Here is a 57671-nt window from a genome sequence, read left to right as displayed (position 1 = left end):
TTTGAATATCAGATTGTCCAATACGTTTTGAAACAGCATAAATATTAGCACCTTTGTAAATCAAAACACTGGCATGAGTATGGCGTAAACCATGAATATAAATATGTTCGATCTCCAATGCATCTAGTGTTTTTCGTAATAATTTATTGCCACCTTCATTTGTTACAGCTAATATTAATTTCTTGAATTCATTCATACCTTTCTTATTATAGAAATTTTTTCTCTGATTGTTCATTTGACTGGCCACAAAAATGAACGATATACGTGATTTTGTGAACGCTAAAGACGTTATAGCTAACATTATCCGTGAGATTGCGAACGGTACAGTAACAATTACTAGTACATTACGAGCTGTATTTGTAGGGGCATATCGTAAAGCTGTAGAGCAATTAAGGACTAGGTCTAGTAAATCATCATATGATAGAAGAAACACCAAAAAGAGAACGATCAGTACCGTTTTATAACTGGCTTTATGAACGTAATGATTGTACACAAATAAATAGCAGACCGAACTTAGAAAATTCACTTTGGTAAAGTATCTAATACTAAGAATCAGTATTTATGAAGTAAGGTTTTGGGTTTGTGATATAGTTAATTCCTGCTAAAGAAATTTATCTAAAAGGTGAAAAATGGCTCTGCTCAATGATGTTCCGTTGAAGCAGTCAATCAAATTGTCATGGCTTCGTTAAGCGTAACATGACTGGGGACTTCTGACAGGACAGATAAAAAAAGATAGAGCAGGTCACTCTATCTTTTTTATTTTAATAATATGGTAAATCTTGAATCCTAATCTTGTATTGTTACCAATATTCCATCTTCAAAATACAAATATTTCCCGTAATCTGAATACACCCATTGCTCTGATTGATGACTAGCAGTAATTGTTCGGTTAATGTCGTCGGGTTCTCCCCAATTGGTATCGAGAACTTGCTCTTTTGTCATTCCTATGTAAATACGATTTTTAGCTTCCTCAATTCTCCTAGCTTCTTCTTGCGCTTCCCGTTCTGCTTTATCGTTTGCATATCTTTCAAGATTTTCAGCTTTTTCTTTTTTTATAGATGCTTCAAGTTCTTCTATATCTGTTGAAAATTTTTGATATATAAATGATTTAACATTTTCACTTAAATCTCCATTATCTAAAGTTAAAATTTCGTAACCAAAGGTACCAAACGTTTCCATTTTTTCATAATACCTTTGAACGGCAAGATTATAAAGTTCAATCGTTTTATCTGTTGGTCTGATTTCTAAATCAGGACTTTGAATAAACGACTCTTTATAATAGGAAATTACATCTAAGTAACTTTCTTCATCTATAAGCTTGATCATATTTTTTTCAATATTTTTAGCTTTTTCTTGACGCTTTTGATCTTCAACTGATATTTCTTCTGTTTGCTTTGTTTCAATTGATTCTTCTTTTTCTTCTAACTTTTTTGTAGTTTCTTGATTAGTACAACCAACAAGAGTGAATAAGCATAAAATTAATATTATGAACTTATTGTATTGATTATTTACTTTCACAACATTGACTTGGTTTTCCTGCAATTTTGATTCCTCCAAAAACTAATACTTTGGTCTACTAAGTTAGTTTACTACATTTACTACTATATTAGTATGAAAATTTCAATTTTAATCCATTTTGTAAACCGTAATGTCTTATCACCCACCATACTATTGTAATTAATTTAAAAAGAGATTTATACTTTGAATGAATTTGAAAATATAACAATTGATGCAGCATTAAAACGAGTTCGTAAATATCTAAAACTATTACAAGAAGAATTAGCACATAGAAGCAGTTTGGATAGAGCATACATCAGTATGCTAGAAAGAAATATCAAACAACTGACAATAACAACGATATTTCTATTAGCAGGAGCTTCGGAAATGAAACCTTCTGAATTTGTTAAGTTATTGGAAGATGAATTTGAAGGATATATCATCAAACGCACTACGGAATAGTCACGACTAAAATCAACTACAGGGGCATGATAGTTCGATAAGATAAAGGAATAAGTAAGATGATTATCGAATACCTAAATATCTTCAATTAGGGGGATGTGTATGTACGATTACAAAAGTATTCATTCAGATAAATTTGCTTCATTTATTAAAACTGATGTCATTGAAAATTTTTTAATATTAAATATGAATTGCACTAAACTAAGTACATTGCTGTTTACTGAGGGGTTAAGTGGCTCAGGTATAATAATTAGAGGAATGAATGCTAATTTACAAGGTAATTATGCGTATGATTCTGCTGATGAATTTACTGAGATAAATTTAATTGAGATTGACTTTCCAGATAACTCTGATGGTGCTTTGGAGGATGAAATATTGAAAATTGTACAGAAAATTTCAAATGAGTTTTTATGGAAAATTGATTTAAGAGAGTAATAAGTTAGCTTTCCTTATAAATTTATTTTGCCCTCGGAAATTTTCGCTTTAATTTTTAAACTCGGATGGTTAATATATTCAGTACTGTAAACGCATCAAGAATCGTTGAATCGGATAATTGGCTGTCTCGAATGTCTGAATCTGCAGTTGTTGGTCGTATATTACTATAATTCTTAACTTGCGTCAGTTTTGCGTTACTAATTTTTCTCCGTACTATAACAATATTGCGAAATGCCACCGAATAATATCTGACGACTTTCCTTATTTTTGCCACACTGACAACCAAACACATCAATCAAATTCAGGTAAGTGGCTAAAAGAAAAAAATAAAGATTTTCTATCATAATAACTATTTATTAGTGTAATATATTAATTACAGTATTTTGAATGGGTGGTATTATTATGCTAGCAAACAGTAAACACAAAAAAATTATCATAGTAGTAACAATAACATTTTTTCTAATAAGTGGATTTTTTTCATATCTATTTATCTCAAGCAAAATAGAAAGAAAAAAAGAAGAGAGAGAATATGCTTTCGAAATGAAAAAATCTATTTATAGTAACTATAAAGAATCTATGGATGAAATTGATGTAGCAAAAAATGTTGAAACAGTCATTAGAGTGATAGAAGAATCAGAGGATGTTTTAAATAAGCTTTCTGATGATAAAGAATTAGTAAGATATTATAGCGAGTTTGAAGAAGGAAATGATTACATAGATACTCTAAGAGAACTTGCAATTAAGAATCTTAATTTGGCAGTACCAGCTTTATTGGAATCTTATATAACATTAAGTCAATATGAATCTATTGACTTCATTGAGGAATCAGAACATATTAGCGAGGAAAATAAATCTATATTACTTAAAATAATGGCGAGAGTTGAGACGGAGGAAACGAAACAATATTTGGATAGAATGGAAAAAATGGTGAAAAAAGGGAGGTATGGAGCGGCGATAAGTTTGTATAAAGAAAAAGAACTGATACAACATAGTGAGGACGGTAATGCTTTATACTATTATGCATTATTAAAACAGAATAATTATGGTTATGAATCATTTGAAGCGAAAGAAGAATTGGCGCAAAATGTAAACCCGAATTATACAGGGAGAATGAGTGCTGAAATAAATGAAGAATTTGAATATAAAGAAGGAGTTGTTGGAATTTTCCACAATATGTGGGGGTATTATTATGAAGAAAATCAAAAAAGTGATATTTATATTGGGATGAGAAAGGAAGAAGTTTTGGAATCTAAATGGGGTAAACCAAAGGATGTTAACCGTACTACAACATCTAATAGTATTAATGAACAATGGGTTTATGATAATTATAAATATTTGTATTTTGAAGATGGAATTTTAACTACGATTCAAGAGTAATGTATAGGCACATCATTAATTTGGTGTGCTTTTTTGTGTTGGTGAAAACTATTAATTAGAAACCTAAAGCTCAAAGCAGAATACATGAATCGTTCAAAGGTACTAGGCAGAGTAAGTGGTTTGTTATTATTGCATAAAACTGAGCTTGCTACAATGAGACAGGTAGCTAAGCAATCATTCAAAAGGTTGCAGAACTAAATCAGGATAGCAGAACATGCGTATAAGTACTGCTATGGTAGCACAGAAGTTTTATGTGGCAGGTCGCGACTGACTACTGTAGGGAGGGTTAAGTTAAGGTTAGCTTTAATATATCATACCTCCTATAATTGAAAAACCTTATAGTATAAAATTGTATAATATACAAATCTTATCACATAGTATAATGATACATCCATTAACCTCCAACTTTAGTTGAATAGTAAAAACCTATTTCAAAACGGTTTTGGCGGAACAGCCGTACAACATATCAATTATCTTTCTAAATAAAGCTGACAGAAGTTTAATATCGTTAGGCTACGTTATCTGATCATGGACAGCGTTTCGTCGCTAAATGAACAGAATTGCACGTGTAATTCAATGAAGGAATTATTCACATATAATTAGAGATGTTCTCACTAAACCATTTGTTACTATCATTCTTCCTTCAGAAAGATTCTTTTGTAAATTAGAATAATTTATATAAAAAACGGAAAGAAATAGGGTAAAAATGTTGGAGTTGATAGGTATGGAATTTGATAAAGAGAATGAAGTTTACTGCTACAGCTGTCGTAAAAAAACTTTATTTACACGTAAAGATACGCATAATAAAAGTGGGGTAGACAGTCATTGTAGTGAATGTTCGGGTATTTGGTTTGAATGGCAAAATCGAGCTGTGGAGAGAGAAATGGAAAAGTGGGTTGAATATAATAAAGGGCTCGCAAATTAGAATAAGGCGTAGTTTTCTTCGTTCAAATAGGTAAAGAATAAATAAAAATATTGCTAATCATATTACTAATAGTTTATATATATTTTAGATAGATAGTAAAGAAGCAAAAGAGTCAGCTTGAAATTGAAAGTACTTCTTGTGAAAACAGCTCATGCCTAAGAAGCATGAGCTGTTTTTTAGTCTTTATTTCTTTGTTGAAATCGTAAAAATGACAAATTTAACTTGAACACTTTATGAACGTTTTGTTAAAATTCATAGCACTTTCAAATAGAATATAACAAAATGATAAGATATTTATTATATTTAGCACTATTTATCTACGTATTTCAAGAAAAAACATACTAACATAATACACCCTTTATCATGTTTATGCATAGTTTGCTTATTAATAAATTCATAGCTATCATACCAGTAGTAACACAATTTTAAAAGTAAGGAGATTAGTAATATGAACATTAAATTCACAAAACTAAGTAAGAGTACAAAGGGGATAAGTGCTGCCATTTTAGCAGCTGGAATCATGGGGGTTACAATGGCACCAAATGCATCGGCCCATGGGTTTGTTGAGAAACCAGCTAGCCGCTCCGCTTTATGTAGCCAAAATTATGGCGCGCTTAACTTGAGTTGTGGAAGCATTATGTATGAGCCACAAAGTCTAGAGGCACCAAAAGGATTCCCACAAGGTGGACCAATTGATGGACAAATTGCATCTGCAGGTGGTAAGTTTGGTGGCATCCTCGATCAGCAAACTGCAAATCGCTGGTTTAAAAATACGATTACTGGTGGACCGAATACCTTTACATGGAAGTACACTGCAGCACATTTAACAAGCAAATGGCACTATTATATTACGAAAAAGGGCTGGGATTCTAATAAGCCATTAACTCGCGCTGATCTTGAGCCAATTGGAACTGTTGAACATAATGGTTCTGCTGCATCAAATAATTTAACGCATACAATTAACGTACCAACGGACCGTAGTGGCTACCACGTTATTTTAGCTGTTTGGGATGTAGCTGATACTACAAATGCTTTCTACAATGTCATTGATGTTAATTTGGTTAATAATGTGGATATAGATAAGGAAGCTCCATCTCAACCAAATGGATTACAAGCAACGAAAGTTACTTCTAACAGCGCTGAACTAAAATGGAATCCTTCTACAGACAATGTAGGTGTAAAAGAATATCAAGTATTCCGTGATGGTAAAGTAGTTGGAAATGTAGCGGGAACTACATTCACAGATAAAAATTTAAAAGCGGAAACAAAATATACATATACAATAAAGGCAGTGGATGCCGCTGGAAATGTTTCTAAAGAAAGTGAATCTACATTTGTAGAGACAATGAAAGCAACTCCAGATACGGAAGCACCAACGCAACCAACTACACTACATACGATGGCAGTAACATCATCAAGTGTAGACTTAATGTGGAGTGCATCAGAGGATAATGTAGCAGTTGACCATTATGTTATCTACCGAGAAACACCAGTAGGGCAAATGACTGCAGTTGGAACATCTAAAACTACATCTTTTATGGACATGAATCTACAAGCTAATACAACTTATAAGTATGCAGTCACTGCTGTTGATGCAGCTGGAAATGAATCTATTAAAAGTTCCGTTTTAACTGTGACTACAAAAGAGCAAGGGGCGTCTTATGAGCAATGGAGTTCATATAAGGCATATACAAAAGGTGATAAAGTAGAGCACCAAGGTAAAGTATATGAAGCGGTTCAAAGCTATCAAGGATATGGAGATCCAAATTGGATTTTTGCATTGTCTTTATGGAAAGAAGTTAAATAAAAAGTAAAGTCCTAATAAAAAGCCTTGCTTATGCAAGGCTTTTTTCAAATTTAGTTAATGACTTTATCAATCCAAATGTCTAAGAAACGAGAGAAGAGAAAACTTATAAAAAGAGGTATAATATAATAGGAAGAAACTCAAGATAGAAAGATGGATTTTAAAATGAATGAACAATTAGTAGATTGGATTACACGTTTTCAAAAGGAAAAAGATATAGAGGCTCTCGCAAACTTAAAAGACTATTGCTACTATATGATTGAACCTTTAATTGAGGAGTTTACAGAGAAATACGGTGAAGATGCTGGGGAATTATTAAGATTAAAATGGGATAAGCGTTTTTATTTTATTTTTACTAAGTATCAATTAAATGTTGGACTGCCTTTAGATTCTTTCGTTAAAAATACGTACCGTTTTTATTTTATGCAAGTTTTAAAGAAGGCTGGCTATTGAACCAAATAGTAGGGAGTGTTTCAAAGTTGAACATGGCTCCATTAAAAAATCCTTGTCTCGTGTTAAAAGCGAGACAAGGATTTTTAGGTTTTATCATGCCCTTAGGCGGAAGATTAACTGCCTGTAAAAGCCTGATTAGTTTAGGCTAATTCAGCAGTAGGGGATGAAGAAAACGCCTACTGCTGAAAAAGTCCACTTTATTGATACATTAAATCTTCTGCAAGGTGGGTAAATACCTCACCGATGATGGAGTCTTCGTCGTAAACAGAAGAGCCTGTATTTTCCTCAGGTTGCGCAAATGGAACTTGAGCAATGATACTTGTTTGAAGCTCATCTGCCAATTTTTCGGCGCCACCTTGACCGAATAGATAGTTCTTTTCACCATTCGAATTTTCAAAGTAAGCCATGTTTTCAACAACACCAAGAATCGAGTGTTTCGTATGTTGAGCCATCAAACCTGCACGAGAAGCAACATGGGAAGCTGCAAGGTGCGGTGTTGTGACAATAATTTCTTGTGCTTGTGGAATCATTGCCGCCATATCAATGGCAACATCTCCTGTACCAGGTGGTAAATCTATGAGGAGATAGTCTAATTCATCCCAATGTGTATTAACAAGGAAATTGCGAATCCATTTGTTAAGCATTGGACCACGCCACATGACAGGTTGGTTTTCGTTTGTGAAAAAACCCATCGACATGATTTTTACACCATGACTTATTACTGGAATAGCTGTTTGGTCAAGCATCGTTGGTTTTTGATGAATCTTCATCATAGCTGGAATACTAAATCCATATATGTCGGCATCTAAAATACCTACACGTTTACCAAGACGGGCAAGGGCCACTGCTAAGTTAATCGTCACAGTAGACTTACCGACGCCCCCTTTACCACTAGTAATTGCAATAAATTTGACACCAGAATCGGGTAGAAGCATTGTAGGCATACCTTTATCCGTAACTTTTTTTGATTTTAAAGAAGCTGTTAAACTACGACGTTCGTCATCTGTCATAGAACCAAATGTAATGGAGACATTTGTTGCGCCGATCGCTTTCAACGCTTCTTCAACATCTTGTTGGATTTTGGCTTTTAAAGGACAACCTTGAATAGTTAAGATAATATCAAGTGAGATATGCGTACCATTGACTTGAATATTACGTACCATATTCAAGTCAACAATGCTTTTATGAAGCTCTGGGTCATCAACTTTCTGCAAAGTTTTTAAAATGTGCTCGTTCGTTAGCATATAACCATCCTCCTATTTTAGGCCTTTGCCAAGCCCTTTTAAGAAGTGAGCGCCAAAATTTACAGCACGATTAACATCAGGGTCGTTTAGCATTTTGAACAGCTTAAAGGCACTAACTTTTTCATCAGATTCAACAGCTTTGTTTGCTTCATCTAAGCCAGAATTTAAGCCTTCAATTAGCTTTGTTGTTGTTTCTGGGTTCAGCTCGGTTAATGCTCCCGCAACACCCATTAAGTTGTTGATGATATTCGTAACAGGCTTACGAGTTAATTGTCCAAGAGCAATATGGGTAACCTCTTCTTTTGCTTCTAGTAGTTTCGTAGCTGCTTCTAGTGCTCCAATATCATTTAGTTCTGCCATGATTGTAAAGACCTGGTTAACCATTTCTTCATTTTCAGAAAGAAGTTGCTTTAAATTGTCTAGCTTTTCTTCCTTTAATTGTTCTTCTGTTTTTTGCGCTTTTTGAATTGTCGTAATTGGTGCTGCCATGAACTCACTCCCTTTCGTTAGTTGTTAAGTGAACGTAGCCAGGACGATTCCATTTGCGTTCTACCTCAACACCATTTTGTGGATGACGTTTTTTATAGCGCGGGTTTGTTCTAGGAAGTGGAGATTTTCCTTTTTGTTTCAATACTTCTACACGTACTTTTGTTTGTTTGTATGCAGGTGTCGATGTATTGATGTCTCCAGCTGGCCCTGTTAAGAAATTAATCGCCGAATCTTTGCTAACAGAGTTCATAGGTAAGAAAAGTTCATTTCCTTGTACGCGATCTGTTACTAGGGCATTTAATTTTAATGCGCCTTGAGGAGACACTAAACGAAGAAGAGCTCCATCTTCAATGCCACGTTCTTTTGCTAATTCTGGTGATACTTCAACAAAAATTTCAGGTACTTTCGATTGAATACCTTTTGATTTATTTGTCATATTACCTTCATGGAAGTGTTCAAGCATACGGCCATTGTTAATATGGCAATCATATTGCGCTTCATATTCAACCGGTCTGATCCAATCATTTAAAGCAAAACGAGCTTTTTTGTCAGGGAAGTTAAAACCATCTTCATATAGTAATGGTGTGTCTTTACCATCATGGCTACCCCAACAGAAGCTACCCCAATTTTCTAATACATCATAGTTCGCTTGCGAGAAGAATGGAGCAAGACTAGCCATTTCAGCAAAGATTTCACTTGGGTGACTGTAATTCCAGTCAGCACCTAGGCGACGTGCTACTAATTGAAGGATTTCCCAATCGGCTTTTGATTCACCAAGTGTTGGTAATACTTGATATAGTCGTTGTACACGACGCTCTGTATTCGTGAAAGTACCTTCTTTTTCAAGAGAAGGTGCTGCTGGTAAAATAACATCCGCATATTGTGCTGTACGTGAAAGGAAGCAATCTTGTACAACAAAGAAGTCTAATTGTGAAAGTACTTTATCTACATGGTTAGCATCGCAATCTACAAGTGCCATATCTTCCCCAACTAAATACATTGCTTTCATTTTACCTTCCATGATAGCATCTAACATTGCCATATTCGTACGACCTGGTTCAGGTTTGATATTCACACCATATGCTTCCTCAAATTTCTTACGTGCTTCGTCGTCTATTACTTTTTGATTACCTGGTAATAGATTTGGTAGTGTACCCATATCACAAGCACCTTGAACATTGTTGTGACCACGAAGAGGGTAGGCACCTGCACCTGGACGACGATAGTTACCAGTAGCTAGAAGTAGGTTAGAAATTGCAGCTGATGTATATGAGCCACCTGTATTTTGTGTGACACCCATACCCCAAAGTACACATGTACCGTCAGCATCACGAATCATTTCAGCAACATTTATCAACGTTTCTTTTGAAATGCCCGTTTCTTTTTCTGCATATTCTAATGTGTATGTTTCAAGTACATCTTTAAAATCATCAAAGAAGTGCACGTTCTCTTTAATGAAGGCTTCATCATGCCAACCTTGATCGATCATATATTTTGTAACGGCCATTAACCATACTTGGTCTGTTCCTTGTTTTGGGCGCATGAAAATATCAGAACGCTCAGCCATTTCATGTTTACGAACGTCGGCAACAATTAATTTTTGACCGTGTAACTTATGTGCACGTTTTACACGAGTAGCTAAAACAGGGTGACCTTCTGCAGGGTTAGCCCCAACAATAATAACAAGGCCGGCTTTTGCGATATCTTTGATCGTTCCAGCGTCGCCACCTATACCAACTGTGCGTAGTAGGCCATCTGTAGCTGGAGATTGACAATAGCGTGAGCAGTTATCAACGTCGTTTGTTTCAAATAATTGACGTGCCATTTTTTGAATTAAGTAGTTTTCTTCATTTGTAATTTTTGAAGAAGAAATAAAGCCGACAGAACCAGAACCGTGTTCTTTTTGAATGCCACCTAGTTTAGTAGCAATTAAGTCAAGAGCTTCATCCCATGAAGATTCAACAAATGCATCATTTTTACGAATTAATGGTTTTGTAATTCGTTCTTCAGAGTTGATGAAGTCCCAACCGAATTTTCCTTTTACACAAGTAGAAATTGCATTTACAGGACCGTCAGAAGGTTGCACTTTTAAAATTTTGCGGTCTTTTGTCCAAACTTCGAACGAACAACCTACGCCACAGAAAGTACAAACTGTTTTTGTTTTCTTCGTCCGTTTACTACGCATAGCAGCCTCGACTTCAGAAACAGCGAAGATACCGCTATAACCAGGCTCAACTTCCTTAATTAAATTAATCATCGGATCTAATGTATCTTGCTTAAGCCCAGTCATAAAACCAGCTTCACCAAGCATTGATTTTTCCATTAATGCGTTACATGGACAAACGGTAACACATTGCCCACAGCCTACACATGAAGAATCGTTAATGGCAACGCCTTCATCCCATACTACTTTTGGTCTTTCCGCTTCCCAGTCAAGAGATAATGTTTCGTTAACTTGTAAGTTTTGACAAACCTCTACACATTGTCCACATGCGATACATTGGTTTGGATCGTATCGATAAAATGGGTGCGACATGTCTACTTCGTGAGGTTCAACTTTTGGTTGATAAGGATATTTTTGATGTTCGATTTCCATTAATTCTGCTGTGTTATGTAATGTACAATTACCGTTGTTATTATCACAAACTGTACAATACAGCAGGTGGTTTTCTAATAGACGATCCATCGCTTCCGTTTGTGCAGCTTTCGCTTTATCAGAAGTAAGTTGGATATCCATGCCGTCTATAGCTTTTGTTGAACAAGAGCGAACTAACTGTCCGTTTACTTCAACGATACATGTATCACAAGTTTTGATAGGGTCAACAGATGGTACATGACAAATTTGTGGGTGGGCGATGCCATTTTGATTAATGGTATCAAGTATTGTAGCTCCCTCTGCTACATTATACGATTGGCCATTAATGTTAATTTTAGTCAAGGTGATTTCCTCCTTTTGATCTTAGAGACTTTTTTGGCAACAGGTTAATACTGGGGATAAACCGAGAATAGGACTGCGAGTTTTTTATGTTGAATGTCTTGTTCATTTAAAAAATGGTCTTGTTATAATGTCATTTCCCGATGTATCCAATTTCTACACTAAGATAGATGAAGAAACATGTATCACGAGTTGTTATTGCTGATATTGCTGAAAAATAAAAAAATCCACCATGAAAAGGCACGTTTAAAACATGCTGATTCGTCATGGTGGATAAAATTCTTAACAGGCCTTGCTAAAAATTCAATCTACTTTTATTTTTTATTCAATATAACTATAGAATATAAATATTAAAACCACCATGCCAAAAGTTCAAACCTATTTGTATAAAACCATGACATAAGAATCAAAATACTTTCATTCCATACATAATATCACTTATTATAGCCTTTTCAGCTAAAATGGACAATAATTATAATAAAAATTATTGATTGAGAATAATTATCATTGAATATTTTCTCTTTAATTTTTATTTAAGTTGCTATATTATTAACAAACTATAAGGGTGACCCCCATGAACATAGGATAAAAAGATTAATTACGTTGGGAGAATCGTTAAAATGTCAAAAAAAGTGCATGAATTCAACGACATTATTCGAAAACTACGAAAAGATATATTTGGAAAAGGACCGGAGCGTATTCATACGGTTTTCATCGAGAACATGGCTGTGTCAACTTTATATGGGAATATCACACCGACAGAAAAATTTATTGCGAGTACACCTGAAGGGTTAAAAATGGTCCATGCTGCACGTACTAGGATGATTCAAGATTTGTATACTAAATCACCTCCAGAAGGAATGGAAGAACTGATGGGCACTAAGTTACTCCATTTATTTTCAGATATTAAAATTGAAGAAGATTTTGCTATTTCCGTATTTGTTTTTGAAAATAATATTAGTGAATAAAGGGGATGCCATATGGAGCGAGCGGTAGCTAGAGACATAATACGTGTTGAAGGTAATCAAATCAAAGAAATAAAAGATACTGTTGTTACAGAATATGCTGTGACAGTGAAGATTAATGAGCAAGAATTTGTGACGATGGTTTGCACACCAGAGTATGTAGAAGATATGGTTATTGGCTATTTGGCTTCTGAACGAATTATTCGTAATTACGATGATATTGAAGAAATTTGGCATCAAGAAAAAGAAGGCTTTGTACATGTTAAAACAAAGCGTGTGAATCCTTACTTTCAACAAATTCAAAATAAACGTTACATAACTTCTTGTTGTGGCATGAGCCGTCAAGGTTTTGTTTTTGCTAATGATGCATTAGTAGCAAAAACAATGGAAGGCATTCATGTGCGTATTACAACAGATGATTGTTTTCGTTTAATGCGCGATATGCAAGATTTGGCTGAAATCTTCAAACAAACTGGTGGTGTTCATAATGCAGCACTATGTGATACGAATGGAGTTTTATTAAGCCGAATGGATATTGGGCGCCATAATGCCTTAGATAAAATTTATGGTTATTGCCTAAAAAACAATATTAGCATTCAGGACAAAATTATCGTGTTTAGCGGAAGGATTTCATCAGAAATTTTACTTAAAGTATCGAAAATTGGCTGTGAAATTGTTTTGTCCAAATCTGCTCCTACAGAATTGGCATTGCAATTGGCAGAGCAACTCGGTATTACGACGGTAGGCTTTATTCGCCAAAGTACACTTAATATTTATACACATAAGGAACGTATTCATTTACCTACAAATGAGTTAGAGCCCCCGGACGCAATTACGCCAAGGTGAAATTGATCAAAATGAAAGGAAGAGATTAAAATTACTAATCTACGAGACCAACTACAAAGACCATTAAGAGATTTGAGGATATCAGTAACAGACCGTTGTAATTTTCGTTGTCAATATTGCATGCCTGCAGAAGTATTTGGTCCTGATTATGCTTTTTTACCGTCCGATAAAATATTGAGTTTTGAAGAAATCGAACGATTAGTAAAGATTTTCGTTTCATTAGGTGTGAAAAAAGTGCGCATTACTGGCGGTGAGCCTTTACTACGTCGTGATTTGCCAAAATTAATTGAACGTATACATCGCATAGTTGGAGTAGAGGATATTGCTTTAACGACCAATGGCACATTGTTGAAAAAATATGCAAATGAATTGGCGCGAGCTGGTTTATCACGAGTAGCTATTAGCCTAGATTCTCTAAACGAGGAACGCTTTTTCGAGATGAACGGTCATCGAGGAAAAGTGAAAGCGGTATTAGAAGGTATAGAAAAAGCAGCAGAAGCAGGTTTACAAGTTAAGATCAATATGGTCGTTCAAAAAGGAAAAAATGACCAAGATATCGTTGCGATGGCAGAATATTTTAAAGAGAAACAGCATATTCTTCGCTTTATTGAATATATGGATGTCGGTAATTCAAATGGATGGCGGCTAGATGACGTTCTGTCGAAGAAAGAAATCGTTGACCAAGTCCATCAATTTTCTCCACTGCATCCTGTCGACCCTAATTATAAAGGGGAAGTAGCTACTCGTTATCAATATGAGGATGCCAAAGGTGAAATTGGCGTGATATCATCTGTAACAGATTCTTTCTGCTCAACGTGCTCGCGTGCCCGTATTTCGGCAGAAGGAACATTATATACGTGTTTATTTGCAACAGAGGGAACGAGTTTACGAGAATTATTAAGGTCTGGGGAAGATGATGAAACTATTACCCAATGCATTTCGAATGTGTGGGAAAATAGAAAAGATCGCTATTCCGATGAACGAAATGAACAGACGATGGAAAAACGAAGAAACTCAAAAATTGAAATGTCACACATCGGTGGTTAGACAAAATAGAGTGATATTAGTTGGTACTAGCTTGTTAGTATTAGTGACTTATAGTTAAAGAGCAGAAAAAAACGGCACAATAATGCCGGATTTTTATCTTCATTCAGCAGAAAACTACTACCTAGAAGGTGGTGATATGGATGCGTATGAGGTTTTTTTCAGTGGGTGTCCAAGTACCTGCTGAGTGAAGATAAAGCCTCCGGCGGATGTCACGGATTTTCAAAGGAATGAATATAAGGATGTTAGCCTAAAACCTTCGCATCCTGCGAAAACGGCTAACTGACCTGCATCCTGCAGGCCTTAGCACAATTCAAAATCCGGACGCAATTACGCCAAGGCAAAATTGATTTGATGTTTATTTATGCACAAAGTCGCCACTTTTTCCGCCTGTTTTTTGAACAAGGTAAGTTTCTTTAATGACCATAGACTTGTCGACTGCTTTACACATATCATAAAAAGTCAGTGCAGCAATGGATACAGCAGTTAGTGCTTCCATTTCGACACCTGTTTTACCACTACATTTCACTGTAGCTTGAATGTGTAGTTCGTAACCAACCTCTGCTTTTGTATAGTCAAATTGAAGGTCGGTTCCTTGTAACATAATCGGATGGCACATTGGGATAATATCAGCCGTTTTTTTAGCACCTATAATCCCAGCAATTTGTGCCACATGAGTTGGGTCGCCTTTTTTTATGCCTCCTTGTTGGATGGCTTCATAGACCTCATCAGATAACGTGATTGTACTGCGAGCGATCGCTGTACGGTTTGTGCTTGTTTTTTCTGAAATGTCGACCATTTTAGGACGACCTTCTTCGTTCCAGTGTGTAAAATTACTCATTATTAGATTTCCTTTCAAATGTTTGTAGCCAATCTTGTTGTGAATTGATATTGATGAATGTTGAGCTGTCGTCTTCAAAGGGAACATAACACACTTGAAGTTGCTCTAACAAGACTTTCATACTTCGCTTGTTTTGTTGGACTAGTTGATGTGCTTTTGGTAAAGCACTGCGTCGATATAAAGCAGCAAGAGGTTGTAATCTTGAAGCTTGTTTAGGAACAATAGCCTCATAACGGTCATCGATAAATGTTAGCATAGTTTGGACAAATTCTGCATTAATAAAAGGCATATCGCTTGCTATTACGAAAAACCACTCTACTTCTGGGAAGTTTGTCATGATATGATGCAAGGCAAATAGAGGTCCTTGATGAGGCTGTTTTTCAATGCTCCATTGGACATCATCTTCTACAAACTTCGATTGCAAGCTAGCATTTGTAGCAATAATTAAAGGATGTAGTTGATTTTTTTGTAAGGCTATGAGACTTTGCTTATATAAAGGCAGACCAGCAAATAATTCAAACATTTTCGGTTGACCATACCGAGAAGATTGACCGCCAGCTAAGACAACACCAGCTATTTTCATATGCGATTCAACTCACCGACAAAATGTTGCACAGTAGGAAGAATCAGTTTTGTCATGGCAAGTGTTACGGCATTCGTGGAACCCGGTAGCACATAGATAGCCGTTTTATTGCGACTACCTGCTGTTGCACGACTAAACATAGCTTTTGGGCCGATTTCTTCATAGCTTAATGTTCGAAATAACTCACCAAATCCCATCATTTCTTTTTCGAAAAGAGGGAGAATCGTATCATAAGTTTGGTCTCTAGGTGTAAACCCTGTTCCACCTGTTACGATAATGGTATTAATGGTAGAATCAGCGCACCATTTTTGTACATGGTTTGAGATTTCAAGTGGTTCATCTTTTGATATTTGATAGTCTACTAATTCAAATGAAGCTTCTTGAAGCAATGATTGAATACGCTGACCACCATGATCATCCGCCTTCGTGCGTGTGTCACTTACTGTTAAAATGGCAGCTCGTATAGAAAGTTGACTATGTGTAGGATGCAAGATAAAAGGCCTCCTTTTAAAGAGTTGATATTGTTTTTGCTGAAAAACATTGCTTTTATTATAAAGCTATAAATGAAAAGGTCAAACTAAAATTCATAGAAAGAAAGGCAAAAACGTTTATGCATAATAGATATTCTAGACAACAATTATTCAGCCCAATCGGAGAACAAGGGCAGCTATTACTAAAACAAAAGCATGTCTTAATGATAGGGGTTGGTGCTTTAGGCAGTGCTAGCGCAGAGGCTCTAGTAAGGGCCGGTATCGGAAAATTGACGATTATTGATCGTGACTATGTAGAGTGGAGTAATCTACAAAGACAACAACTATATACTGAGCAAGATGCACAAGAAAAAGTCCCTAAAGTCATCGCTGCAAAAAAAAGACTACAAAGCATTAACTCTGAGGTAGAAATCAACGAATATATAGTTGATGCGTGTACAGAGCAATTAGTTTCACTGCTTGAAGATGTAGATATGATGGTAGATGCAACGGATAATTTTGATATTCGCTTTATGATGAACGATCTTGCACAAAAATATCAAATTCCTTGGGTTTATGGTTCTTGTATTGGCAGTTATGGCGCTACTTATACGATTGTGCCAGGTACAACACCTTGTTTACATTGTTTGCTAGCAGCGATACCCAATACGGGGATGACATGCGATACAGTAGGAATAATCAGTCCGACTGTTCAAATCGTAGCAGCCTATCAAGTAGCTGAGGTTTTAAAGTATTTAGTAGGTAATGAAGAAGCATTACGAAAAAGTTATTTAACTTTTGATGTTTGGCAAAATCAACACTATGAAATAAACGTTGAAAAAATTCGTAATCATGATTGTCCATCCTGTGGAAAAAATCCGACGTATCCGTATTTGTCATATGAAAATCAAACAAAATTAAATGTATTATGTGGTCGGGATGCTATTCAAATACGTCCACCTAAACCGATTCACTATAATTTGGATCAGCTCGCTGTCCAACTTCGTCCTTATGGTGATATTCAACAAAATCCCTATTTATTATCTTGCCAAGCAGAAGATTATCGACTAGTGATTTTTCAAGATGGACGAGTTGTTATTCACGGTGTAAAAGATATACAAAAGGCTAAAACCATTTATTATCGTTTATTCGGATAAAGGAGTGTTCTAAAATGTTAGAAAAAAGAAAACCAATTGCTGTTGCGGAAGCTGTTCAACGGGTCATGCAGTTTGCATTCCTAGAAAAAGTAGAAACCGTATCACTACAGCAAGCACATGGACGTTTTTTAGCAGAAGATATTGCAGCTGACCAAGATGTACCATCATTTGATCGCTCACCATATGATGGTTATGCTATTCGCTCGGTCGATAGTCAGGAAGCATGTTCAGAAAATCCAGTAACCTTCAAAGTAGTAGGGGAAATTGGGGCGGGCTATGTATTTGAGGGAGCAGTGGGTGATCGAGAAGCGGTGCGCATTATGACAGGAGCTCCTATCCCACGCGGTTGCGATGCAGTCGTTATGCTAGAATTAACACGCACCTTTGAAGAAGACGGTCAACGTTATATGTCAATTAAACGCTCTTATGAAGCAGGAACAAATATTTCCTATAAAGGTGAGGACGTTCAAAAAGGCGCAATTCTTATTGAAAAAGGACAATACATCAATCCGGGTGTTGTCGCATTACTTGCTACTTTTGGTTATGATCAAGTACCCGTTTTTCAAAAACCAATTGTAGGCGTTATTGCAACAGGAAGTGAATTACTAGAACCAAGTGATGCTTTACAGCCAGGGAAAATTCGTAATAGTAATGCCTATATGATAATGGCTCAAATTGAACGTGCTGGGGCAACCGTCAAATATTTTGGTAAATTGAGCGATGAGTTAAATTTATGTATACAAGCTGTAGAAAAAGCTCTTCAGGAAGTAGATATATTGATTACAACAGGAGGAGTATCAGTAGGCGATTACGATTACTTACCTGCCATTTATGAAGCCATTGACGCACAGGTACTGTTTAATAAAGTGGCAATGCGACCAGGTAGTGTAACAACTGTTGCGGCTCGAAATGGTCAATTATTATTTGGACTTTCAGGTAATCCATCAGCTTGCTATGTTGGGTTTGAACTATTTACCCGACCTATTATTCGAACAGCATTCGGTAATAAGCAACCACATCTACGTAGAGAGCAGGCTGTTTTAGGTGCGGACTTTAAAAAACCGAATCCGTTTACTCGTTTTGTACGTGTTAATGCCTCGTACGAAAACGGTCAATTAATTGCAGTTCCTTCTGGTTTTGATAAATCTAGTGCGGTTTCTTCTTTAGCGGAAGCTAATGCCTTTATTGTATTACCAGGTGGATCACGTGGATACGAAAAAGGAATGCAAGTTGTTGTCTTAATGTTAGAAGATTTGCAGGGAAGTGAGTGGCCATGGGACAACATCGAAAAATCCTACAAATCGTAGGCTATCAAAATAGTGGCAAGACGACGTTAATGGAACAGCTCATTACACAAGCTACCATAGATGGTTTTCGGGTAGGAACAATCAAGCACCATGGACATGGTGGTATCCCTATGATCGAAAGTTCAAAAGATAGTGTTCGTCATGAGAAAGCGGGTGCAAGTGTCACAGCAGTTGAGGGAGAAGGTACTTTGCGCATGAGTATTCACCAAAGTAACTGGCAGCTTGCTGATATACTAGCTATTTATGAAACATTTAAGATGGATATCATTTTTATTGAAGGCTATAAAAATGAAGACTTTCCGAAGGTTGTTCTTTTGCGCCAGGCGGAAGATGAATCTTTGCTACAAAAAGTAAGTAATATCATCTGTGTTCTTTATTGGCCAACCTATCCACTAAATAAACCACTAGATTACCCAACTTTTTCAATTCATGAGAAGGAACAATATATAAAATTTTTAATGCAAGAAATGAGGCAGAAATCATGACTACATCGTTGTTTGAAATTATTGATAAACCAATTGATGTTGAAGAAGTTAGACAAAAAGTATCAGATCGAAATGCTGGTGCGATCACTGTTTTCATCGGAACAGTACGTGAAATGACAAAAGGAAAGAAAACACTACATTTGGAATATCAAGTTTATCCAGCTATGGCTATTAAAATGTTTGAACAAATATCTAAAGAAATACAAGAGCGATGGTCAGAAGCAAAAGTAGCCATTACACATCGTGTTGGTCATTTAGAAATCTCGGATATTGCCGTAGTAATCGCGGTTTCATCACCACATCGTAAAATAGCCTATGAAGCAAATGAATATGCTATTGATCGTATAAAACAAATTGTGCCTATTTGGAAAAAAGAGTATTGGGAAGATGGGACCGAATGGATTGGTGATCAATTAGAAAATGTCCCTTATCCAAAAGGAAATCCATCAATCAGTGAGGAGGAATCTTGTGATTAACATATTATTATTTGCTCACTTACAAGAAAGTATAGGCGAGTCAAAATTATGTGTAGACCTGTCAGATAGAACAATTGGACAAATTAAAGAATGGATGGAAATACAATATCCACAGGTTTCTTTACAACATGTTATGACAGCGGTAAATGAGGAATTTGCAACAGATGCAACGGTCGTAAAAAAAGGGGATACAGTCGCGTTCATTCCACCCATTAGTGGAGGGTAAAAAGAAAAGATGTAGTTGGTCCAGTTTAGTGAACCGACTACATCTTTTATTATTTTGATCCAGAAAAAGCTCGTCGTAGGGGAAGATACTCTACTGGTTAAAGTGTTACTTTATGCCTTTATGAGATGAACGCTCAGAAGCATAAGGAAGGAAATACCTATCATACAAATCACCCATGACCAAGCGAGTGACATGTTACCTGAACCAATCGCCATGTAAATAGCAAGTGGCGTCGTTTGCGTTTTGCCTGGGAGGTTACCAGCAAACATTAAGGTTGCACCGAATTCACCTAAAGCTCGTGTAAAACTTAAAATTCCACCAGAGACAATTGATTTTAATGCAAGAGGAATAGAAATAAAGAAAAAGACTTGCCATTCTTTTGCACCATCAACACGTGCAGCGTTCTCGATGTCCTCATCAACAGATTCAAAGCCGGTTTTTGCTGATTGATACATTAAAGGAAATGCAACGACAGTAGAGGCTATGACTGCCGCCCACCATGTGAACATAACGGGTTGGTTAAAAAGCCATGTAATAAAGTTACCTAGTACACTGTTCTTACCAAAAATAATAATTAGAAGAAACCCTATTACAGTAGGGGGCAATACTAGTGGTAAAAGTAACACTGTTTCTAGAAATAATTTTCCTTTGAACTTACGTTTTGCCATCCATTTACCAAATAGAATACCAGTTACTATCACAATTATTCCTGACACAAGAGCTATTTCGATAGAAAGTTTTAGAGGTGACCAGAAATCAGTACTCATCTATTAATGAGTCCCTTGAAACCCATATTTTTTAAATACTTTCATCGCTTCATCACTTTGTAAATAGTGATAAAAATCTTCCGCTTCTTTTGCATGCTTACTATCTTTGATAACACCTACAGGATAAATAATAGGTGTATGCATATCTTCTTTGGCTGTAGCAACGACATCGACTTTTTCTGATACAAGAGCATCTGTTTTATAAACTAGGCCTGCATCGACATTTTCAGTTTCTGTATATGTAAGAACTTGTCGTACGTCTTTTGTATACACTACTTTTGATTCTACATGTTCCAAAAGCTTCATGTTTTTCAATATTTCTATACCGTACTTGCCAGCAGGAACCGTTTCAGGTGTACCAATGGCAATCTTATCAGCTTTCGTTACGTCTTCAAATGATTGAATCTGTTTTTCATTTTTCTTAGGAACAATCAATACTAATTCGTTCGCTAAAAGATCTGTTCCTTGTTTTTTATCGATTAAATCTTCTTGAACTAGCTCATCAAACTTATCTTCTGCTGCTGAAAAGAAAAGATCAACAGGAGCACCTTCTGAAATTTGTTGTTGTAATGCACCAGAGCCACCAAAGTTAAATGTGATTTTAATAGTATCGTGTTCATTTTCATATGCTTTTTGAAGCTCTTCTAATGATTCTTGTAAACTAGCTGCTGCGGAAATCGTTAACTCAACGGGCTCTTTTGTTTTGTTGCTGCTTTCTTGGCTACTGCAGCCTGCTAAAATGCTGACTAGTAGTAACAATGAAGCTATCAAACTATAATACTTTTTCACTTTGATTATACTCCTTTTATAACTCGTTATAACAAGACATAACTAATTATAATTAGTTATGTCTAAAAAAGAAATACCAAATCGTTAGAAACATTCAAGATGTTAAATATATTATAATTACGTTACTATTGTAATCAATAGAAGCATAAGGGGAGATTTTTTACATGCCACATGAACATTCCTATACGATTGAAGAGGTTGCTCAATTATTAAAGGTTTCAAAATTAACGATCTACGATTTAGTGAAAAAGGGAGATTTACCTGTTTTTCGTGTAGGTCGACAAATGCGCGTAGATAGAACCGATTTACAATTATATATACAAAAGAGCAAGTCAGGAGCAACTACTACCGCATCTACTACCTCGACTATTCCTTCTACAAACAAAAAAGTTATTATTAGCGGACAAGACTTAGCTTTAGACTTATTAGGAAAATATATAGAGAAAAAACAATCGAATAAAGTATTGCGCTCTCATGAAGGTAGCTTTAATGGTATTATGGGGCTGTATAATGGGGAAAGTGATATTGCTAGTTTACATTTGTACGATGGTGATACAGGGGATTATAACACACCGTATTTGAAAAAGATTTTTGTAAGCCACTCTTATATTCTTATCAATCTGATTTCACGCCAAGCAGGCTTTTATGTGAAAAAAGGAAATCCAATGCAAATTCAATCAATGGATGATTTTAAGACTAAAACACTAAAATTGATGAATCGTGAAAAAGGTTCAGGTGCTCGTACTTTCCTAGATGAGCAATTACGCATTCATCACATATCTCCATCCTCAATTGAAGGGTATAATGAAGAAGAAATGAGCCATATAGATGTAGCTTCTGCTGTCGCAAATGGAAATGCAGACATTGGAATAGGCATTGAAAAAATATCAAAACTTATAGATGTTGACTTTATACCACTTGTTAGAGAACGATATGATATTGTCCTATTAAAAACTCCCGAAAATCAACAGCTGCTTGAAACGGTAAAAGAGATTTTAAATTCACCAGATTTCCAAGCGGAAGTAGTCGCATTAGGAGATTATGACGTCAGTCAAATGGGACAAGTTATATATGAAACACTTTAATAATGCATGGTGTGAAAAAAACTTACCGAAAAGGCAAGTTTTTTTACATTAATCGGGGAAATTATAATAATACTTCAGTTTCAGCATCAAAAAATAGTAGGTGTTGAGGCTGGAGAGAAAGAGTTTCTCCGATGTTAAAGCTATGTTGGCCACTCCATTTAATTGTCCATGTTTGATCTGCCAATCGGACAATGATATGCGTTTCATGTCCTAGCTGTTCAATATTTACTATAGGAAGATGCAAAACGTCTCCTTTTTGGAGATGCTCAGGCCGAACGCAGACTGATAATGGTGTATGTTGAGGTAAACGTGCATAAACACCGCTTGAAAGCTTCATTTTAAATTGATTTTCAATAATGAGCGTAGTATCTTCTAGAACTGCACTTGCCATGTTTATAGCTGGAGAGCCTATAAAGCTTGCGACAAATAAATTTTTGGGTTGATTATACAATTCTAGAGGTGTTCCAATTTGCTGAATACATCCATTATGTAAAACCATTACTCGATCCCCCATGGTCATCGCTTCTGTTTGATCGTGGGTTACATAAATAGTTGTTAAGCCCAATTTTTTTTGTAGTTGTTTGATTTCTGTCCGCATTTGCGTTCGTAATTGTGCATCTAAATTGGATAAAGGCTCATCCATCAGACACAGCGGAGATTGGCTTACGATAGTACGTGCAAGAGCAACACGTTGACGTTGACCTCCGGATAAAGCTTTTGGTTTTCGATGTAAATAATCTGTCAGCTTTAGCAATTCAACACTTTCTTGCAAACGTTTCTGCTGCTCTTGTTTATGAACGCCTTTTCTTTTTAAACCAAATAAAATATTTTGTTCCACTGTTAGATGTGGGTATAGTGCGTAATTTTGGAAAACCATTGATAAATTTCGTTCTTGAGGGGAAGCCATATCTAATGTGTCCCCATTTATTTGTATTGTGCCACTCGTCATTTTATCTAAGCCAGCAATAAGGCGCAGAAGTGTACTTTTACCTGAACCAGATGGACCTACTAATACAAAGAATTCACCTTTTTCAATCGTAATATTAATATCTTTTAATACAGGTGGTTGGGCATTATATGCTTTTTCGACATGCGTTAGCTTAATAAAACTCATTTGTTAAACCTCATTTCAAATGATAACTAAAACAAAAGTCATTGTAACATATTCTTGTGGCACACATTATGATAGAGAAATTAACGCAGGACAAAATCTTAAAAAGAAGCTGAGTAGTTCAAAGAGGATTCAGCATTCATTAATCTAAGTGATTCAACGCTTGCGCTGAACATCTTTAAAGGTATTGAGTGGTTATTTCGATTTCAATTAACGAGGTTTGTTGATCTAAAATCGTTACTGTACCTCGTTAGTTGAACTGATTTTAGTAATGGAGTAAGTTGGTTTGTGAATAGATTTTAAAAAAATTTAGCTTTTGCACTAGACAAATATGATTTTTTTATATATAGTATAATTAATAAAATCGTTTTCAAGAGAACAATAAATTCACATATTACAAAGAGTAATCGTGTTTTATTTGATGCTTTTTGTAATATGTGAATTTTCTTTTGGTAATATGATTTTAATTAATACAATTAATGGAGGTCATTCAAATGACACAAGGTACAGTAAAATGGTTTAACTCAGAAAAAGGTTTCGGTTTCATCGAAGTAGAAGGTGGAAATGACGTATTCGCTCACTTCTCAGCTATCCAAGGTGACGGCTTCAAAACTCTTGAAGAAGGTCAAAAAGTTGAATTTTCAGTAGAAGAAGGTCAACGTGGACCTCAAGCTACAAACATCGTAAAACTTTAATTTTAATGATGTAACCATAAAAAGGCATCCTTTCAATAGGATGCCTTTTTTTTATGCATAAAAGGAAGTGATAGAAAGTGGAAAAAAGTGGGTTAGCACTACCTGTTTTTATTCCATCTCAAAATTCAACTCATCAAACATTAATTTAATTTCTTTCCCATTAACAGAAAAAAGAAAGCGAAAAAATAGTAATGAAATTTAACTTAAAATGGAACTTAATTCCTGTTTAATCGTATACAAAGTAATAGGATGTATAAAATTTAGGGGGGAGAGTTTATATGCGTAGTAAAAATTTAATTATTATGATAGTGGCATTTATTGTAGAAGTTTTAATTACGTATTTTATTGCTTCATTTTTCTCCGTAAGGTTTATTGAGATAATGTTTTTCACTGGTATAGCCTTTGCTGGTGGCACTTTTTACTTTTCGAGTAGTGGTGGAGCTATGACTAGGTTATTTGCATCTCAAGTTAGTGGGCAAACAGGCATAATTCAGAAAAGGGAACAGTTTACTTATCAACTAGGTCCGATATTTATTACGTCAGTTATATTCTTTTTAATTGGTTTAGTACTCTTTCTCTTATTAGTTTGGGGAATAATTCCTCCGGTGGAAGCTTGAAATACTTATAAAATTGCTGTAGACAAAGTAATGTGTGGCTTTGTCTACAGCAATTTTAATGATTAATCGCTTAGCATTGCTTTTAATGTCCGTTTTTGCCAGCCTAGCCTGAAGTATGCGTATTGTAATACAAAATGCACACAGAAGGCAGCAGGGTAAGCTAACCAAACACCATTTAGCTCGAATGTAGTGTAGTGCGATAAAACAAACGCTAATGGCACCTCGACTACCCAAATCGCGATAACTAGGAAAATTGTAGGCCATAAGACAACACCTGTAGCACGCATTGTAGCCGAAACTGTTTGTGTATGGCCAAAAATTAAATAGCTCCAAAATGCAATATATAGATAATTCTTTGCGATTAGTACCGTATTCTGTTGATCAATAAAAAAAGATAAAATAGGCTCCGCAAATAAATACATAATTAAAATAATCGTACCACCTAAAATATAGTTAATAAGCACACCTAGTTGACGAATTTTTTTAATCATTTCTGTGGAGTTAGCCCCTAAAGCTTGCGCCACAAATACAGATGTCGCAATCGCGATACTCATCGCAGGCACCTGTGCATAGCTAGCCACCTGATTGACAACACCGTAAGCGGCAGTTGCATCGGAGCCGTAAACATTAACGAAACCTATTACAGCAATTTCTGCTACAGAGATCGCAACCATACTAATGCTTGCTGGAATGGCTAACTTTAATAATGAAGCTAAAATATCCTTCTTTAATTTAAAGTGCTGTAATACCGATTTGTCTAAGCGCAAAATATGCTTTGTTCTATGCAAGTAGGCAAATAATAATAACATCGTTACTAGATTGGATAAAACAGAGGCATAAGCAGCGCCGTTTAAGCCAAATTCAGGCAGACCAAGCCAGCCAAAAACTAATGGTGGTAGGAATGCAATATTTAAAATAACGCTTATAACTAAAAATAGAAAAGGTGTTTTAGAGTCACCTACACCACGCATAAAGGTAGTGTACACCATATACCAAAACATAATCGGTAGGGTGAAAAATAAAATTTGAGCATAACTAATACTCATATCTAAAATGTTTGCAGGTGTTTGCATAAAACGTAAAATCCATTCAATGAAAAAGCCACCAAAAATTGCGACGACAATGGATATAATCGTCGTGAAGGCTAGTGTTACCCCAACAACTTCCTTCATCTTCTCATGATTGCCAGCCCCATATGTTTGCCCTACTAAAATCGAGCTACCAGAGCCAATTCCAATAGCAAATGCCATTAAAAAGAAGAAGAATGGGAAAAATGCTGAAATCGCTGCTAGCGCATCAACTCCTAAATTACGCCCAACTATAAACATGCCAAAGACTTGCCCTAAAGATTGCAGCACATTCGCTAGCATTACAGGTATTAGAAAGTTAAAAAAAGCTTTCTGTAGCTTTTTATCATCATGTAAAATTTGTTGGTCCATTTTTTTGCCCTCTTAGGTTTGAATAACCCATTTCCTTTAAAATATGTGATGGCGTGCGCAGGCTTTTGCCAATTAGCCCACCATCCGTACTTAAAACTGGATTAGAGATCGACTTCCACTGTTATTGCATCCCCTATAAGCCAATAATAGGGTTTTCTTCATCATAAAAATGTTCGTAGCAATAAGCTTCCTTATACTTGCCTTAAATGTATAGTTATTTACATCAATTTCAACCCCTTGGAAATATTTAAATTTAGTTTAGTAAATGTACCACCAGAAAAAAATGAAGTCAATAATAGTTGGGTATTTTTTCATGCTATGACATAATGAGTCAATGAAGGTCTTTAAAGGGCTCGTTGCGGTTATAGAGTAGAGCGAATTTAGGGAATTGATTAATGTGGTAAATTATTTATATAATGGTAAAAGTAAGTAATGATTGATACTCGAATTAAAATGGGTATCCTCTAAAAAAATTAGTGAAGGAGGTCAATAGAATGATGATCCCATCTACAAATAATAATTACATAAATACAATAAAAAAAGATGAACTAAATGGACTATCTCCAAATTTATTTTTAGATAAACATAAACAGAGTAAAGCGAAATATGAAATTAAAAAAGAAAATGGTTATATTCGTCATTATGTCACAAAATTAGATGGTGAAAGAATAATGATTAAAGAAGTCAAATTACCAAAGGGACAAGACACAGATCAAAGCGCAGGCGAGATGCCCGATGTTTTAATAGAAAACTTATTAAAACAATTTACAAAAATAGTAGATCATCAAAAATCTACTGAATTATTTAAAACAGGATTAGCTGGTCAAAAAGCCAAAGAAAAGTTAATAGTATCCTATCAAAATTCAATCTAGGTATGCTTGAAGAAAAATAATATTTAAAGGGTAATTTAGGTGATCATTTATGCAATTTAAAAAGCGTTTAGGTTTATATTTCTCCGCTTTGTTAATCGTATTACTTGTTGGAATTGTTTTGAAAGATGTATTCCTAAAAGAAGAAGCAACGGTTAACCCGTTGGTAGAAAATGGAGATGGAACGAAACAGCTTGCTTTTGATGCAAAGTTAACACGATTAGACGAATCAACAACAACGTTTAAAGAATACGAGGGAAAGGTCTTAATCGTTAACTTTTGGGCATCTTGGTGTGGACCTTGTCAAGAAGAGGCTTCTGAATTTAGGGATTTTTATAACAATAAATCTGAAAATGTTGAGCTGTTAGCGATTAATACAACTTCTGTTGATAGTAGTGAAAATGCTATGGAATTTCAAGAGTCATACAATTTAAATTTCCCTATATTTCTTGATTTAGATGGTACACTTCAAAAATCATTTGGAGTAGTGGCATATCCAACAACTTTTATTTTTGATTCTAAAGGTATATTAAAGAACAAGATAAAGGGATCGATGAATCAACAACAATTAAATGATTATATTGATAAACTCTACTAATCTGTAAAAATAATCAGTTCCTTTACGGTGGGATCATTTATATGTTGGCATCATTTTTAAGGAAATTATTAACGCAAGTAAGAGGGGGATTATTATGTATCAGACATTAAATGGTTTTTTTAAGTCTTGGGAGTTTGAAGCCGATTGTACGCAGAAGTTATTGAATAATTTAACTGATGAATCACTAAAGCAGGAAATAACGTCTGAAAATTGGACTTTAGGACGTATTGCTTGGCATACGGTCACTGCAATTCGCATTATTACTTCGAATACAGGTTTAACATTTGATGCTCCAACTAAAGATTATCCTGTTCCTACTTCAGCACAATTTATTGCAGATAGCTATTCTCAAGCTAATAATGCGTTTGTGCAAGCGGTAAAAACAAATTGGACTGATCAAACCCTTCACGAGCATATCCAATTTTTCGGTCAAGACATGCAAATTGGTATACTTTTAATGTTCTTGATTCAACATCAGAATCACCATCGTGGACAAATGACGGTTCTTATGCGACAGGCGGGGTTAACTGTCCCTGGCATCTATGGTCCGGCTAAAGAGGAATGGGCAAATTTCGGTATGGATGCTCCGGAAATGTAAAATGAAATAAATGAGGATGAGGATATTGTGAAAATAGCCGTTATATCAGATATTCACGGAAATAAAGATGCATTAAAAGCAGTGTTAGAAGATGTGAAAAATAGAAATATCGATTGCGTTTATAATTTAGGTGACACTCTTTATGGACCGTTATTCCCGATAGAGACATTTGAAATGATAAAGCGTATAGATATGAAAAGTATAAGTGGGAATTGTGATCGGATATTATTGCAATCTTCATCTGAAAATCCAACCGTTCAATATGTACTAGACATGCTTACTGAGGAACATAAATGCTGGTTAACTAGCCTTCCATTTTCAATTCAGACAGATGACTTTTACTTCTGTCATGCATCACCTGAAAATGATGAGCTGTATATGTTGAATGAAATTACGCCAAATGGTGTTACATTAAAACAAACAGAAGAAATAATGAATTTAGTAAAAGATATACCTCAACATATTATTTTTTGTGGTCACTCCCACTTACCAACGATTGTTTATTTACCTAATAACAAAATTATTATAAATCCAGGAAGTGTCGGTTTGCCTGCTTATGAAGAGGTTGAACCGTTCTATTATAAGATTGAATCAGGCACACCATTTGCGAATTATACAGTTGTAGAAAACAGGAATGGTGAATGGATAATTGAGCAGGTAAGCATCCCTTATGATACTATGGACGTTATTAAACAAAGTGAAGCCCAAAATAGATCTGATTGGGCAAGAGCATTGCAATATGGAAGAGTATAAGGTGGTTTTTTAGAAGTTTAAAAGAGTAAAAGGACTTGTTGATAAATCATAAAAACAAGTCCTTTATTTTATCATCTTAAATATTGTCGTGAGCTTTGTCTTTTATTGAAATTACCTTTAGTAGGTCCTTCTTCTGGATAAATAAAATAACTAAGGCTTGTACTGTCATTGCTAATACAAGCAGAATGAAGTGGGAATTGTGATACAAAAGCATTGAAAGAAAATAGAATATTGGCGCAGACGATAAGTACGAAATATATTGATTTTTAGTTACTACATAAATAATAGTTGAAATACAAGTTGTCACCAAAAGAAGTTCAAGTAAAATCCCGATTGAAGAACTATCTATATAATATTGTAAATCGTTAACATAGGACATTTTAAAAAGACCCCCCTATTTTAAATTTAACTAAATTGTAACACATTAACAAATTTGGTGCGTAGCGAAAGCGAAGCGGCAGCTACAAAGCGCCAAGTCGGAACGGAAATCAATCACATGTTATTGTGATGCGCAAAAAAAGAGCCCCCCCTAAACTAGGAGAGGCTCATACATGTAATTATAGTTCTTCTTGGAAATAAATCTTATAAAACTTTCGATTTGTCGATTCATCGTAGCCTACTTCAATTAGTTCATCTACTTGCTCGATATCCTGTACATTTACCTGGATTTCAATATTGGAGTCGAGTTTAATTTTACGTTTATATTTTTTTTCAGCCTTTTCAAGTGCGCTCTCAGAAATAACAGTCTCATAAGGTTTTACCGAATTGATAATAATGTCTTTTTGTGTTGGCTCCGCATTTTCAAACACTGTTTCAATATAATTATTTACTTGAAATTCTTCTTCATTTCTAAAATAATCAAGCGTTTTATTTAAGAGACCTAGCTTTTCAGTATTTGTAAAGCTTTCTTCTTTTAAAATATATTTTTTGCATTCTGTTAAGGCTAAATTCGTTTTATAATAATGTTCATCTGCAGCTTTAATCTTTAAAAAACGTTCTTGCCAATAGATAATATCTTCTTTCCTTTTCGTTTTCATAAAGACAGCAGGTGCCTGTTCCGGCCCCATATCTACGATGATGGTCATATTGTTGACTTTCTTTACATTGATGCCATCAATACCATTTATAACCATTTTGTTTTGGTCGTTTTTTACATCTAAAAACATTTCTTTTTCATCAATTTTAACGATGGAGATTATTTTTTTAGCTTCTGTAGACAGAAAACAATTGTCAAATAATCCAATAAACAATTCGCCACTTTTAATGTTAGGGTGCTGAGATACACTATGTAAGTGTTTAGCAATGTTTATTGATTGTTCAAGGAAACTATTCTCTTGCTCAAAAATTGCTCTCACATATGTGTAAACCTCATTTAACCCAATATCTGTTTCGTGAAAAAATTCAAATTGCTGCTCCAAATCAATTTTGCTAAACGCCAGCTGTGTAAAAGCTGCCTCTAGCATAACCTCTGGTTGTGATAATGATTCTTCACCTAACACGAGTGTATCGTCAATAAAATGTATAATATATTGTGCTAACTTACTTTCACTTACTTCTAGCATGTTTTCCACCTTCTAAAATAGCATTGTAGATAATATACCATATCATATATAGGACAATATTTTAATGTAATTTATTAGTAGTTTGTAATTAATAGTGTTCACCATATAAGAGAAATCTTTTGCACAACAATGGCAAAAGATTTTTTGTTTTTTACGCAAAAGGAATTTTCAATATAAATGCAACCTTATTCATATCTTGCGAAGAATGTTGAATGAAATAAGTTTAAAATGCCGTTGCTTAGATAATGATGGAACTATATAAATAGTGATAGTTGTAATCCGCTTTATTATCAGCTTAAGAGGGTGATAAATATGTGGGAAAAGATCTTAGCCTACATTCCAGAATGGAAAGTATTTATGCAAGGTTTTATTGTATTTTTCATTCCTTATATTATTTTCAAATTGTTTAATGGGATAGTATCTAAACAAGAGATGAATGACGATGACATGGTGAAAATGACAGATCAAACTACACAAAAAAATGAGTTGGAATATCAAAAAGAGTCGTCTTCCAAAGAGTCATATGATTATTATACGGGCGATTTCAACTTAGATGTTGAACTTGTTAGGAAAGAGATTGGTCATAACTGGGATGTGCATTTTAGGGAGTTTCACATAGGGAACACAGACATACGTGCAGCGATTATTTTTCTTGATGGACTGTCAGATAAAGAGCTGATTGATAAACATATTTTGACATCTTTAATGGGGGATTTTTCACAAAAAGATGAGCAGGAGTCTTTATATGAAAAAGGAGACTTTTTACAGAAGTTTATTAAAAATGAAGTTCTTTCCGTGAGTGACCTCACAGAAGAGTATGATGTAAAGCAATCTGTAGGCAAAATATTAGCAGGCTCGACCGCCTTGATAATTGATGGAATGCCAAATGTATTAATGCTCGGGACAGTCAAAGAAAAATCGCGCAATATTGAAGAACCGGTTTCGGAAGCATTGGTTCGAGGCCCGAGGTTAGGCTTTACAGAAACGTTAAGTGATAATACGGCTCTATTGAGACAGCATGGTGAAAATAGTGATTTATCAATTATCAATTTTCAAGTAGGTAAACGTTCAAAAAAAGAATTGGTTATCGCCTATGTCAAAGAGATTGCAGACCCGAACTTGGTCGAAGAGGTTAAGAAAAGAATTCAAACAATTAATATTGATGATGTTGCGGAATCGGGCTATGTAGAGCAACTAATCGAAGATAATTATCTCAGCCCTTTTACACAAGTCCAGAATACGGAACGTCCAGACCGTGTTTTTGCTGCCTTGATGGAAGGAAGAGTGGCAATTTTATTAGATGGGACACCTTTTGCATTAATCGTGCCAGTGACATTTAGTATGTTATTGCAATCACCAGAAGACTATTATGAACGATGGTTGCCAAGTACACTCATTCGACTATTACGTTATTTAGCTGCAGCTATTACGCTTTTTGCACCATCCATCTATATATCGTTTGTCTCGTTTCATCAGGGCTTAATTCCAACTAAGCTAGCATTGTCTATGATGGGAACGAGGGAAGGTGTTCCGTTTCCTGCAATAATTGAGGCACTAATTATGGAAGTAGCTATTGAAATTTTACGAGAAGCTGGGCTTCGTTTGCCTAAGCCTATTGGTCCTACAATGGGAATAGTCGGAGGGCTTGTTATTGGGGAAGCTGCGGTACAAGCAGGGATTGTTAGCCCCATTATGGTAATTGTTGTTGCGTTAACAGCTATTTCTTCCTTTGCTATTCCGCAATATAATGCGGGAATTTCGTTGCGCATGCTTCGTTTCGTAGCAATGATTTTTGCTGCTTTATTTGGTTTATATGGGGTTATCCTGTTTTTCTTACTTCTTTGCAGCCATTTGGTGAAGTTGAAGAGTTTTGGCATCCCTTTTGTTAGTCCGACGGTTCCTTATAGAGCAAGTGATTGGAAAGACTTTATGGTTCGTATGCCACTGATGATGATGAAACGTCGTCCAAAGATGTTGCATACAAAAGATTCTAGCCGTCAAGATTAGTCACTAGGAAAGGAAATAAACTGGCATGATGATTAATTCACAAGACAAAATTACGGCTTCACAAGCAGTTGTTGTCCTCGTTAATTATATTTTGGCTACAGGAATACTTACCTTGCCAAGAACATCTGTTGAAAAGGTCAAATCACCGGATGTGTGGATTAGTGTTTTTTTAGGAGGGATTATTGCGATAATTGCAGCCGTGATTATCGTGAAATTAAGCCAAAAATATCCTGATAAAACCTTCTATCAATATAGCCAAGATATTGTAGGGAAATGGGCAGGTTGGTTTTTAAGTTTACTTATTATAGTCTATTTTTTTACAATTTCGGCATTTGAAGTCAGAATAATGGCTGAAGTAACCTCAATCTTTTTGCTCGAAGGTACTCCAACTTGGGCAATCATTTTGCCCTTTTTGTGGATAGGCCTTTATTTGATTAGTAGTGGAATTAACGCGATTGCTCGACTATTTGAAATCATCTTTCCTATTACGTTTGTCCTCTTTTTATTGGTCGCTTTAATGAGCATGGGCATATTTGAAATAGATAATTTACGTCCGGTATTAGGATTGGGAGTCATGCCAGTATTAAAAGGAGTAAAGACAGCGACCCTTGCATTTTTAGGTCCTGAAATTATGCTGTTGCTTGTCGCATTAATGAAGCAGTCAGAGAAGACGAAAGCAGTAAAAGTCGTCCTTGTAGGCTTAACGATTCCTTTAATCTTTTATGTCATAACAGTTGTAATGGTAATAGGAGCTTTATCAATCGATGGAGTTGTTACGAGAACATGGCCTACATTAGAACTTATGCGAAGTTTTGAAATTCCAGGATTAATCTTTGAACGATTTGAGTCTTTTTTACTCGTGATTTGGATCATGCAAATATTCGCCACCTTTACTATTACCTATTTTGCCGCAGCTTTAGGATTAGCTCAACTCTTTAAAAAGAACATACAGCCCTTTATATTCGGGTTGTTACCGATTATTTATATTATTTCTATGACGCCTAAAAATATCAATGACCTCTTTAAGTTCGGTGATATGATTGGGAATGCTGCATTATACTTATTTGGTGTTTTTCCAGTAATCTTACTTTTTATTTCGAAGTTGAAGGGTAGAAAAACATGAAACTAAACAATATGAAGGGACGATTTCGTCTAGGTTTGCTGTTATCTCTTCTACTTCTTACAGGCTGCTGGAGCAGTAAAGAAATTGAAGACTTAGGTCTTATTGTAGGTACTTCGCTAGATTTAGAAACAGATAGTAGTTCTAGGGAGGTATTGGAGGAACAAGAAGCTAATAACTCTAATAAAGAGCTCATTACAATTACCAATCAATTCGTTACCTCAGAGACAACTGGTTCTGGTGCAAAAGAAGGTAAAAAGGAACAAAAAGCTTACAAAAATGTTTCTGAAACTGGAGAGGCTGTTCTTCCCACTTTACGTAGTATGATAGAAAAAAACGACAAACGTGCTTTTGCAGAACATTCAAAGGTCATTGTCATAGGAGAGAATTTTGCCAGTACATTCAATCTAACACAAACAATGGATTTTTTTCTTAGAGAAATAGAAATGAGACCAAGTGGGCTTCTTCTCATCGCTAAAAATCGTGCAAGTAATATACTTGAATCGATCGAACCAACTACAATTCCAGCGTTTCAACTTGTTGAGATGATGAAAGGGCATAAAAGGACGACAAAGATACTACCACCGATGACGCTTGCAAAGCTACAAGGAAAATTAAATTCTAGAGCGAGTTTTTTGTTGCAAAGTGTAACTTCAGAAAATGGAGAAATGAAATTTGCTGGTGCAGCTGTGATAGAAGGTAAAACTAAAAAACTTCGGGGTTTTCTTACGGGAAAAGAATTAGAGGGTATTACGTGGATAACAGGAGAGGGCAAAGGTGGTTTAGTACCAAGTTATTATGAAGGGACAGATCAGCCGATTATATACGAGATACTGTCAATGAAAAGTAAAATTATACCCCATGTTGATGGAGACAATATCTCATTTAATGTAAAAATCGAATCTGAAGGGCGAATTGCTGAGCATTGGGTTCTATCTGAGAAAACATTTGATAATAAGTTTTTGAAAAAAGCAGAAAGAGCTACTGAAAAAGAGGTAGAGCGTCTTGTGAAAAATGTTTTAGAGAAGATACAAAAAGAGTATCAAACGGACGTATCAGGGTTTGGAACAAGACTGAGAATAGAGTATCCAAAAGTATGGAAAAAGCTAAAAAAAGATTGGGATCAAACATTTAGCGAAGTACCGATTCAGTGTGAGGTAAAAATAACGATAAAAGACTATGGGACGTCAGGGGAATAAAACTGATTTCGTTTTATGAAGGATAATAAATGTACATGGTAGTGAAGTTTTATATAATGCTAGGAAATATAAAAGGGATTAAGTTCGGTATACTACCACTTAATCCCTAAAAAACTGTAGATAAAGAATAAAAGCAGGTAATCTCCCAAGATTGACATCGGTAATTATTGGAGTATACTGGAATTTAACGGAAAATACGCAAGTGAAAACAACGATAGATGAGGTCGTTTTGTATGGAATACAGTATTAAACCAGTAGCTGTAGTGAGCAATAGTCGAAAAATGATTGAAGATGACAATTGGGGTGACGTCATTTCTACTGTTGAATTGACAAAAGATATACATGCATCGTCCTTAAAAGGGATTGATGATTTTTCTCATTTAGAAATAATTTTTTATTTTGATAAAGTTGCAGATGAGAAAATTCAATTTGAAGCGAGACATCCAAGAAATAATAAGGATTATCCGGAAGTCGGTATTTTCGCTCAGAGAGGTAAAAATAGACCTAATAAAATAGGTGTAACGGTTGTAGAATTATTGGAATTAAAGGATAGAACATTAATCGTTAGCGGCCTTGATGCTATTGATGGAACACCAATTATTGATATTAAACCTGTCATGAAAGAGTTTTTACCGAAAAGTGAATTAAAGCAGCCAAGTTGGGCAACTGATTTAATGAAGAATTATTGGGACTAGTATATGTACACAAAAGAAATGAAGATTTTTTCATTTCAATTCAATTGAAGGAGTAAACAATATGTTTTTAAATCTACATATTGAAACCGAGAGGCTAATCATTCGCCCATATGCTTTAACGGATTTGGATGAATTGTATGCAGTCGTTTCTGAGCCTGATTTTTATCAATTTATCCCAGAGGATGTACCTAGTCGAGGTGATGTTCAGCGGATAATAGAGTGGTCCATTCAATGCAACAAAAAAAATACGCTTTCCAAAATACATAAATTGAATCTAGCCATAGTAGATAGAGAAAGACAAACGTTAATTGGCTACTGCGGCCTTGGTCCAGATGATGTAAAAGAAACTGAGGTCGAAATATATTATGGTATTTCGAAAGCTTATAGAGGGCAAGGAATTGCGTATGAGGCTGCACAAGCTTTACTAAATTATGCGTTTAATAAGATTGGTTTACTTAAGGTTATTGCAGTCGTTCACCCTGAAAACGCGGCTTCTTTACGAATTGTGGCTAAATTAGGAATGAACTATGAATATACGTATATAAATCTTAATCAGGAATTGAAGGATTATGAAGGATTACTTCATTATGCTATAGAAAATCCTTCCGATGTTGATAAGCTTTAAATGAAGCCAATTACCTTTAGTGAAGGGATTAGTTTATTGCGGAGAGACTCGTCTGATAATGTGCTGTTCTAATTGAAGGAGTACCTAAAGTAAAAGGAATCTGCATACATTAAAGTATGCAGATTCCTTTTTATGTTTATTATTGAGGGTAAGATTGTGCGTTATCGATAATTTCTTGTGGGATATCGATTGTTTTTAGGTGATTGAACTCAGAGAATGTCACAACTGATTTTGTTTTCATTGCTAGTTCTTGATCTTCAACCTTCATTTTTAAATCGAAATTCATATCCATTTTAGTTGTATCGAAAGTCTTTTTATCGATTTCTAGAATGTAGTGTATTTTATCGATTGTTAAGTTATCAAGTGGATTTTCTTCAAGACCCATACCTTTCATGGATTTGCTAAGTTCAGAATCGATCAGTTCTTTAAATTTATCGCCCTTAGCGTCTAAAGTTAAGATATATGCATTATCTGTTTGTTCGAATTTGAAATCTTTAATAAAGTTTTTTAGCTGTTCTAATTGTGCCTTAGCATCTGCCGATGATGCAGTTTGTTCCATCATTTCATCAAATTGCTCATTCGGTAATTTGTACCAACTGTTAGTTGCTTCATCCTTCATGAAAAAGCCTTGATCTTTCTTCATGTACATATCAATCGGCATTTCTGTACTTTTTTGATCTGCACTAGCCATATCTGGCATTGTCATTGAACCTGATAAGTGCACAGCAATTGGATCGGTAACTACATCCATATCCATTTTTGATTTGATAGAAAACTCCATAGATTGTTCGCCTGCTTCAACTTTGGAATCTTGAGTCGTCTCCATTTTTGCAGTTGTACTTTTAATGTCTGATTGGCGCTCTACCGCTTTTTCATACACTTGCTCTAAAGTGAGTTTACTCGTATTAGTTGTGTCTTTCTTAGGGGTAGCGCTACTGTTACAAGCTGCCAGTGTTAGTGCTAGTGCTCCAACACTTAAAACCTTTAAAAATTTGTTCATTACTTTCATCTCCTATTCTTGGTAAAAACAATATCTACTAGTATACATGACTATAAAAGGAAAAGTTTCTCTATTTTTAAAAATTTACTAATTTAATATTAAAATAATAGTAAATGCCCAACGTATGCCACGGTTTATAAGCCTTCTTACTTAGCCTAAGTAGCAAAAAAAGTGGTGCTTGAATATTAATTAAAGGATATAGCTATCTCTTTATATATATGAAATAAAAAGGATATTTACGCCATATATTTTTTGTTATTAAATTAAAATAGCGATGGTGCTAGGGGTCAATAGGTTAACATTAGTGGATTAGTTATCGAATAGAGGTTTCTAATGGTTTTGTGTTATAGCAAGGGACTATTGTAGCTAGTAGTTTCTTATAGGTGATCATGCTGAGTCAGGAAGCTTTTTTTGTAAATTGGAGTTCTTCAAAATTTGAGATGGCTATACAAACTTTTAACAGATTAGTGCCAACTATGTTTGTAAATAAGTAAGTGGGGGAGACATAAGAAGGATTGGTATTTTTGAGCTGAGAAATTAGTAAGACAAAAAGAAAGAGCCGAGAAAATGACACCATTTTCTCGGCTCTGTTTATCAATTATAGCCCCAGATCATTGCGAATAATGTACCAATGATTGTGACAACACCTACGAATACTGAATATAAAATCGTTGTATATAACGTTTTCTTGTCTTCAGATTCACCGATGTGCATGAATAATACTAATTGTACAGTTGCTTGTGCAAGAGCAGTTACTAGTAAAACACCAAATGCCATGTTATAAGACATATCGAATTTAATAACAGCTAAAGCTACAAGTGTTAGTAATAGTGAGAAGCCGAAGCCCATCACGTGTTGTTTTGGGAATAAATCCTTCATCAGCTAATCAGTCCTTTCAAGTAGACGAAGCTGAAGATGAAAATCCAAACAACGTCTAGGAAGTGCCAGTACAGTGAGAAGATGAACGCTTTGTTAGCTGTTTGTGGGTTTAAACCACGGCTAGCTACTTGGATTAAAATTGCAACGCCCCAGAAGAAACCGAATGTTACGTGGAGACCGTGCGTACCAAGTAAAGTCATTAATGCCGATAAGAATGCGCTTGTTTGAATAGTCGCACCTTCTTCAACATATGTGACAAATTCATCAATCTCAATGCCTAAGAAGCCAAGACCTAATAGAAGTGTGATGATGAAAAATGCCATCATCGCTTTTTTATTGCCAATACGCATTGCATGAACACCAAGACCAATTGTGAAACTACTTGTTAATAATAAGAATGTTTCCCATAATACTGGTGTTAATTCGAAAATCTCAGCGCCATTTGGGCCACTACCTGTACGTGTTTGAAGTGTGAAATACACTGTAAATAGTGTGGCGAATAATACGATTTCGGCACCAAGGAAAATCCAGAAACCGAAAATTTTCAGGCGATTTTCTTCTGTACTATATTCTAATGGAAGTGAAGAATCGATTTTCATATTATTTATCACCTCTCAAGCTTTTTTCAGTTGCCATAACTTCTTCAACTGAAATGTATCGACCATGATCCTTTTCGAATGAACGATGAATCATAAAGCCAAATACACCAATCATACTAATGATTGCTGGAACCCATAGATTGAATACAGCGAAGAATGCTGCAAGGAAGAAGAATCCGCTCATCCAGAATGGTGTGCCAGTGTTGTTAGGCATGTGAATTTTTTCAATTTTACCGGCTGTAATATCGCGACCTTCTTTTTTCGCGAACCAGTATTCATCTAAACGTGTAACAGTTGGAACTACTGCAAAGTTATATTCTGGAACTGGAGAATGAGTAGCCCATTCTAACGTACGACCATCCCAAACATCTGCTTTTTCATTACGTGGCATATGTTTCCAGCTGTAGTAAATATTATATACGATTAACGCAAAGCCGACAGCAAGACCAATACCACCGATGAACGATAGCATGTTCAATGGACCGTAGCCAGTTGACTCAGAGTAAGTGTACATACGACGAGCGTAACCATCTAAACCTAAAATGAATAGAGGGAAGAATGTTACGTTAAAGCATACTGCGATAAACCAGAAAGCTGCTTTACCTAGTTTTTCATTTAAACGGAAACCGAACATTTTTGGCCACCAGTAGTGGTAACCTGCAAGTACACCGAATACTGTACCTGGAATTAATACATAGTGGAAGTGGGCAACTAAGAACATCGTATTATGATATTGATAGTCAGCACTTGCCATTGCAAGCATTACCCCTGTAACCCCACCAATTGTGAAGATAGGAATAAAGCCAAGAGCATAAAGCATAGGAGTTGTAAATTGAATTTTACCGTGTCTCATTGTGAGCAACCAGTTAAATATTTTAACCCCTGTCGGAACAGCGATTGCCATTGTTGTAATAGAGAATACGCTGTTTACCATTACACCGTGACCCATTGTATAGAAGTGGTGGGCCCATACTAAGAATGATAGTAACGAAATAACGACCATACTCATAACCATTGATTTATAGCCGTATAAGTTTTTACGTGCAAATGTCGCAATGATTTCAGAGAAGATACCGAAAGCAGGTAGGATAACGATATAAACCTCAGGATGTCCCCAAACCCAGAATAGGTTGGCCCAAAGCATATCCATACCACCATTTTGCATTGCAAAGAATTGTGTACCGAATTGACGGTCAAGCATCATTAATGCAAGTGCTACAGTTAATACTGGGAATGCAAATACGATAATAATGTTTGTAATTAAAATTGACCAAGTGAACATTGGCATTTTCATTAATGTCATACCAGGTGCACGCATTTTAATGATTGTTGCGATGAAGTTAACACCAGTCATTAACGTACCAATCCCTGATAATTGTAAAGCTAAAGAATAGTAGTTGTTCCCAACAGTTGGACTAAATTCTGTCCCAGCTAATGGGAAGTAAGCTGTCCAACCAGCATCAGGTGAACCACCAATGATAAATGATAGGTTTAATAAACCACAACCAGCTGCAAATAACCAGAAGCTGACTGCATTCAGACGTGGGAAGGCAACGTCACGTGCACCAATTTGCAGTGGGATAACAATGTTCATTAAACCAATTACGAATGGCATAGCCATGAATAAAATCATTAATAAACCGTGTGTTGTGAAAATCTCATTATAGTGTTGTGCATCAAGAAGTCCATTATCAGGAACTGCCGTTTGTGCACGCATTAATAGTGCATCGATACCGCCGCGCATTAGCATCAAAAGTGCTGTAGCGATATACATAATACCGATTTTTTTATGGTCAACAGTTGATAGCCAGTTTTTGTAGAAATAGCCCCATTTTTTGAAATATGTAAGGCCAGCTACGATAACCACTGCTCCAACTACGATACTAATAGCTGCCGCTAAAATCATCGGTTCTTGCATAGGATGGAATACTTCTTCCATGCTCATTGGATGCGCTCCTTTCAGGTGTGAAAATAAAATTAATGTGAATGTGTTTCTTCAGAATTTTTCTCTGAATCAGAATGATTCCCATGATCCATTTTAGAGTGATCCATTTCTTTTTCGGACATGTCCATATCACTATGATCCATGCCGCCCATTTTCATGTGTTCACTGTGTTCCATTGGAGCAGGTCTAAATTCTAAGTGTGTAGATGAATAGCTTGAACGTCCAACGTGTTCTGCTTTTAATAGTTCATCAAATTTTTCTTCTGTTAATGGTTTTTCGTTTGCTTTTACTTTAGAAACCCAATCGTCGAAGTCTGCTTGTGTCATAGATTGCGCTTCAAATTCCATTTCAGCAAAACCGCGACCGTTAAAGTTAGAGTTACGGCCCATGAATGAACCAACCTCATCTGCAGCAAGGTGAATAGTTGTTAACATGTCACTCATCGCGTATTTTTGACCAGCTAATTGTGGAATCCAGAAACTTGTGATTGGTCCGAAAGAGTAAAGTTTGAACTCGATTGGACGGTCAGTTGGAATATTTACATAGTTTACAGTTTCAACACCTTGCTCTGGATAGCTAAAATGCCATTTCCAGTTAGAAGATGATGCGTAAATAACAAGTGGCTCTTTATTGTCATAACCTTCTGGTGTTGTCTCTACAGTACTTGTTGTTCTTACAGTAACAACTGCCAAGAATGCCACTATGATAATAGGGATAACTGTCCATATTATTTCAAGTAGATGACTACCCTCTTCGTGAGGAGGCTCATAATCGGCAGATGCTTTTGAAGCACGATATTTAGTTAGCATAAATGCTAAAAGCACATACACGACTAGTAATATAAAGGCCATTGTAATAATGGATAAAATAATTGTGTCTGATAATGTTTTGGCATTTGGCCCTTTAGGATCAAAAACTGTTAGGGGTTCACAGCCAGCAAGAATTGCTAGCGCGCTAAATGCAACAAACATTAAGCTTAACTTTTTCTTCATGTTTGACTCCTTTCTATAAAACGGCTATTCATAAATTTCATATGTTTATATATAGATTCGAATTTATAAATAGTGGGTAATACGGTCACCTCTTTTAATTGTTGTACCAATCAAATAATCAGAAATACTTACAATGGCATGGTTCACTATGAAACATTGAATGTAGTATTTGATTGGTCTAATGCAAGCGTTCGCAAAGTCATTAATCTGTGTAATCGATTTTTAAACAATGTGTCATAATCGATCGACACAAATGTCGTTGTTTGCATATAGGATTATACGCCCCGTTTGAAAGAAAAAAAATTATTTTTTTATATTTTTAATAGTAAACTGGGGATAAATATGAACATTCTTTGAACGAAAATCGTTATTTCAATATTAGTATTTTTGTGTTTAATATAATAAACACTGTTTAAACGTTGAAAACACTGAGTTTCTTATCCTTAACTAAGTAAATAGTTTTTTTTGTGAAAATGTCATTTCACATTTTAGACTTCATTTTGTAATAAAATCGCTGTTAAATTAGGTTGTTGAATGCTTTATTGTTGCGTTTTAAAAAAATATGAGTAAACAAAAAGTAGAGATGTGGATATATAAGGATAAACTTTCAATGTAAGGGATGATTGGAAAGGAGTATTTCGGAAACGAATATAAATTATGTTAATATAATTATGTACTTCCGTTTATTGGGTTTTTGATATTTTACTTAAAAAGTAAAAAATGCAAACTAAGGAGATTCTTAGTTTGCTAAATTTGGTATGGGAACGAAATTAAATGTATGAAGCAGAAAGAAAGTGAAATTCGCTTAAGTTCGTCTAATTACGCCAGACATTTTATGCGCCTAGTTTTAGCCATTTTGCGACTTGGCCATATATAGTATTTTGAAGTTTTGGGGCTAGGTTATGCATCTTTAAAGCAAAATACAATGTTTTCATTAAATTTAATGTACATGTACGTCCACTGAAAAAGGCTTCGTTATAACCTTGAGTCATTAAATGCAGTTCAAATTTATCAAATACTTGTTCGGCAAATTCTATTAATGCTTCCTCAGAGTAGTCACGAGCTAGTAACGCTTCAATAATAGTAACTAAGCGTTCCTCCTCGTCGTTGACAAAAACAGTATCTTTCCAAGTAACAAGTTTCAAAGCATGCAAGATTAAAGGCGCATGTTGTAAATCAAATTTGGGGTGTTTAATTGTCATAGCCGCTAAATCTGCACCATGTGCAATGCAATGCGCCCAACCTTTATCTTGAACATGTCCTCGCGTATCTTTTTCCAATAATAAATAGCGACCGATCTTTATAAAGAAAATTTGTAAACGCTCATCACTTAAAATTAGTAGTTCAGCATCTTTTACGAGAATACCTGCAACAAGTAAAGCAGAAAACGAGCGAGTGAAGACACTATCTGTCATTTCTTCACCTATGTTTAAAAATAAATAATCATCGCTTATTACAGTATCAAATAAGTATTGTAGCTGTTCATTGCTCAGTAAATTGTCGCTAAGTAGATCAATAAAAGTTCGATAAATTAATTTGTCTCGTAATTCAGCATCTGGTGAACCAATGTGAGTTAACATTTCTTGTAACAACCATTCGCCATTTTGTATCATAAATTCTTGTCGTTCTGAAGATGTCATGGTTGAGAATGATTGTAATGTATTTTTAATATCCATATGTAATTCCCCCGAGGTTAAGTTAATTCTCTATAAGAGCATTCTTTTCGAAGTGTTAGTTGAACATAGTAAAAATGCTTATATGGAGCTAGGTCTTTTTATTATAACGCTTCAACGATGAATTTGTTGATTTGTAAAGTTTTCTAGTGATATAGAAGTATATTGGCAATGGGAATTCCAGAAACAACAAAAAGTTGATATGATAGACAAGCAACAAAAAGGGAAAGACTTATTCAAGGAGCACATAAAAAAGACATACCTATTTAAGTATGTCTCATCTTAGTCATGATATAAGGGCTGACTTTATACCGAGCGGCCATTCAGTATAAGTATTTTGGTTGGTTTTTAATTCAACAAGAATATTTGCATTTTTAATGGTTTCGATTAGCCATTCGCTATAATGATGATTCGGTTCGGCGTGCTGTAAGATTCGTTGCATATCTTTTTGGTCGATACTTAGAAGTTTATAGTTGCATTCAATGTGTACACTTTGGGGAATAATAAAAAGTGACTCATGTTGGTGCCCGATTGAAATGGAGCCAGGAATGTAACCTTGGATACTTATAATATGTGTATTTGCTTCTTGCGTGTATAAATCAATCTTTGTCCGTGTGAGTATTTCAAATTCGATCGGGTAATCCTTCTGATAAGGATTGTCCGCTGTAGAAAACGAAACAACTTTAATTGGTAGTGCCTCAAACATAGGAGAGATGCTACTACCGAATTCACTAACTGTATCTATTAATTGCATGTATTCCACTCCTTGTGAAGAACTTTTGCCATCAATTATGCTACGGCATAATTGCGTCAGGAATCAGCTTTGTGCATTCCAGCAGATGTTTTTTGTGCGAAAGCGAAGCGTCAGCAGCACATGTTTTTGTCTGTAGTTTGCTGAAAGCTGAATGCCTGTAAATAGTAATAAATGAAAGATATTATTAATTATAATACAATTTATTACAAAATATGTAATGCTAAAGCAATGATTTTTTTAAAATAAGCAGGGAGTAAATTTATATTGTCATCGTTGAATGTTAAAAATGATATATGTTAAAACGTATACTGTTTAATAAGATTGAATTGGAGTAAATGAGGGGAGCATTACAGATGAGACCCTGGTGGGAATCAATAGAGGAACGCACAAAGTTCAGTAATAACGCTTTTGTGACTAACCCCCAGTAGCTTATCGCAACTCTTCGTAAAGCCCTCGGTCAGATTCGTAAATCAACTCCATGATAGTGTGATGATTCATATAGAAACTAATAAGTAAAATAGTCGTAAAGAGGTGAGAAAAATGACAAAGCGAAAACGACATGTTATAAAACATGACAATATTGTTGTTTTTCCTGGTGCTGTTCAGACATTAATACGTGAAGGACATATGTATGCGGAAAATTATCAATATGAAGAGGCAGTGGCCAGCTTTGAAAAAGCATTTTTATATGAAGATGGAGACGAAATGGCATTAAGTGCTTACGCGTATGCTTTATATGAATTAAAAGCATACGATAAGGTTAAAAATGTTTGTGAGCAATTATTTGCTATGGGTACGACTTTATATGTGGAAGTAATGGAGCTGTATGTTACTGTATGTATGCAATTAAAGGAATACCACCAAGTAGAGTCGTTAATTTCGACATTAATAGAAGAAAATGTACTTCCGGAAGATCGGCTTGAGAAATTTGAACGCTTAAGAAGCTTGAATCAAGATGTTGCAATGAATCTCCAAAAAAAAGAGGATGCAAAACGATTGTTAGAAGAGCAAGAATATGAACTTTCGGAATTTAGTACCTTAACGGCAAATGAACAATCTATTCGACTGCATCGTTTAATGGAGACGAATGTAAGGCAATTAAAGACAGCATTGAAAGATATTATTGAATCTCCTACAATCCATCCATTTGTTCAGAGTTTAGCATTAATTCTATTAGTGGAACAAGAAGTGTCAATTGAGATTACGGTCTCAAAATTTAATGGAACAAAGATTATTAACCCTATCAATTTAGTCTTGCCAAATCAGTTGCCTCAGTATAGGGAAGTAAAAAAAATAATCGAAAATAAATTAGAGCAAGACCCATCGACGTTGGAAATGGTACAATACTTAATGGCGAAGCATGCCATTGTGACATATCCGTTTGAATGGCACCAGTATGAAGCTGATGATATTGCCTATAGTTATATTGACTTTGTACAATCTATGCTCGGAAAAGTACAGGAAATGAACTATGAAATCATTGACTTTTTACAAATGTTAGAAAAAATGACGGAACTACATGAAGTATGAAATAAGTTGAAACTATACGCATCTATGTTATACTAAAATGGTTGTCAAAATCGTAGTTACGAATGAATTGTCTAACAATAAACTTGATTATTTATTTGGAGGTATTTATACATGTCAGCAAAATGGGAAAAACAAGAAGGTAATATCGGTACTCTTACAATTGAAGTACCTGCTGCAGAAGTAGACGCAGCAATGGACCAAGCGTTCAAAAAAGTTGTAAAACAAATTAACGTACCAGGTTTCCGTAAAGGGAAAATGCCTCGTAATATGTTTGAACAACGCTTTGGTATCGAATCTTTATACCAAGATGCATTAGAAATCATCGTTCCTGAATCTTATTCAAAAGCTATCGATGAAGCTGGTATTATGCCAGTAGATTACCCAGAAATTTCTGGTACAGAAAATTTCGCACATGGTAAAGATTTCACATTTACTGCTCAAGTAACAGTGAAACCAGAGCCAAAACTTGGTGAGTACAAAGGTTTAGAAGTTACGAAACTTCCAGTAGAAGTTACTGATGAAGAAGTAGAAACACAAATTCAAGAACAATTAGCTCGTAAAGCAGAGCTAGAAATTAAAGAAGACGAAGCAATCGTAGAAGGCGATACAGCTGTTATCGACTTTGAAGGTTTCGTAGGTGAAGAAGCGTTTGAAGGTGGCAAAGGTGAAGACTACCCACTAGAAATTGGTTCAGGTTCATTCATCCCTGGCTTCGAAGAGCAAATTGTAGGTATTAAAACTGGCGAATCTAAAGATGTAGTTGTAACTTTCCCAGAAGAATACCATGCAGCTGAATTAGCTGGTAAAGAAGCTACTTTCAAAGTAACAGTAAAAGAAGTTAAAACAAAAGTTCTTCCAGAACTAAACGATGAATTCGCTAAAGAATTAGACCCAGAAGTTGAGGGTGTTGAAGCTTTACGCGCTAAAATCAAAGAGCAAACTGCAGAACAAAAACTAGCTGAATCAAATGCAGCACTTCGTGACGAATTAGTTGAAAAAGCAGCTGGAAATGCTGATTTTGAAGTACCTGCTGGTATGATTAACTCTGAAACTGATCGTATGTTACAAGAATTTGGTCAACGTTTACAAATGCAAGGTATGAACTTAGACCTTTACTATCAATTCTCAGGTCAATCAGAAGAAGATTTACGCGGACAAATGAAAGAAGAAGCAGAAAGCCGTGTACGTGTATCTTTAACTCTTGAAGCAATTGCAGAAGCTGAAAAAGTTGAAGCTACTGAAGCTGATATCGAAGCAGAATTAGAAAAAATGACTGCTCAATTTAACATGACAAAAGAGCAAATTACTGGTGCTTTAGGTGGCACAGCAGTTCTTGAAAACGACATTAAAATTCAAAAAACAGTTGAATTTTTAGTAGAAAACGCTAAAATTACTGAATAGGATTTTTTTGTAACTGGATAGAAAAATGAAAACAAGGTACGGCATTATACCGTGCCTTGTTTTATCACATATTGTGTGTTTAGGTGTAGCTTGATTCCACGTTAGGTTTAGTTTTACGACTACTTTCACTGCAAAAGCATCCTCCAAAAGGAAGTGCTTTTTTGAAGAGGGGATAGGCAAAGCCTTTACATTTCTCTAATACATAGTGTTGTTTGACTTATCACACGATGCTAAAATTTGACTTTATTCAGCAGAGATAGGGTTTAATTGATTGATTGATGTCTCAATTCTTCCAAATGAGGAACAACGAAATACATCCTCTTCTGAATGAAGTTAAGCCTCTGGCGAATGTAATAGATTTTAAAAAAATTGTAACTTATACTACCGAGTATAAACGTGAAGTCACGAGTCAATACCAACTGAAGAAGGTCAGGTAGATTGGCTAAACGTAAGGTCTCTGGTCGCTAGAGCTTTCTGAAGAATCAGTCACTTACACTCATGTGGTAATAAAAGGTATGAATGGTATAATTAGGACTCGCCCTAGGTGGTGGATAGAATTTGTTAAACTACACGCTATGATGGTGAGCTGGAATTTATTAAGTTAATGAAATGGAAACTTTGTGGCAATATTCATGTTTTTTGTACAATGAGTGTCAAAAATCTTGAACCATAAACGCCGTGGTGTAAATGGATGCAGACAATTTATTTGATAATGATTCAATAATCTTGTAAGATTGTTGCTTGAATAGGGGTGAAACATATTGTTCAAATTTAATGATGAAAAAGGCAATTTAAAATGCTCATTCTGTGGGAAACCACAAGAACAGGTACGTAAACTAGTTGCGGGTCCTGGTGTTTATATTTGTGATGAATGTATCGAACTTTGTTCAGAAATCGTTGTAGAGGAACTGGGCGTTGAAGAAGAAATTGAATTCCAAGATATTCCAAAACCAAAAGAAATCTTAACGATTTTAGATGAGTATGTAATAGGTCAAGAACGTGCTAAAAAAGCTTTAGCAGTTGCGGTTTACAATCACTACAAACGCATTAATACAAATAGTAAAATTGATGATGTAGAATTAGCGAAGTCGAACATTGTGTTAATCGGCCCAACTGGTAGCGGTAAAACTTTATTGGCCCAAACATTGGCGCGTATATTAAACGTTCCTTTTGCTATTGCAGACGCTACTTCACTAACTGAAGCTGGCTATGTTGGTGAGGACGTTGAGAATATCTTATTAAAATTAATTCAATCAGCAGATTACGATATTGAGCGTGCTGAAAAAGGGATCATCTATATTGATGAAATCGATAAAGTTGCACGTAAATCTGAAAATCCATCCATTACACGTGATGTATCTGGTGAAGGTGTACAACAAGCACTTCTTAAAATCTTAGAAGGTACAGTTGCGAGTGTCCCACCACAAGGTGGCCGTAAGCATCCTCATCAGGAGTTCTTACAAATCGATACTACGAACATCTTATTTATTGTGGGTGGAGCGTTTGATGGAATAGAATCCATTATTAAACGTCGTCAGGGTGAAAAAGTAATTGGCTTCGGTTCAGATCCTAACAAAATTGATGTGGATGAAGGCTCAATTATGGCAAAGCTGATTCCAGAGGATTTATTGAAATTTGGCTTAATTCCAGAGTTCATCGGTCGATTACCGGTACTTGCAAGCCTAGAGCAATTAAACGAGGCTGCGCTTGTACAAATTTTAACAGAGCCTAAAAATGCACTAGCTAAGCAATATCAAAAAATGCTTGAATTAGATGGTGTTGAGCTTGAGTTTGATGAAGGTGCCCTTTCTGAAATTGCAAAAGAAGCAATTGAGCGAAAAACAGGTGCACGCGGTCTTCGTTCAATTATTGAGTCAACAATGCTTGATGTAATGTACGAACTACCTTCACGTGAAGACGTGAAAAAATGTATCATTACGGCAAAAACAATTACGGATAAAGAAAAACCGAAATTGCTTCTTGAAGATGGCACTGAACTCGATGAAGGTAGCGACACAAAAACTTCAGCATAACGAACAGACGTGGCTGTCTATTGTTATGAGATAAAGAGTAATTTAGCTGACTTCGATTGTGTAATATTCGCACATTCGACAGTCAGCTTTTTATTCATTCATACATAAAGCCAACTGTAATTAAATGAAATTTTTGGCTCAATTGATTAACTAGTGTGAATCAGCTTTTTAGACACATACTAGTAGCGTGGGAGTGAATAAGAAAATTTTGACGGAGGTGAATACCCGCATGGTGACAATACAAAAAACAACAAATGTACCATTATTGCCTTTACGTGGACTTTTAGTATACCCGTCGATGGTGTTACATATTGATGTGGGTAGAAATCGTTCTGTAGCGGCGCTAGAACAAGCGATGTTAGAGGACCAACTGATATTATTAGTAACACAAAAAGAAATGCATGATGAACAGCCTGATGAGCAAGATCTCTACACAGTTGGTACGATGGCATATGTTAAACAGATGCTTAAATTACCAAATGGAACTCTGCGTGTTTTAGTGGAAGGTGTAGCACGTGCAACATGGTCTAACTATCGGGCGTTAGAAAAATATACGGTTGTTGACATCGATGATAAGGAAGAAACAATCGATAAGGATATTGAAACACAGGCTTTAATGCGGACGCTGTTAACGTATTTTGAAAGATACGCGAAAGCCTCCAATAAGATTACTTCCGAAACCATCAGTACTGTGGCAGACATTGAAGAGCCAGGTCGTTTAGCGGACATCATTGCTTCACACTTGCCATTCAAGATTGCAGATAAACAAGAAGTATTAGAAATGCTCAGTGTAAAAAAACGTTTAGACCATTTAATTATCCGTTTGCATGATGAACAAGAAGTACTTGATCTAGAGAAGAAAATTAATACAAAAGTTAAGCAATCAATGGAGCGTACTCAAAAAGAATATTATTTACGTGAACAAATGAAAGCTATTCAAACTGAGCTAGGGGATCGTGAAGGGAAAACTGGCGAGGTCGCTGAATTACGTAAACGTATTGACGCAACAGGAATGCCTGAATCCACGAAAGAAGTAGTGCTTAAAGAGTTGGATCGCTATGAGAAGCTACCGGCAGCTAGTGCAGAGAGTGGCGTAATTCGAAACTATATTGATTGGATTGTAGCACTACCATGGACAAATGCCACAGAAGATCGCATGAATATCGCACATGCAGAAGATATTTTAAATCGTGATCATGATGGATTAGAAAAAGTAAAAGAACGTATATTAGAATATTTAGCTGTACGTCAATTGAAAGCATCATTACGTGGACCCATTTTGTGTTTGGCTGGCCCTCCGGGTGTAGGTAAGACGTCATTAGCACGATCTATTGCAGAAAGCTTGGATCGTAAATTTATACGTATTTCATTAGGTGGGGTACGAGACGAATCAGAAATTCGTGGGCATCGTCGTACGTATGTTGGTGCAATGCCAGGGCGTATTATCCAAGGGATGAAAAAGGCAGGGACAATTAATCCTGTGTTCCTTTTAGATGAAATTGATAAAATGTCTAATGACTTCAGGGGAGATCCAGCAGCAGCAATGCTTGAAGTTTTAGATCCGGCTCAAAATAATACATTTAGTGATCATTACATCGAAGAACCTTATGATTTATCAAATGTATTATTTATAGCAACTGCTAATGATTTAAGTACAATTCCTGGACCGTTACTAGATCGTATGGAAGTGATTTCAATTGCTGGTTATACTGAAATTGAAAAAGAGCAAATTACGAAAAATCATTTAATACCAAAACAGTTAAAAGAGCACGGCTTGAAAAAAACACAAGTTATTATGAAAGACGAAGCAGTAGTGGATATCATCCGTTACTATACTCGTGAAGCGGGCGTTCGCGGACTAGAGCGTCAAGTCGCAACCCTATGTCGTAAAATCGCTAAGATCATTGTTTCTGGTGAGAAAAAACGAGTAACAGTAAGCTCGAAATCGTTAGAGGAATTACTCGGTAAACATCGTTTCCGATATGGACAAGCCGAGGAAGAAAATCAAATCGGTGTAGCTACTGGACTTGCTTATACAACTGTGGGTGGTGATACATTGCAAATTGAGGTATCATTAACACCTGGTAAAGGAAAATTGCAGCTAACTGGGAAGCTAGGCGATGTCATGAAGGAATCAGCTCAAACCGCCTTATCGTATGTCCGCTCAAAAATGGAAGAGCTAAAAGTGGATGCGGAATATTTTGAAACACATGATATTCATATTCACGTTCCTGAAGGAGCAGTGCCGAAAGATGGTCCTTCCGCAGGTATTACAATGGCAACCGCAATTGTTTCCGCGATTTTACACCGTCCAATACGCCGTGAGGTCGGCATGACAGGTGAAATTACTTTACGTGGGCGTGTACTCCCAATTGGGGGCTTAAAGGAAAAGACACTCAGTGCGCATCGAGCAGGCTTAACGACAATTATTTGTCCAAAAGATAATGAGCGAGATATTGAGGATATTCCTGAAAGTGTACGCGAACAACTAACATTTAAACTAGTGTCATCGGCTGATGAAGTATTAGCCATTGCACTGGACGGAGGTATTTAAGAAAATGAAAGTCCATAACGTCGAAATGGTCATAAGTGCTGTAAGACCAGACCAATATCCAGAAGATGGACTGCCAGAATTTGCACTAGCCGGTCGTTCAAATGTGGGGAAATCCTCATTTATTAACCGAATGATCGGTCGTAAAGCTTTAGCACGTATTTCTTCTAAGCCCGGAAAAACACAAACGCTTAATTTTTACAAAATTGAAGAGCAATTGTTTTTCGTAGATGTTCCGGGTTATGGTTATGCAAAGGTTTCAAAGACTGAGCGTGAAGCATGGGGAAAAATGATTGAGCGTTACTTAACTGGGCGTCAGGAATTAAAGGCAGTCGTTCAAATTATTGACTTACGTCATCCACCTACAGCTGATGATCGCATGATGTATGATTTTTTGAAGCATTACAATATTCCTTGTATTGTCATTGCAACAAAAGCAGATAAAATTCCAAAAGGTAAATGGGATAAGCACAAAAAAATCGTGAAAGAAACGCTAGACATGGATAAAAATGATCCTATTATTGTCTTTTCTTCAGAAACAGGACTTGGTTTTGAAGAAGCTTGGCGTACTATCGAAAATAAAATGTAATAAGAAAACATCTATTGCGTCTATTATTTAGGACAGTAGATGTTTTTTTTATTAAAATGGATGGAATTGCTTGATGAATGAAATAACTGACCGATAAATTAAATAGGAGGTGGACTTAATGGATATCGCAGCTTTATCAATGGCAATGAATCAAGCAACATTAATGCAAAATGTATCTCTAGCTGTAACGAAACAGGCTATGGAGATGCAACAGCAAAATTCAGAACAATTAGTTGAAATGTTAGATGCTCCACATCCAACAGCTGGACATACAATTGACGTTCAAGTTTGATGAAGGAAGGTAGCTTGTAATTGGAAGCTACCTCTATCTTTGTGTCTAACGGTAGATTAAAAAAGGAATTAAAAGTACTAAAATGTATCTTTTTAGATAGTAAAAACTACCAATAGTACGATATACTATTTAATAATAATTAATAACATTTTTTTAGGAGGTGGGATTGTTGAAGAAAATTCCATACATACTAATGATTTTGTTACTAGCGGTTCTCGGGTTCTCATCAAATCAAACAGCACATGCTACCCAAATGGTGACTGGAACTTTTGTGGATGTAACATTTTCAGAATATGAAAATTCAAATGGAGTAATAGAAAAAAAGCTTAGTAAAATTACTTTGCAAAATGATAGCGGTCGTCAAGTTACATACAATATAAATAATAATGCCCGCCTGTATATTAATAAGACAGAGACAACAATCGAAGGCTTTAAGATGGGGATGAAAGTAGAAGCGGACATTTCCCTTCGAAGTGTTGTTGAGCTTCGAGGTACTTCTGATTCTACAAAGGAAACAGAATCTCCAACAGTTGCACACAATACGAAAACACTTGCCGGGGTAGTGACAAGTATCGATCCAAATGGACTATTTATTATGTTGAAGTCGGATTTTGGAAAAGAAACGACTTACTATATAAATAAAGATACAAGCTACCAAAAAAACTCCTCTGCAGCCGATATTAGCGCATTATATGTAGGGGATCGTGTTAAGCTAAGCCTTAAAAATCAAAATGCATCCATTGTCACAAAAATCGAAATTAGTGATACAGGTACATTAGTTGAAAACCTATATAAAGGTGAAATACAAACGGTTAATGCCAATGCAAATAAATTAACTGTAAAAAATCAACATGCTTTTATAAATTGGCAGTTTGGTTCTGATACAACAAAGGCTTTATCAACGATGAATTTTTCATCGAAAGTTCCAGTATATGTTGGAAACACAAAAATTAATAAAGATCAGTTGAAAAATTACATTGGTAGTGAAGCATATTATGCAACAGTTAAACAATTTGGCAAAGAAGTGATTGAAAAGATTGTTGTATTGAAAAACAACGAGCGAACTTACTACGAGCCTATGCTTTCTGTAGATTCTAAATATCAACTATTTAAACTTAAATCTGCAGGTACAATATACTTCCACGATGGAACGATATTAATTCGAAATGGTCGTTTAATCGAACCTACAGGCCTATTAGCTTATGGTACAGCCTTTGTTATTTCGGATGGTGCTGCACGTGATCATTATGCCCAAGTTGTGCAAATAACAAGTGATAGTTTTATGTCACCAAACTTAGCAGGTCATGAGTTATATTATGGACGTTTATCACAAGCAGATGGCTATTTAATCGAAATTGATGATGCAATGAAGATCGAGTCAAATGTCTTCAAGAAAACAGATCGTACTGTACTATCTGTTAGTAATTCAACAAAGGCAATAGTAGATGACGGTAACAAAACATACAGTGTTGTTCCTGATATTGAACTTCATTTATATGAAGGTCAATATGGATACTTCTATGTGAAGGATGGACATGTACAGGCCCTTCATATTCTGAATAAGGCGAAACCTGTTGCACCATTAATGTTAACAGGTAAACTACAGTCAGTTAAATCGAAATTCCCAGCTGTAATCAATGTGAAGAGCGTTAGTCAATGGCAAAATGGTCGTTGGTATGAAGCTGGTGAAATGATTGATATGAATATTGACCAAGCAACAATTATTAAAGCTGGTAAAGTTATTCAAGCATCTGATTTAAAACCTTCTGATCGTTTAGTAGTATTATCAGATCGTTTTATCAAAGCTCATTTAATATTAGTCGATTAATATCTGTGAGTTTTCTGCGAGTATATTTACGACGAAGGTATTCAGCCTTAAGCGAATTTTTTAGTACTTGCTAATGATGAAAGACTTTGTCGCGCTAGGAGTAGAAGGCGAGCAAATTTAACCTTAAATTTTTTAGGTGTGTTGATTAGGTTCATCACCAAAAGTCGTGGAGACTTCTTATCATTTTGCTTACATCAACACACCTGATTATTTTATTATCTTAAATAATTGACAGCTCCAGATGCGGATATGCATGGAATGAAAGAGAGGAACAGAAAAAGAATGCGAAAACATTTATATAAAATAATGTTAGTAGTTCTTGCTGTATTGATTGTTGGGGCTACTATCCCAGAAAATGCATCAGCGTCTTCATTAGAAACAACGGGTGCTGTAAAAAATGAATATACATATGAGGAAGCTGTTTTCATTACAGGAACACCTATTATATTTAAAGGCACTAGTAAAGACATTAAAATTACGCAAAAAGAATCTAAAGGAAAATTAACTGAAACATATAGTTTAAAGCTAACAGCAAGTAACGGTGCTACATTGACACGAAATATTGCCTATGAATCAGATGTAGTAGATTATGCTACGATTGGGCAAAAAACATCCAATGGTGTTGTGAAAAAGTATACAGAGAAAATTGTTGCTGGGAAAATTACCTATACATTAGCTGATTACCAATTTTCACAAGGGACTGTAACGGACAATCGTGTAGCCTCTGATTATTTCTCAGGTAATGTGATTTCGAGAAAAACGTATTCCTATCAAACTGGAACTGGAAAAAATGCAGTCCAAAATACTGTGACAATTGATACGGATAGTCGTCATGCTGGCTATGAAAACTTCTGGGGAGCAACGGAAACACAAATTACCGAAGCTGTTTATAATTATAGCGATGGTAAGACAAGCCATGTGAAAAATCGTTTATCTACAAGTAAATCACGTGTACTAAACTATGAAGAAAACCTAGGGACTTTAGGGAGCTTTGATGGTGGGTATGCGGTAGTAAGTGAAAAGGATGTTATTTCTGAATATACGTATGATTTAGCCTCTGGACAAAAAGGGACTCTTGACTTAGATACAGAATACATGCCGACAATTGAACGTTTAATCATTCCTAAGTTCCGTGACTTATCAAATCATTATGCGAAACAAGCTATTGAAAAATTATATTCTTTAGGTATTTACACTGATGCAAGTAACTTCTTCTCACCAAATACCCCTATGAAGCGTATTGACTTTTCAACGGCGATTGGTAAGGCAGTTGACTTACGTGTTATGGCAGAACCGAAAACGAAAAAATCCAAAACTACTACAAGTATTTTTAAAGATATTAAACGTACAGTAAAAGATTATGCTTATATTGAGTCTGCGGTTAATAAAGGAATTATTAAAGGTGTATCACCAGAGTATTTCAAGCCTGATCATCCGATTACTCGAGCACAAGCCGCTACGATTTATGTGCGTGCTTTAGGGCTTGAGAATAAGGCGCCAGATCCTGGCTATTTAACAAAGTTTAAGGATGATGCTCAAATTCCGGTTTACGCAAGAGACGGTATTTACATTGTCAATGAGTTAGGCTTAATGACTGGTGACCCTACAGGTCGATTTAATCCAAATCAGCCATTAACGCGTGCAGAAGCATCAGTAGTATTAGAACGTTTTTTAAATTATTTGGAAAGTGACTTAAAACAAAACTATCGAGATGACATATTGTTCTTTAATTAAAGAAAGGACTGAGCAATAAATGACGTATGCTAAAAAAGCATTTCTATCCCTGCTATGTATCGTGCTAGTCCTGATGACAGCAACTCCAGCTGTGACTCAGGCTGCTACGACAATTAGGGATGTACCAACTACTAATAGTAAATACAAAGCTATTTCATGGGCAGTCGATAATGATTTATTCACATTGGATAGCGCTAATAATTTTTCACCTAATGCACAGCTAACTGAGCAAGAGCTTGTTGTCTTGTTTGCAAAGCTAGATCGAAACTATGCATTATCATATAACGACAGTGTAGCTTATAACTTCTATAGTGATTTTTATTTACCGTTTAATGGTACCTATACAACAGCCAATCGTTCAAAAGCTGTTACACGTGGACAATTTGCACGTATATATGCTGCATTTAGAGGTTTAGATTTAGATGAGCCTCAGGCGGTTCAATATTTATACACGAACGATATTTCAACAGGAAATACTGGTAAAAAGACATTTGCTGATTTCCAACCTTCTACAAAGCTAACTCGAGGAGATAGTGCTGAATTATTATACCGCAGTGTACAAAACGGCAACTTTGCTGTACTAGGATTAAAACGTACGGCTGCAGGACGTGATAATGACAAAATTACATTACCTCCAGGCTTCATGGGCTCAAGCAATACGGAATTTGAAGAGCCAAAGGATAATAATAACGATTTTACTGGACCGGAATATGTTAATAATGCTCTACAAAGTATTGATGTTGAAAAACCAGATTTAATCGCAAATGACCAAGATTCAACGCTCATTACAGTATCTTTAAAAGCTTGTAATGGTGATCCAATACCTGATGATAAATCTTATACATTCCGTGTAACTTCATCATATGGTGCTAAAATCGTTGACACATCAGGTGAAGCTGTTCGAAATGTACAATCAGATGGCTCTACTGTCTCTGCGATTGTTATAGCACCGAAATTAACAAAATCTGTCCGTGATACAATTTCATTTGAGCTTATTAATAACACGGATCCTGGTATGAAATGTCTTGTAGGCGAAAAACTGAATGCACATGTCCGTTACTCACCTCAGCCGGAAATGCGCATTGATTATCAAGTGTATGATCCAGCGAATACGGATGATGAAAATGGAAATGTAACACCTCCATATGTACCGTATGAAAAATTACCAGAGTTCTTTAAAGAAAATATTGTGAACGTCCATTGGATTGATAGAGAAGAAAAGCTATTTAGTATTGGACAACAAACAAATGTAACAAATGCTCTAGGAAATGTTGAAAATATTTATTTACAATATGGTGGCAATGATAAAAAATACCCTGCA

Annotated in this window: 57 protein-coding genes (2 of these 57 cut by a window edge); 36 read left to right on the top strand and 21 right to left on the bottom strand. The window is 35.6% G+C overall.

The genetic code is table 11. The features are described 5' to 3' along the window. On the bottom strand, positions 1 to 235 hold the 5' portion of the coding sequence (locus AC3WSK_RS18140; RefSeq protein ID WP_427484215.1) for a tyrosine-type recombinase/integrase. The gene continues 29 nt to the left of window position 1, outside the view; the window shows 235 of its 264 coding nt (coding positions 1-235); the start codon lies at positions 233 to 235; the stop codon falls past the left edge of the window. Positions 236 to 251: 16 nt separating this feature from the next. Here AC3WSK_RS18140 and AC3WSK_RS18135 point away from each other — a divergent pair, with 16 nt between their 5' ends. Beyond that, on the top strand, positions 252 to 464 hold the full coding sequence (locus tag AC3WSK_RS18135; RefSeq protein WP_427484214.1) for a hypothetical protein: 213 nt from the start codon (positions 252 to 254) through the stop codon (positions 462 to 464). A gap of 322 nt (positions 465 to 786) precedes the next feature. Here the strand turns inward: AC3WSK_RS18135 and AC3WSK_RS18130 are convergent, their stop codons facing one another. Next, positions 787 to 1542, bottom strand: coding sequence for a hypothetical protein (locus AC3WSK_RS18130; RefSeq protein WP_492413070.1), 756 nt, complete (start codon positions 1540 to 1542; stop codon positions 787 to 789). A gap of 159 nt (positions 1543 to 1701) precedes the next feature. Here AC3WSK_RS18130 and AC3WSK_RS18125 point away from each other — a divergent pair, with 159 nt between their 5' ends. From AC3WSK_RS18125 to AC3WSK_RS18100, 6 genes are all read left to right on the top strand, one after another. After that, positions 1702 to 1959 (top strand): helix-turn-helix domain-containing protein, encoded by a 258-nt coding sequence (locus tag AC3WSK_RS18125; protein ID WP_240518349.1) that lies wholly within the window; start codon positions 1702 to 1704, stop codon positions 1957 to 1959. A 102-nt stretch (positions 1960 to 2061) separates the two neighbouring features. Then, positions 2062 to 2394, top strand: coding sequence for a hypothetical protein (locus AC3WSK_RS18120; RefSeq protein WP_492413072.1), 333 nt, complete (start codon positions 2062 to 2064; stop codon positions 2392 to 2394). A 402-nt stretch (positions 2395 to 2796) separates the two neighbouring features. Further along, the gene (locus tag AC3WSK_RS18115) at positions 2797 to 3771 is read left to right on the top strand and encodes a hypothetical protein (protein WP_079563070.1); all 975 of its coding nucleotides are present in this window, start codon (positions 2797 to 2799) and stop codon (positions 3769 to 3771) included. Between the two features lie 724 nt (positions 3772 to 4495). Further along, the gene (locus tag AC3WSK_RS18110; protein WP_079563071.1) at positions 4496 to 4696 is read left to right on the top strand and encodes a hypothetical protein; all 201 of its coding nucleotides are present in this window, start codon (positions 4496 to 4498) and stop codon (positions 4694 to 4696) included. A gap of 448 nt (positions 4697 to 5144) precedes the next feature. Next, positions 5145 to 6503 carry a lytic polysaccharide monooxygenase gene (locus AC3WSK_RS18105; RefSeq protein WP_079563072.1) on the top strand — a complete coding sequence of 453 codons (1359 nt, stop codon included), beginning with the start codon at positions 5145 to 5147 and terminating at the stop codon, positions 6501 to 6503. Between the two features lie 162 nt (positions 6504 to 6665). Then, positions 6666 to 6953: a hypothetical protein gene (locus AC3WSK_RS18100; protein WP_049667586.1), complete on the top strand. Its 288-nt coding sequence runs from the start codon at positions 6666 to 6668 to the stop codon at positions 6951 to 6953. Positions 6954 to 7150: 197 nt separating this feature from the next. Here AC3WSK_RS18100 and AC3WSK_RS18095 read toward each other — a convergent pair whose 3' ends face one another. From AC3WSK_RS18095 to fdhF, 3 genes are read right to left on the bottom strand one after another with little or no spacing between them, the layout of a single operon-like run. Continuing rightward, positions 7151 to 8197 carry an Mrp/NBP35 family ATP-binding protein gene (locus AC3WSK_RS18095; RefSeq protein WP_492413075.1) on the bottom strand — a complete coding sequence of 349 codons (1047 nt, stop codon included), beginning with the start codon at positions 8195 to 8197 and terminating at the stop codon, positions 7151 to 7153. A gap of 12 nt (positions 8198 to 8209) precedes the next feature. Then, complete coding sequence (locus AC3WSK_RS18090; protein ID WP_079563074.1) at positions 8210 to 8686, bottom strand: helical membrane plugin domain-containing protein; 477 nt, start codon at positions 8684 to 8686, stop codon at positions 8210 to 8212. Between the two features lie 4 nt (positions 8687 to 8690). Then, positions 8691 to 11624, bottom strand: a complete 2934-nt coding sequence (fdhF, locus tag AC3WSK_RS18085; protein ID WP_492413077.1) for a formate dehydrogenase subunit alpha — start codon at positions 11622 to 11624, stop codon at positions 8691 to 8693. Between the two features lie 617 nt (positions 11625 to 12241). On the opposite strand from fdhF, the gene AC3WSK_RS18080 reads away from it, so the two are divergent. The 3 genes from AC3WSK_RS18080 to moaA are packed head-to-tail and all read left to right on the top strand — an operon-like array spanning position 12242 to position 14479. Continuing rightward, on the top strand, positions 12242 to 12589 hold the full coding sequence (locus AC3WSK_RS18080; RefSeq protein WP_079563076.1) for a Na-translocating system protein MpsC family protein: 348 nt from the start codon (positions 12242 to 12244) through the stop codon (positions 12587 to 12589). Positions 12590 to 12601: 12 nt separating this feature from the next. After that, positions 12602 to 13432, top strand: coding sequence for a formate dehydrogenase accessory sulfurtransferase FdhD (gene fdhD, locus AC3WSK_RS18075; RefSeq protein ID WP_079563077.1), 831 nt, complete (start codon positions 12602 to 12604; stop codon positions 13430 to 13432). 30 nt (positions 13433 to 13462) lie between these two features. Continuing rightward, on the top strand, positions 13463 to 14479 hold the full coding sequence (gene moaA, locus AC3WSK_RS18070; protein WP_079563078.1) for a GTP 3',8-cyclase MoaA: 1017 nt from the start codon (positions 13463 to 13465) through the stop codon (positions 14477 to 14479). 355 nt (positions 14480 to 14834) lie between these two features. On the opposite strand, the gene moaC is transcribed toward moaA, so the two are convergent. Genes moaC through AC3WSK_RS18055 form a run of 3 tightly spaced genes read right to left on the bottom strand, consistent with a single transcriptional unit; the run spans position 14835 to position 16391 of the window. Next, positions 14835 to 15317, bottom strand: a complete 483-nt coding sequence (gene moaC / locus AC3WSK_RS18065) for a cyclic pyranopterin monophosphate synthase MoaC (protein ID WP_079563079.1) — start codon at positions 15315 to 15317, stop codon at positions 14835 to 14837. Further along, positions 15310 to 15900 carry a molybdenum cofactor guanylyltransferase gene (gene mobA, locus AC3WSK_RS18060; protein WP_427484209.1) on the bottom strand — a complete coding sequence of 197 codons (591 nt, stop codon included), beginning with the start codon at positions 15898 to 15900 and terminating at the stop codon, positions 15310 to 15312. The genes moaC and mobA overlap by 8 nt, the downstream gene beginning before the upstream one ends. After that, on the bottom strand, positions 15897 to 16391 hold the full coding sequence (locus AC3WSK_RS18055) for a MogA/MoaB family molybdenum cofactor biosynthesis protein (protein WP_079563081.1): 495 nt from the start codon (positions 16389 to 16391) through the stop codon (positions 15897 to 15899). The genes mobA and AC3WSK_RS18055 overlap by 4 nt, the downstream gene beginning before the upstream one ends. Before the next feature lie 119 nt (positions 16392 to 16510). On the opposite strand from AC3WSK_RS18055, the gene AC3WSK_RS18050 reads away from it, so the two are divergent. The 5 genes from AC3WSK_RS18050 to moaD are packed head-to-tail and all read left to right on the top strand — an operon-like array spanning position 16511 to position 20021. Further along, positions 16511 to 17527, top strand: a complete 1017-nt coding sequence (locus AC3WSK_RS18050; protein WP_492413081.1) for a thiazole biosynthesis adenylyltransferase ThiF — start codon at positions 16511 to 16513, stop codon at positions 17525 to 17527. A 14-nt stretch (positions 17528 to 17541) separates the two neighbouring features. Then, positions 17542 to 18834, top strand: coding sequence for a molybdopterin molybdotransferase MoeA (locus AC3WSK_RS18045; protein WP_492413083.1), 1293 nt, complete (start codon positions 17542 to 17544; stop codon positions 18832 to 18834). Continuing rightward, positions 18795 to 19319, top strand: coding sequence for a molybdopterin-guanine dinucleotide biosynthesis protein B (gene mobB, locus AC3WSK_RS18040; protein WP_492413085.1), 525 nt, complete (start codon positions 18795 to 18797; stop codon positions 19317 to 19319). The genes AC3WSK_RS18045 and mobB overlap by 40 nt, the downstream gene beginning before the upstream one ends. Continuing rightward, complete coding sequence (locus AC3WSK_RS18035) at positions 19316 to 19795, top strand: molybdenum cofactor biosynthesis protein MoaE (protein WP_492413087.1); 480 nt, start codon at positions 19316 to 19318, stop codon at positions 19793 to 19795. Before mobB ends, AC3WSK_RS18035 begins: the two co-directional genes overlap by 4 nt. Next, the gene (gene moaD / locus AC3WSK_RS18030) at positions 19788 to 20021 is read left to right on the top strand and encodes a molybdopterin converting factor subunit 1 (protein ID WP_079563086.1); all 234 of its coding nucleotides are present in this window, start codon (positions 19788 to 19790) and stop codon (positions 20019 to 20021) included. Before AC3WSK_RS18035 ends, moaD begins: the two co-directional genes overlap by 8 nt. A gap of 110 nt (positions 20022 to 20131) precedes the next feature. Here moaD and modB read toward each other — a convergent pair whose 3' ends face one another. Both modB and modA read right to left on the bottom strand, forming a co-directional pair. Continuing rightward, the gene (modB, locus tag AC3WSK_RS18025) at positions 20132 to 20788 is read right to left on the bottom strand and encodes a molybdate ABC transporter permease subunit (protein ID WP_492413089.1); all 657 of its coding nucleotides are present in this window, start codon (positions 20786 to 20788) and stop codon (positions 20132 to 20134) included. Positions 20789 to 20791: 3 nt separating this feature from the next. Then, positions 20792 to 21577, bottom strand: a complete 786-nt coding sequence (gene modA, locus AC3WSK_RS18020; RefSeq protein ID WP_427484205.1) for a molybdate ABC transporter substrate-binding protein — start codon at positions 21575 to 21577, stop codon at positions 20792 to 20794. Between the two features lie 164 nt (positions 21578 to 21741). Between modA and AC3WSK_RS18015 the strand changes: the two genes are divergently transcribed. After that, positions 21742 to 22662: a substrate-binding domain-containing protein gene (locus AC3WSK_RS18015; RefSeq protein WP_492413091.1), complete on the top strand. Its 921-nt coding sequence runs from the start codon at positions 21742 to 21744 to the stop codon at positions 22660 to 22662. Between the two features lie 61 nt (positions 22663 to 22723). Here the strand turns inward: AC3WSK_RS18015 and AC3WSK_RS18010 are convergent, their stop codons facing one another. After that, positions 22724 to 23776: an ABC transporter ATP-binding protein gene (locus AC3WSK_RS18010; protein ID WP_492413093.1), complete on the bottom strand. Its 1053-nt coding sequence runs from the start codon at positions 23774 to 23776 to the stop codon at positions 22724 to 22726. Positions 23777 to 24267: 491 nt separating this feature from the next. Between AC3WSK_RS18010 and AC3WSK_RS18005 the strand changes: the two genes are divergently transcribed. Both AC3WSK_RS18005 and AC3WSK_RS18000 read left to right on the top strand, forming a co-directional pair. Continuing rightward, the gene (locus AC3WSK_RS18005; protein WP_053484870.1) at positions 24268 to 24468 is read left to right on the top strand and encodes a cold-shock protein; all 201 of its coding nucleotides are present in this window, start codon (positions 24268 to 24270) and stop codon (positions 24466 to 24468) included. Positions 24469 to 24746: 278 nt separating this feature from the next. Next, entirely contained in the window at positions 24747 to 25085 is a 339-nt protein-coding gene (locus AC3WSK_RS18000) for a hypothetical protein (protein ID WP_079563091.1), read from the top strand. Between the two features lie 62 nt (positions 25086 to 25147). On the opposite strand, the gene AC3WSK_RS17995 is transcribed toward AC3WSK_RS18000, so the two are convergent. Continuing rightward, positions 25148 to 26524, bottom strand: coding sequence for an MATE family efflux transporter (locus AC3WSK_RS17995; protein WP_427484201.1), 1377 nt, complete (start codon positions 26522 to 26524; stop codon positions 25148 to 25150). Between the two features lie 494 nt (positions 26525 to 27018). On the opposite strand from AC3WSK_RS17995, the gene AC3WSK_RS17990 reads away from it, so the two are divergent. The 4 genes from AC3WSK_RS17990 (at position 27019) to AC3WSK_RS17975 (ending at position 29342) form a co-directional block, all read left to right on the top strand. After that, positions 27019 to 27396 carry a hypothetical protein gene (locus AC3WSK_RS17990; RefSeq protein WP_492413096.1) on the top strand — a complete coding sequence of 126 codons (378 nt, stop codon included), beginning with the start codon at positions 27019 to 27021 and terminating at the stop codon, positions 27394 to 27396. A gap of 49 nt (positions 27397 to 27445) precedes the next feature. Next, positions 27446 to 27991 carry a TlpA family protein disulfide reductase gene (locus tag AC3WSK_RS17985; RefSeq protein WP_492413098.1) on the top strand — a complete coding sequence of 182 codons (546 nt, stop codon included), beginning with the start codon at positions 27446 to 27448 and terminating at the stop codon, positions 27989 to 27991. Between the two features lie 94 nt (positions 27992 to 28085). Continuing rightward, positions 28086 to 28589: a DinB family protein gene (locus tag AC3WSK_RS17980; protein ID WP_492413100.1), complete on the top strand. Its 504-nt coding sequence runs from the start codon at positions 28086 to 28088 to the stop codon at positions 28587 to 28589. A 27-nt stretch (positions 28590 to 28616) separates the two neighbouring features. Continuing rightward, the gene (locus tag AC3WSK_RS17975; RefSeq protein WP_492413102.1) at positions 28617 to 29342 is read left to right on the top strand and encodes a metallophosphoesterase family protein; all 726 of its coding nucleotides are present in this window, start codon (positions 28617 to 28619) and stop codon (positions 29340 to 29342) included. A gap of 76 nt (positions 29343 to 29418) precedes the next feature. Here AC3WSK_RS17975 and AC3WSK_RS17970 read toward each other — a convergent pair whose 3' ends face one another. Next, positions 29419 to 29721, bottom strand: a complete 303-nt coding sequence (locus AC3WSK_RS17970; protein ID WP_079563097.1) for a hypothetical protein — start codon at positions 29719 to 29721, stop codon at positions 29419 to 29421. A 178-nt stretch (positions 29722 to 29899) separates the two neighbouring features. Further along, complete coding sequence (locus tag AC3WSK_RS17965; protein WP_427484196.1) at positions 29900 to 30904, bottom strand: nucleoid-associated protein; 1005 nt, start codon at positions 30902 to 30904, stop codon at positions 29900 to 29902. Positions 30905 to 31216: 312 nt separating this feature from the next. Between AC3WSK_RS17965 and AC3WSK_RS17960 the strand changes: the two genes are divergently transcribed. From AC3WSK_RS17960 to AC3WSK_RS17940, 5 genes are all read left to right on the top strand, one after another. Further along, complete coding sequence (locus tag AC3WSK_RS17960; RefSeq protein WP_492413105.1) at positions 31217 to 32911, top strand: spore germination protein; 1695 nt, start codon at positions 31217 to 31219, stop codon at positions 32909 to 32911. Between the two features lie 25 nt (positions 32912 to 32936). Continuing rightward, entirely contained in the window at positions 32937 to 34034 is a 1098-nt protein-coding gene (locus AC3WSK_RS17955) for a spore germination protein (RefSeq protein WP_427484194.1), read from the top strand. After that, positions 34031 to 35230, top strand: a complete 1200-nt coding sequence (locus AC3WSK_RS17950) for a Ger(x)C family spore germination protein (protein ID WP_079563101.1) — start codon at positions 34031 to 34033, stop codon at positions 35228 to 35230. The genes AC3WSK_RS17955 and AC3WSK_RS17950 overlap by 4 nt, the downstream gene beginning before the upstream one ends. 233 nt (positions 35231 to 35463) lie before the next feature. After that, a complete protein-coding gene (gene tsaA / locus AC3WSK_RS17945; RefSeq protein ID WP_079563102.1) occupies positions 35464 to 35925 on the top strand; it encodes a tRNA (N6-threonylcarbamoyladenosine(37)-N6)-methyltransferase TrmO in 462 nt (153 codons plus the stop codon). 61 nt (positions 35926 to 35986) lie between these two features. Next, complete coding sequence (locus tag AC3WSK_RS17940) at positions 35987 to 36550, top strand: GNAT family N-acetyltransferase (protein WP_492413108.1); 564 nt, start codon at positions 35987 to 35989, stop codon at positions 36548 to 36550. 139 nt (positions 36551 to 36689) lie between these two features. Here the strand turns inward: AC3WSK_RS17940 and AC3WSK_RS17935 are convergent, their stop codons facing one another. The 7 genes from AC3WSK_RS17935 to AC3WSK_RS17905 form a co-directional block, all read right to left on the bottom strand. Beyond that, a complete protein-coding gene (locus AC3WSK_RS17935; protein ID WP_492413110.1) occupies positions 36690 to 37550 on the bottom strand; it encodes a DUF6612 family protein in 861 nt (286 codons plus the stop codon). Positions 37551 to 38144: 594 nt separating this feature from the next. After that, the gene (gene qoxD, locus AC3WSK_RS17930; protein WP_079563105.1) at positions 38145 to 38429 is read right to left on the bottom strand and encodes a cytochrome aa3 quinol oxidase subunit IV; all 285 of its coding nucleotides are present in this window, start codon (positions 38427 to 38429) and stop codon (positions 38145 to 38147) included. Continuing rightward, positions 38429 to 39028 carry a cytochrome aa3 quinol oxidase subunit III gene (gene qoxC, locus AC3WSK_RS17925; protein ID WP_079563106.1) on the bottom strand — a complete coding sequence of 200 codons (600 nt, stop codon included), beginning with the start codon at positions 39026 to 39028 and terminating at the stop codon, positions 38429 to 38431. The genes qoxD and qoxC overlap by 1 nt, the downstream gene beginning before the upstream one ends. A 1-nt stretch (position 39029) precedes the next feature. Beyond that, complete coding sequence (gene qoxB / locus AC3WSK_RS17920; RefSeq protein ID WP_079563107.1) at positions 39030 to 40973, bottom strand: cytochrome aa3 quinol oxidase subunit I; 1944 nt, start codon at positions 40971 to 40973, stop codon at positions 39030 to 39032. A gap of 32 nt (positions 40974 to 41005) precedes the next feature. Continuing rightward, a complete protein-coding gene (gene qoxA, locus AC3WSK_RS17915) occupies positions 41006 to 41965 on the bottom strand; it encodes a cytochrome aa3 quinol oxidase subunit II (protein ID WP_079563108.1) in 960 nt (319 codons plus the stop codon). Between the two features lie 833 nt (positions 41966 to 42798). Further along, positions 42799 to 43641 (bottom strand): DUF2785 domain-containing protein, encoded by an 843-nt coding sequence (locus AC3WSK_RS17910; protein WP_492413113.1) that lies wholly within the window; start codon positions 43639 to 43641, stop codon positions 42799 to 42801. 283 nt (positions 43642 to 43924) lie between these two features. Continuing rightward, positions 43925 to 44392: a hypothetical protein gene (locus tag AC3WSK_RS17905; RefSeq protein WP_079563110.1), complete on the bottom strand. Its 468-nt coding sequence runs from the start codon at positions 44390 to 44392 to the stop codon at positions 43925 to 43927. 540 nt (positions 44393 to 44932) lie between these two features. Here AC3WSK_RS17905 and AC3WSK_RS17900 point away from each other — a divergent pair. From AC3WSK_RS17900 to AC3WSK_RS17860, 9 genes are all read left to right on the top strand, one after another. Beyond that, a complete protein-coding gene (locus AC3WSK_RS17900; protein ID WP_079563111.1) occupies positions 44933 to 45922 on the top strand; it encodes a hypothetical protein in 990 nt (329 codons plus the stop codon). Positions 45923 to 46033: 111 nt separating this feature from the next. Then, positions 46034 to 47323 carry a trigger factor gene (tig, locus tag AC3WSK_RS17895; protein ID WP_079563112.1) on the top strand — a complete coding sequence of 430 codons (1290 nt, stop codon included), beginning with the start codon at positions 46034 to 46036 and terminating at the stop codon, positions 47321 to 47323. A 761-nt stretch (positions 47324 to 48084) separates the two neighbouring features. Next, entirely contained in the window at positions 48085 to 49356 is a 1272-nt protein-coding gene (clpX, locus tag AC3WSK_RS17890; protein WP_079563113.1) for an ATP-dependent protease ATP-binding subunit ClpX, read from the top strand. 229 nt (positions 49357 to 49585) lie between these two features. After that, the gene (lon, locus tag AC3WSK_RS17885; RefSeq protein WP_079563114.1) at positions 49586 to 51910 is read left to right on the top strand and encodes an endopeptidase La; all 2325 of its coding nucleotides are present in this window, start codon (positions 49586 to 49588) and stop codon (positions 51908 to 51910) included. Positions 51911 to 51914: 4 nt separating this feature from the next. Further along, positions 51915 to 52496, top strand: coding sequence for a ribosome biogenesis GTP-binding protein YihA/YsxC (gene yihA, locus AC3WSK_RS17880; protein ID WP_079563115.1), 582 nt, complete (start codon positions 51915 to 51917; stop codon positions 52494 to 52496). Positions 52497 to 52614: 118 nt separating this feature from the next. Continuing rightward, positions 52615 to 52788, top strand: a complete 174-nt coding sequence (locus AC3WSK_RS17875) for a YjfB family protein (protein WP_079563116.1) — start codon at positions 52615 to 52617, stop codon at positions 52786 to 52788. Positions 52789 to 52957: 169 nt separating this feature from the next. Further along, entirely contained in the window at positions 52958 to 54616 is a 1659-nt protein-coding gene (locus AC3WSK_RS17870; RefSeq protein ID WP_079563117.1) for a hypothetical protein, read from the top strand. 282 nt (positions 54617 to 54898) lie between these two features. After that, positions 54899 to 56350 (top strand): S-layer homology domain-containing protein, encoded by a 1452-nt coding sequence (locus tag AC3WSK_RS17865; protein WP_079563118.1) that lies wholly within the window; start codon positions 54899 to 54901, stop codon positions 56348 to 56350. A gap of 19 nt (positions 56351 to 56369) precedes the next feature. Next, positions 56370 to 57671: the beginning of a VWA domain-containing protein gene (locus AC3WSK_RS17860; RefSeq protein ID WP_492413118.1), read on the top strand. Its footprint extends 1602 nt past the window's final position; the window shows 1302 of its 2904 coding nt (coding positions 1-1302); the start codon lies at positions 56370 to 56372; its stop codon lies off the right edge, out of view.

The organism is Lysinibacillus sp. EB271-A1-10B, from assembly GCF_058791335.1.
Note: the sequence above shows the minus strand (reverse complement) of the source record. Positions and strands in the feature narration are given on the sequence as shown.

What these genes read in the sequence shown, in the direction of transcription:
- AC3WSK_RS17900 (WP_079563111.1), top strand. Translation starts at nt 44,933, where the DNA reads ATGACAAAGCGAAAACGACATGTTATAAAACATGACAATATTGTTGTT.
- AC3WSK_RS17875 (WP_079563116.1), top strand. Translation starts at nt 52,615, where the DNA reads ATGGATATCGCAGCTTTATCAATGGCAATGAATCAAGCAACATTAATG.
- AC3WSK_RS17970 (WP_079563097.1), bottom strand. Translation starts at nt 29,721, where the DNA reads ATGTCCTATGTTAACGATTTACAATATTATATAGATAGTTCTTCAATC.
- AC3WSK_RS18120 (WP_492413072.1), top strand. Translation starts at nt 2,062, where the DNA reads ATGTACGATTACAAAAGTATTCATTCAGATAAATTTGCTTCATTTATT.
- AC3WSK_RS17905 (WP_079563110.1), bottom strand. Translation starts at nt 44,392, where the DNA reads ATGCAATTAATAGATACAGTTAGTGAATTCGGTAGTAGCATCTCTCCT.
- AC3WSK_RS18035 (WP_492413087.1), top strand. Translation starts at nt 19,316, where the DNA reads ATGACTACATCGTTGTTTGAAATTATTGATAAACCAATTGATGTTGAA.
- AC3WSK_RS17980 (WP_492413100.1), top strand. Translation starts at nt 28,086, where the DNA reads ATGTATCAGACATTAAATGGTTTTTTTAAGTCTTGGGAGTTTGAAGCC.
- AC3WSK_RS17965 (WP_427484196.1), bottom strand. Translation starts at nt 30,904, where the DNA reads ATGCTAGAAGTAAGTGAAAGTAAGTTAGCACAATATATTATACATTTT.
- AC3WSK_RS18115 (WP_079563070.1), top strand. Translation starts at nt 2,797, where the DNA reads ATGCTAGCAAACAGTAAACACAAAAAAATTATCATAGTAGTAACAATA.
- AC3WSK_RS18000 (WP_079563091.1), top strand. Translation starts at nt 24,747, where the DNA reads ATGCGTAGTAAAAATTTAATTATTATGATAGTGGCATTTATTGTAGAA.
- qoxA (WP_079563108.1), bottom strand. Translation starts at nt 41,965, where the DNA reads ATGAAGAAAAAGTTAAGCTTAATGTTTGTTGCATTTAGCGCGCTAGCA.
- fdhD (WP_079563077.1), top strand. Translation starts at nt 12,602, where the DNA reads ATGGAGCGAGCGGTAGCTAGAGACATAATACGTGTTGAAGGTAATCAA.
- AC3WSK_RS17990 (WP_492413096.1), top strand. Translation starts at nt 27,019, where the DNA reads ATGATGATCCCATCTACAAATAATAATTACATAAATACAATAAAAAAA.
- AC3WSK_RS18005 (WP_053484870.1), top strand. Translation starts at nt 24,268, where the DNA reads ATGACACAAGGTACAGTAAAATGGTTTAACTCAGAAAAAGGTTTCGGT.
- mobA (WP_427484209.1), bottom strand. Translation starts at nt 15,900, where the DNA reads ATGAAAATAGCTGGTGTTGTCTTAGCTGGCGGTCAATCTTCTCGGTAT.
- qoxC (WP_079563106.1), bottom strand. Translation starts at nt 39,028, where the DNA reads ATGAAAATCGATTCTTCACTTCCATTAGAATATAGTACAGAAGAAAAT.
- AC3WSK_RS17950 (WP_079563101.1), top strand. Translation starts at nt 34,031, where the DNA reads ATGAAACTAAACAATATGAAGGGACGATTTCGTCTAGGTTTGCTGTTA.
- AC3WSK_RS17955 (WP_427484194.1), top strand. Translation starts at nt 32,937, where the DNA reads ATGATGATTAATTCACAAGACAAAATTACGGCTTCACAAGCAGTTGTT.
- AC3WSK_RS17940 (WP_492413108.1), top strand. Translation starts at nt 35,987, where the DNA reads ATGTTTTTAAATCTACATATTGAAACCGAGAGGCTAATCATTCGCCCA.
- moaC (WP_079563079.1), bottom strand. Translation starts at nt 15,317, where the DNA reads ATGAGTAATTTTACACACTGGAACGAAGAAGGTCGTCCTAAAATGGTC.
- modB (WP_492413089.1), bottom strand. Translation starts at nt 20,788, where the DNA reads ATGAGTACTGATTTCTGGTCACCTCTAAAACTTTCTATCGAAATAGCT.
- AC3WSK_RS18095 (WP_492413075.1), bottom strand. Translation starts at nt 8,197, where the DNA reads ATGCTAACGAACGAGCACATTTTAAAAACTTTGCAGAAAGTTGATGAC.
- AC3WSK_RS18050 (WP_492413081.1), top strand. Translation starts at nt 16,511, where the DNA reads ATGCATAATAGATATTCTAGACAACAATTATTCAGCCCAATCGGAGAA.
- tig (WP_079563112.1), top strand. Translation starts at nt 46,034, where the DNA reads ATGTCAGCAAAATGGGAAAAACAAGAAGGTAATATCGGTACTCTTACA.
- AC3WSK_RS17935 (WP_492413110.1), bottom strand. Translation starts at nt 37,550, where the DNA reads ATGAACAAATTTTTAAAGGTTTTAAGTGTTGGAGCACTAGCACTAACA.
- tsaA (WP_079563102.1), top strand. Translation starts at nt 35,464, where the DNA reads ATGGAATACAGTATTAAACCAGTAGCTGTAGTGAGCAATAGTCGAAAA.
- AC3WSK_RS18100 (WP_049667586.1), top strand. Translation starts at nt 6,666, where the DNA reads ATGAATGAACAATTAGTAGATTGGATTACACGTTTTCAAAAGGAAAAA.
- AC3WSK_RS18045 (WP_492413083.1), top strand. Translation starts at nt 17,542, where the DNA reads ATGTTAGAAAAAAGAAAACCAATTGCTGTTGCGGAAGCTGTTCAACGG.
- qoxD (WP_079563105.1), bottom strand. Translation starts at nt 38,429, where the DNA reads ATGAAGGATTTATTCCCAAAACAACACGTGATGGGCTTCGGCTTCTCA.
- AC3WSK_RS17960 (WP_492413105.1), top strand. Translation starts at nt 31,217, where the DNA reads ATGTGGGAAAAGATCTTAGCCTACATTCCAGAATGGAAAGTATTTATG.
- AC3WSK_RS17910 (WP_492413113.1), bottom strand. Translation starts at nt 43,641, where the DNA reads ATGGATATTAAAAATACATTACAATCATTCTCAACCATGACATCTTCA.
- AC3WSK_RS17995 (WP_427484201.1), bottom strand. Translation starts at nt 26,524, where the DNA reads ATGGACCAACAAATTTTACATGATGATAAAAAGCTACAGAAAGCTTTT.
- AC3WSK_RS18090 (WP_079563074.1), bottom strand. Translation starts at nt 8,686, where the DNA reads ATGGCAGCACCAATTACGACAATTCAAAAAGCGCAAAAAACAGAAGAA.
- qoxB (WP_079563107.1), bottom strand. Translation starts at nt 40,973, where the DNA reads ATGAGCATGGAAGAAGTATTCCATCCTATGCAAGAACCGATGATTTTA.
- AC3WSK_RS18135 (WP_427484214.1), top strand. Translation starts at nt 252, where the DNA reads ATGAACGATATACGTGATTTTGTGAACGCTAAAGACGTTATAGCTAAC.
- yihA (WP_079563115.1), top strand. Translation starts at nt 51,915, where the DNA reads ATGAAAGTCCATAACGTCGAAATGGTCATAAGTGCTGTAAGACCAGAC.
- lon (WP_079563114.1), top strand. Translation starts at nt 49,586, where the DNA reads ATGGTGACAATACAAAAAACAACAAATGTACCATTATTGCCTTTACGT.
- AC3WSK_RS18015 (WP_492413091.1), top strand. Translation starts at nt 21,742, where the DNA reads ATGCCACATGAACATTCCTATACGATTGAAGAGGTTGCTCAATTATTA.
- AC3WSK_RS17865 (WP_079563118.1), top strand. Translation starts at nt 54,899, where the DNA reads ATGCGAAAACATTTATATAAAATAATGTTAGTAGTTCTTGCTGTATTG.
- AC3WSK_RS18010 (WP_492413093.1), bottom strand. Translation starts at nt 23,776, where the DNA reads ATGAGTTTTATTAAGCTAACGCATGTCGAAAAAGCATATAATGCCCAA.
- AC3WSK_RS18080 (WP_079563076.1), top strand. Translation starts at nt 12,242, where the DNA reads ATGTCAAAAAAAGTGCATGAATTCAACGACATTATTCGAAAACTACGA.
- AC3WSK_RS18105 (WP_079563072.1), top strand. Translation starts at nt 5,145, where the DNA reads ATGAACATTAAATTCACAAAACTAAGTAAGAGTACAAAGGGGATAAGT.
- AC3WSK_RS18110 (WP_079563071.1), top strand. Translation starts at nt 4,496, where the DNA reads ATGGAATTTGATAAAGAGAATGAAGTTTACTGCTACAGCTGTCGTAAA.
- AC3WSK_RS17985 (WP_492413098.1), top strand. Translation starts at nt 27,446, where the DNA reads ATGCAATTTAAAAAGCGTTTAGGTTTATATTTCTCCGCTTTGTTAATC.